Origin of the sequence: Bradyrhizobium sp. LTSP849 (genome assembly GCF_000938255.1) — a bacterium.
Lineage (GTDB): Bacteria > Pseudomonadota > Alphaproteobacteria > Rhizobiales > Xanthobacteraceae > Bradyrhizobium.
Genome location: NZ_JYMR01000056.1, coordinates 359,452 through 417,122, shown reverse-complemented (window position 1 = coordinate 417,122; position 57,671 = coordinate 359,452). Strand labels below are relative to the sequence as shown.

Sequence of the window (57,671 nt, the reverse complement as noted above, 5' to 3'; positions counted from 1 at the left end):
GCCGAGGCCGGCCGTCTGCAACTGCCGCTCGGCGCCGTCGCCGACAAGGCCGTCGTCCACGGCCATTGCCATCAAAAATCCTTCGGCGCCTTCAAGCCGGTCGAGCAGGTGCTGCGGCTCGTCCCCGGCCTTGAGGTCGAGACCATCGAGTCGAGCTGCTGCGGCATGGCCGGCGCCTTCGGCTATGGCACTGACACCTACGACGCATCGATCGAGATGGCCGAGCTGTCTCTCCTGCCCGCCGTGCGGCGCGCAGACCCAACGACGCTGATCGTTGCCGACGGCACCTCCTGCCGGCACCAGATCCACGACGGCGCGCAGCGCGAGGCGCTTCACGTTGCGCGCGTGCTGGCGATGAGCCTTGATCGCGCGAAAACTCAATCCACGACCTCACCCGTTGCAAAGGAGCCCAGCCATGGTTGAACTGACCCTCGACACCTCCCGCAAGATCCTCGACGCCGCTTTCGCAAAGGCCACCGAACTGAAGCTGAAGCCCCTCGTCGTCACCATCCTGGACGCGCGCGGCGTGCTCAAGCTCGCCGCCGCCCAGGACGGCACCAGCCTGATGCGAGCCGAGATCGCCCACGGCAAGGCCTATGGTGCGCTCGCCATGGGCATGGGCTCGCGCGCGCTGTACCAGCGCGCCCAGGAGCAGGCCTATTTCATCGACGCCGTGAACACGATCGCCAAGGGCGCCTTGGTGCCGGTCCCCGGCGGCGTGCTGATCATGGACGGCGCGACGTTGCTCGGCGCCGTCGGCGTGTCCGGCGACACCTCGGACAATGATGAAGCCTGCGCGGTCGCCGGCATCGAAGCCGCAGGAGTTAAGGCAAACGCGGGCTAACGTCCGTATGGGCGCTAGCACCCTCGCGACATCGAGCGGAGGCCATTTTCAATGTCTTTGCAGCTGCAGAGCTATCGCTCGGATCGCACAGAACGTGGTCTTGGGCGCCTCGTAGTTTGAAGATACGAAAGAGCCTTGATCCTGAGCCTCATTCGAGTGCTTCGCTTCGGCAGGCAAATGCATTCGTCTCAGGCGCAAGAATGGTTGTTTCCAGCCGAGAGCGCCTCGGGACACTTGGCGGAAACAAAGGAAGACCGAGATATCTTGTCGAAATGGGGCAATGACCTCCGTCAGACATTTCGGACTAGTGCCGCCGCTGCTGGCGTTTCCGAATTCGACGCCAAGCTCCTCATGAACCATTCAATCCCTGGTGTGAATGCAGGCTATGTCACTCGACACAAGTTGGTTGAAGACCACCTGCGCAGCCAGCAGCAAGCTATAAGTACGGTTGCGTTTTCCGGTCTCGGTAAGTCGCACGTAGGACAAGGGCCGTTGTCAGATTGGCTCGGTCACGCGGCAAGCCGACGAGTCGTCAGCCTTTTCCAATTGAAGCCAGCGCCCCTCAGCGAGGAGAACGAAAGAATTTGGCAAGCAGCCTGATCCAAGCTGCGATCTGATCGAGGCGCCCACTGCGTCCCGAACGCAGTGAACATCTTTTAAGTTATTGATTTTTCTTGCCGTAGCAACTGATCACGTCCCGTTTTGTTCACGGTCGTTTCACCCAATTCGTTGCGATTTCGTTGCGGCGGCACCGAGGACGAACGGCGCTCGGCGCGGTACTGAGATCTTGGACTGCGGCGGAGCAGCCGACGCCTGCGAGGGCAGTGTATTGGGCTGTGCGCCACTAGCGCTGATCTATCGGGGGTTCGAGTCCCCAGACCGCTACCGCCTTTCTCCATACGACACAAATCTGCGCTATTTCCTCCGATCTTCCGCCTAAACTGAGCGTCTGCCTAACATATTAGCGCGCGAACCCGGGCTGACATGTCAATCGGCGACGAAGGCAGAAATTGCCGTCTCCAGCGCCTCATGCGCCCGTTCGGCCTGTTTTTCGAACCCGTCCAGCAGTCTGGCATCGATGACGAGTTTACCCCGCGCCGTCTCGACTTCACGACTGATCGCTTCGGGAGCCGGCCCGCCCAGGAGTTTGCGGCGGCGGACGAATGCTGCCGGATCCATGGCATCGGAAAAGACGTCGGACGGAAGACCCGGCGCAGCGATGCCAAGTTCGGCGGCCGCCTCGTCCAGCGAGGCTGATGTCGCCTTGTCCGGCCGGATACCGGCGGCGATGTTGCGGCGCACGAACACGCTGACGATCTGGTGGGAATTGCGCCAGTCGATCCCCTGCTCGCGAATGAGTGCCGCGGCAAGATCGGTGACCTGGGCCCAGTTGGCGCCAGCGAGCTCACGCATACGTTCGACCTTGACCTTGAGGTCGCGCATCAGCGGCGACAACGTCTCCAGGCGGATTGCGCGCGGCCAGGGGGATTCCGGCGAGCAAGTAGCGCACCGATGCCCTTTCATCGCTGCTGGCTTATCAACATTTTGACCTAAGGTTTCAAAGAGCACTGGTCATGGCATAGAGTGGCAGCGGCGCCATCAGCTTGGCGGCTCGCGCTTTGATGTCGGCTTCGCGTTCGGCGACTTCCGGTGATCGGGTTGCATGCCTGGCGAGGAGGTCGGCGATCCATCCCGCCACCTCGCGTGCATCGTCGGCCTTGAGGCCTCGCGTCGTGCAGGCTGACAATCCGAAGCGAAGACCCGACGTCAGTGCGGGGTCGGTGTCGTCGAACGGGATCTCGCAGCGGTTGCAGGTGATACCGGCGCGATCGAGGCTCTCGACCATCGGCTGTCCGTGAAGCCCGAGTGGCTTCAGGTCGGCCACCACCAGTGGCGTGTCCGTGCCGGAGGTGAGCACCGGGATCCCCCGCGCCATCAGCTCCGCAGCAAAGGCGCGGGCGTTGGCGAGCACCGCGTGGCTATAGGCCGTGAATTCTGGCCGCAGGGCCTCGCCGAGACAAACCGCCTTTGCGGCGACTGCATGCAGCAACGGGCTGCCCTGCACGCCGGGCGACGTAGCTTTCTCGAGCCGCTCCGCGAGAGAGCCATCGTTGGTCAAGATCAGGCCGCCCCGCGCGCCACGCAACGACTTGTAGGTGGTCGTGGTAACGATGTCTGCAAAGGGAAAAGGATGGGGATGCGCGCCCGCAACGACGAGCCCGGCGAAATGCGCGATATCGACCAGCAGCCTTGCCCCCACGCCGTCCGCGATCGCACGCAGTGCCGCGAAGTCGATGGCGCGTGGATAGGCGGCACCTCCCGCGACGATGAGCTTCGGGCGGTGCATCTCGGCGAGCCTGCGAAGCTCGTCGTAGTCGATCAGGTTGCCGGCGCGCGCGACGCCGTAGAAGACGGGCCGCACCATGGACCCGCTGAGGTTGGATGCGCCGCCATGACTGAAATGACCACCGGCCTGGCCGGACATCGACAGCACCACGTCTTCCGAGGAAAGCAGTGCGCGGAGCACCGCAAGGTTGGCCTGGATGCCGGAGTGCGGCTGCACATTGGCGAAGCCGCAGCCGAAAGCGGCGCAGGCGCGCTCGATGGCGAGACGCTCCAGCGCGTCGGCGCATTCCGCGCCGGCATGGAACCGGCGGCCGGGATAGCCGACAACCGTCTTGTTCGTGAAGACCGAGCCCTGCGCGGCGAGGACCGCACGGCTGACGAAATTCTCCGAAGCCACCAGTTCGACTGCTTCGCGCTGGCGCTTCTGCTCCAGCGCGATCAGGCCGGCGACATCCGGGTCGACCTGTTCAGGGCCGGTCGTGAAATAGCCCGTGTGAAGCCACGCGACGCCGGCTTCGTCGGCAGTTTTCGCGGCAGCATCAGAGGGAGTGGAAGCAAAATCGACCATCACAACCTCACCACGGCCTTGTCGGCCTGCTCGCCGAAGGGCAGCGACGCCATTTCCGCGACTGTAACGGGCTTGATCGGCGTCCTGAGGCGGTAATAACCGATCTCGGCAGGCGAGATCCCGCGCGCAGCCGCGAACATCTCGGTCACGGTCAATCCGCACAGGCGGCCCTGACAGGGGCCCATGCCACAGCGCACGAAGAACTTGAGCTGGTTCGGCCCGAGCACGCCCTGCGCAATCAATGCTTCGATCCGATCGGCCGGGACCTCCTCGCAGCGGCACACGATGGTGTCGCCGGTCGGCACTCGAAACCGCGATAGCGGCTCGTAGAGCACATCGAGGAAGCGTCGCGCAGCGAGATCTCGCTCCAGCGCTGCGAGATCGCGCGCGGCCAACCGGTCTCGCTGCGGCCGGTTGATCCGCCCGAGGCGGTGAGCGGCGTCCCATGCCGCAAGGCGACCACGCAGGGCCGCCGCCTGAGCTCCCCCGATGCCCGCGCCGTCTCCTGCCACGGCGACATGATCGACGCAGGTCGCGCCCCAGCAATCGGCTTCGGGCTGGAAGGCGCGCTGCTCCTCGTTCCAGACAATCCTGCACCCCAGCGTATCGGGTAGATGCAGGCTCGGCACGACACCCTGATGCAGCAACAGGGTGTCTGCCTGGATCGTGGTCTCCCCGCCGGAGGTCCGGTATGCGACGGCCCGCAGCTGCTCCTCGCCCACGGCCCGCAGATGCGAGACACCGAAAATCACCTTCACCGAGCGGCGCACGCGCGCAAGCAGCGACAGCCCCTTCACGGCATAGGGCGAAGCGAGGAAGCGCGGCAGATGGCGCAGCGCGGCGAGCCAATTGCGCTTGGGCGTTGTGTCCAGGATGAGCGCGATCGTTCCTCCCGCTCCAAGGATCTGTGCCGCGAGCAGCCAGAGCAGCGGCCCCGTGCCCGCCAGCACGATCTTGCCGGAGGGCACGAGATCGGCCTGCTTCAGCAGGATTTGCGCTGCACCGGCAGTCATCACACCTGGCAGCGTCCAGCCTTCAATCGGAAAGGGGCGCTCCTGCCCACCCGTCGCCGCGAGGATGCGGCGCGCCGGCAGCAGGCGCGGCTGGCCGTCCAGGAGAAAGGCGATCTCTCCCGCGGGCGAGACGTCAAAGACCGTGCTGCCAGGGCAGTAGGTTGCGCCACTCGCCGCCAGTGCATCGACCAATTCGCGGCCTCGCTCGTAATCGGCACCGAGCACGGTGCGTGTGGCTGCGGCTGCTTCTGTGATACCGCGATAGATCTGACCGCCCGGCGCCGGCTGCTCGTCGAGCACGACCGTGGACAAGCCGAGGCTCGCCGCGGTCGCGGCCGCAGCCATGCCGGCCGGGCCGGCACCGATCACGGCGAAATCGCAGATCTCGGGCAGGTACGGCTCCGTCATCGCCCGATCTCCCGCCTGCCCTTCTGGGATTCGACGACCATGCCATCGCGCACGCGCGTCATGCAGCCCTGTCGGCTCCCGATGCCGTCGACAATGACGAGGCAGTCGAAGCAGACGCCCATCATGCAGTACGGACCGCGCGCCCGGGCGTCGACGACAGTGGTCCGGCATGTCGTAATTCCGGCCGCGAACATCGCGGCAGCAACCGAATCCGTTGCTTTGGCCGAGATCTCGCGCCCGTCGACCGTAATGGTCACGCCCTGCTCGGGGCGATTAGTGAACCGTCGAAACATCGAACCTCCCGGTGCCGAAGGCTGGCAGTTCCGCCTTCACGCGCGAGGACGCGATCAAGGGCGCCAGCGTCTGCGCATGGCGCGGCGCCAGGGTGACGCCGCTGTGGCAATTGGCGACGAAAGCGCCGGGATGCTCCCGCGACTCGTCGTAGATGGGGCAACCATCCTTCGTCATGACCCGCTGGGCGGCCCATGTCCGCACGATGTTGACCTTCGAGAGGCCGGGGAACATGCGCCTTGCGCGATCCGCCATCTTGGCGAGCACGTCGGTGCCGACCACAAGACTCGGATTCTCCTCTTCGATGGCATCGCCAAGCATCACCGAGCCTTCATCGGCCTGCCGCACCGTGATGGTCGGATAATGGAGGAAGGGCTTCATGCGCTCGGTCACAAGCACCTGCCCGCGCTGGGGTCTGACCTGGGCGTCGATGCCAACCATGGCACCCAGCCTGCGGCTGTCATTGCCGGCGGCGATCACCACCTTGCCCGCGGCCACCGAGCCGACAGCCGTCGAAGCGACGAAACCTCCTTCGCTGGCGGTGAGGCTCTCGACGCGATGGTCGCTCCGATAATGTCCGCCCAACCGCGCAAAGGCCGTGTGCAATCCCCAGAACAGGCGCATCGAATTGCACTGGCCATCGAGCGGGCAATAGCTGGCCCCGACAACTTCGGGGCCGATGTCCGGCAACATCTCCCGCACGGCGTTGTGACCCAGGATCTCGTAGGGCAGTGGCGACATGCCGGCCTGCACGTTGATGCGGGCGAGTTGCGAGGCACGTGCGTCGACCTCGGCCTCCGACAGGCAAAGATGAAAACCACCCGGCTGCGAGAAGGCAAGGTCGATGCCGGTCAGTGCGGCGATCTCGTTTCGGAAGTCCGGCCAGAGATCGGCGGCGCCACGGGACCAGTCCGAATACTCCGGCATGCCGAGGCCCTTGGTCTGCACCCAGATGAGCGAGAAATTCGCGACCGAGGCGCGCCTGGCGCGGTCGTCCTCATCCAGCAGTGCGACACGCTGGCCGGTCTTCGCCAGGCCATAGGCGATGGCGGTGCCGACGAGGCCACCACCGATCACTGCAATATCATAGTCGTGCGTCACGAAAACAGCTCCCGGCGCGCCCGCTCGGCACGATTCATAGCAATGAACGGCGCCGGCTCGTTCAAGAACCGGCGCCAAACGGTGTGCGATGCTAGCGTTCGATCTCGCGGACCCAGCGCTTGTTCCAGTCGTCGCGCTGGCGGTTGATCTCGACCCAGTCGATCGTCTTGAGCTGTGCGACCTGCTCGGGACCGTAAGGCATTCCTGCGCGGCTCTCTGGCGGCAGCTCGGCCTTCTTGTTTGCGGGCGCAAGACCAGACGTCTTCGACATGGCGACCTGCATGTCGGGCGAGAGCAGATGGGCAATGAACTGCTGCGCGAGCGGGCTCTCCTTCCCGCCGGCGACCGGGCAAATGCCGACACCGATGACGACGCCACCTTCCTTCGGGTAGACGAAGTCTGAGGCAAATCCGCTGTCCGCAAGAGCCTTGGCACGGCTCGATCCCCAGACCGCGAGCGCCGCCTGTCCGCTCTGCAACAACTCCGTCATCTTGCCGGGCGACGGCTCGTAGGCCAGCACGTTCGCGCCGATCTTGTCCTTGAAGGCGATAAAGCCCGGCTCGATGTTCTTCTCGCTGCCGCCATTCACTTTGGCGACCTGCACGAGCGAGATCACCCCGTATGTATTGTTCAGCGGCGGGATCACGATCTTGCCCTTGAACTTCGGATCGGCGAGGTCGTTCCAAGAGGTCGGCACCGGCCAGTTATTCTTGGCAAAGGTCTCCTTGCTGTAGACGAAGCCGGCGCCGAGCAGAGCGAAGGCCAGCGACTTGCCGTCTGGAAAGCGAGCGATGCCGTAGAGGTCGTCGACCACCGGGCCCACATCGAGCGGTCGGCAAAAGCCCAGCGCCACCGCTTGCGCCATCGGGCCGTCGTCGATGATGGCGACGTCGATCTGCTGGCTTCCTTTCTGCGCCTGGAGCTTGGCCAGCACGTCGGTGGAGTTGCCGGCGATGTATTCGAGCTTGACGTTGTGTTTGCTTGCGAAGGACGGAAAAACCTCGCTGCGGATCGCCTTCTCCATCGTCCCGCCGGAACCCGCGACATAAAGTGTCGCGTCCTGAGCCGATGCAGGAATGGCATGGGTAACGCACACGGCAATAGCCGCGAGAAGCAACCTTCTCAGCATGAATTTATCCCCACTTTGTTGAATTTTCGAATAATTTTTATGATGGTCGCAGCCAGCCCATAGCTGGTCAAATACAATTCAGGCTTTGGCCTAGAATCTAATGTTATGGGTCGTTGATGATCAATCAGAGGCAGATCGAGGCCTTCCGAGCTGTGATGGTCGCCGGCGGCATCACCACAGCGGCCGCCGCCATGCGGATATCGCAGCCAGCGGTCAGCCGGCTCATCCGGGACCTCGAAGCGCGCATCGGCCTGACGCTATTCGAACGACGCACCGGAGGACGTCTGCGTCCGACCGCCGAGGCGGCCGCCCTGTTTCTGGACGTCGAGCGCTATTTCGTCGGCCTCGAGCAGATTGATCAATCTGCGGCCGGCCTCAGACGTCACAGCCGCGGAAGCCTTCGGGTCGCTTCCCTTCCCGCGCTCTACGTGGGTTGGCTGCCGCGCTTCATTGGCCGCTTCCTGGCTCAGCGACCCGATCTGAATATCGAGCTGATCGGAAATTCGTCAGAAGCCATCATCGAATTGATATCAAGTGGCCGCTGCGACATCGGTTTCGTCGACTCTCCGTTCGACCATCCCCGCATACGTCGGGAGGAACTGGCTGGTGTTGCAGCGGTCGCCGCGATACCAGCATCACACATGTTGGCCGCAAAGCCGGTGCTGGTCCCCGCCGACTTCAGCTCCGAGCCGTTCATTTCAATCGCCCGAGCAACATTACTGCGGACGAGAATCGATTCCTTCTTTCTCTCCCAGGGAATCCGTCGCCAGCTCGGCCCGGAAACCCCCTCGTCGCTGATCGCCTGCTCGCTGGTCGCCGCCGGCGGTGGGCTCGCCATCGTCGACCCGTTCAGCGCAGAGGCAGCCGTCGAGCCAGACATCTGCTTCAAGCGGCTTGAGCCGCGCATCGAGGTACGCTTCAGCCTGGTCGTACCGCTGAACAAGCAACCACCTAGTCCAGCCCAGGACTTCGTCACCGGAATCCAGCAGGAATTCGCGAGGTTTCACGACTAGATGTCAATCGGCTCTGCGCGCGATTTCCGCGCGATGAAAGTGGATCATCAGATTGATCCGCTCTGTGCTGTTGCGCGGAAAAATAGCGGCGGGGTCGAACGATGCGCAATAACCGAGGCCCTCGAAGTCGAGTGTCCTGGGGAGGATGTCCCCAGCCGAGGTTAGTACGCGCATTTTCACAAACTCCCCGCGGGTTCTGCGCGGAACATCATTGCTGTCCAATAAAATAGATCGGGCTGGACCAGGCCTGGTGTCCGTCCGCAAAACTGGCGCAAATCCATAGAGGGTTGTCGCCGGGGACAAGATCGATGTCGCGCCTCAATTCGCTGGCCGTCACCGCATATTCGTCCGGCTGTCGCGAAATGCGAAGCTCGCGGGCGAGTTTTCCGAACTTGCGGATTGTCGGCGCGTGACCGACGTCCGCAAGACTGACTGCCAGCTCTCCCACCGCAGTTTCGATCTTGATCGCGGCATCGTCACCGCTCAGGACCAGGTCTATTCCGGCGTAATTGCCTGTCGTGATCGACGACCACGACAGTTCGGTCCTCGACACCTGCTTCAACGGGCGGTCCGGATTCAAGAAGTTGATCGGGTTCGCGCTGACGATTTCCGCGCCTTCAACCCTGAGCGTGCCGTCCCACACGGTTTGCCGTGCGCGTCCTCGGTATTCAGCCCCGCTCCACTCGATGCGATAACGGCGGCCCATCGGCAGTTTGCCATTGGGGCGGATCGTTTCCAGAATCTCTGAACCACGCCGCACTTCAATGCACAGGATGGCAGAATCCGCCACGATCGTCGCATGAAGCGCGACGCAGCGCGCCGAACACGAGACGATATCACCCATCATGACGACATCTGACGTGTGTGAGCGCGCGCCGGGCACGCGTGGATCGTCGGTCCACACCGTTCCGGAATCAGCTAGCTGAACATCCACCATCAGATGCACGCGCGATCCGGTCGTGGCGTAGTGGTGGCGTGACTGCAAGGCATCGAACAGGCAGTCGCGCGTCAGCTCTTTCATCCAGTAGCAGGTCAGGCCACCCAGTGCGCCGAACAGCGAAGCCCCCGGCGGCTCCGATCCCGGCCGCCCCTTGTGACCGTCGCTGTTGCCGACGATACCAACGCGATAGCCCTGCTGAAACGCGTCGGCCGCGAGCCATTCGAACGTTCCCCAGCTCGAATGTATTTCGACCGACCGCTCCAGGGCGTGGTCATGCGCGTAGGCGATATCAGCATATCGCCCGCCGCAGTGGGCCCAAACGACGGTTTGCGAAAAGTCGGGCCCGAGAGCGGAAAACAACGCGCGCGCATCCCAGCAATCCGTCTCGACGTCCGAACGATCCGCGACAAGCGCGTGCGACGAGCGCCGGATCGGCAGGCTCTCGTCCTTGTAGAAGACGTTGCGGTCGCCGCCCAGAGCCGTATTGCCCGACCATTCATAGCCCGGCAACGTGACGAACCGGCCGGGCGCGTTCCATTCGCGCATCAGGCTGTTAAGCTTGGACCAGAACCGCTGGGTGATCTGGAAGTCGTTACCCTGATGCCCAATCATATCGAGAAAGGCATAGTCTCGTCCGAACACAATATAATCCAGTGCCGAACCCGAGCCGATGGTCTCACCGCTTTGCGCGTGCAGATCGCCCCAATAGGGCCGTAGCGAAAGCTCGTCCTTTGCCACCAGCGTGTTCGAGCTGACGACCTTCTGTCCGCCGGCATCGAGGACATCAATGACGATCAGGCCCGGTGCATTGACTTTCAAGCCCTCAATCCGCAGCGCCTTGGCGCCCGGCTGGAAACGGACCTCATCAGGCAGCGCAGCGATGGGACCGTTGCCTTTCAGGCGGAACGGACCCGCGGGACAATCGGCGGTGGGATTGCCCCAAATATCATCGACGCGAACATTCAACGCAAAGACGTCACCCCGCGCCCGGGACGTCGGAATGACCGCGTGCCATTTATGGGCGGCTCCTGGCACGATCGGCAACAGGGGAACGCCGGGCACTTCAACGTAAGTGTAGGTAGCGATCGGATCGACGAGAACGCGGAAGCAGAATTCCGGGTCGACGAACGTTTGCATGCGCATTCCGGCGCCTCGTTCATCGGTGCCGAAGCTGACCGTAATCGTATCGCCTTCCCGCATATAGCCGGCGACCACCTTGATGTAGATCGTCCGGTCCCACGGACGAGTGTTTTGCTTCTGATCGAATCGAAAATCGAGAACGGCGCCGTTGGAGGCGACGACACCGACCCAATTTGCGGCCGTCGGGTCCGAAAACTGCGGCCGTCCCATGTCGGACGCGAAGCGATAGCAGATCTTCAATGAACCGGTATCGTCGATGCCATAGCGTCCCGCGGTGTAAGTCAGAGTGAAGCGTTGATAACTGCCCGCTACGAAGGGTCCACAGTTATCGATCCTGACCGTGCCGGCGTCCGATGCATCGACCGGCGCGACTTCGGGCATCCAGTTGGTGAACGACTGTTCTGAAGACATTGCGAGGACTTTCCAAATCAAGGGAGATTGGCGGATTGCCTACGAGAGCGTCGACGGCGAAGCCGCGGCTTCCGAAACAGGTCTCGTCAGACCATCGGGGACTGCGATGGCCTTGCGGCTCGCCACGTCGAAGAAGACGTGTGCTGTAGCCATCGTCGCAAACTCGCGCCCAGTGACAGCATCCAGAAGGTGATGTTCGATGTGGACGATCTTCCCGGAGTTGTGTGTAAGCGCGCTCCGGATCTGCAGCATCGTTCCGGGCAAAATGGCCGCATGACGCTCGATGGTCAGATGCAGCGTCGCGGAGCCGACGGTCAGCCGGCCGTCCTCCCACTGACGGCCTTTTTCGAGGCCGACATGGCTCCCCGCGTGATTGGCGAGCCGGACCAGGACTTCGCGGGTGACATCGCCCGCCTGGCAGTCGTCCTCAGAAACGATACAGCGTCCGCATTCGATGCCGTTGCCTCCATCTCCGGCCGACGGTCGCAACGGCGACTCTGCTTGACTGGCGGCGGCATCGATCGCCTGGACCAGCGCCTCCGGCCACGGATGGTGCGCACCACCGCTGTCAACGAGCGCGTATTCGCTGCACGCGGTCATGCAGGGGTCGCCAGAGATGCCGTTGATCAGCTCATGCTGCAGCCGCAATTGATGATTTCCGCCTATCGCGACCGGCACGCTGCGGCCGACGATCGGGCAGCCCGCGCGAAGCTCCTTTGCAAACGCGATATGCTCCCGTGCTGCGACCAAATGGAGTTGTCGCCCATGCAGCGCGCTGCTCGACAGGCCGAACTGCGCCAGAAGATAACGCTCGGCCATGCCGATCCGCCGCGCAAAATGCTGGATATTCATATGCAGCATCTGGTCGCACTCCCACGCATCGACGGCTCCGCGATATGTGATCCATCGTTCACGAACGTCCATGAGTGTTACTATCCAGACCGGGTCGCCTGCGAGGTTTCGCGTCAGACAGAGCGGACCATTCCCCATTTGCGAACGGTGTTCCGCTCCAGCAGGCGGAAAAAGACGCCTTCCATGAACAGACCGATTAGGACGATGACGAGGAGGCCGGCGAAGACGTCCGGAATCTTGAGATCGTTGCGTTTCTCGAAAATGAACCAGCCGACGCCGCCACCCGACGAGGACGCGCCGAACACCAGCTCCGCGGCGATCAGGGTTCGCCAGCCGAAGGCCCATGAAATCTTCAGGCCGGCGATGATGGACGGAAGCGCTGCCGGCATCAGCACGCGGATGACATATTGTAGCGGCGGTAGGCCGCAATTGCGACCAGCGAGACGGAGCGTTTCGCTGACCGCCTGGTAGCCAGCGTGTGTATTCAGCGCGAACGGCCACAGCACCGAATGCGCAAGCACGAACAGGACGCTGCCCGACCCCAGACCGAACCACAGGAGCGCGAGCGGCAGCAGCGCGATCGCGGGAAGCGGATTGAACATCGCGGTCAGCGTGGCGAGAAGATCGCTCCCCAGACGGGTCGTGATAGCCGCCGTCGTGATCACCACGCCGAGCCCGATGCCGAGCGCATAACCCGTCAGCAGTGTCTGCAGCGAATTCCACGTGCGCGCCGGCAGCACGCCGCTAAGCGTGGAGCGCCACAGCGCGACCAGCACGTCGGTCAGCTTCGGGAACACAAGGTTATTGTCGGCAAAGAGCGCGTAGGCCTGCCATACAGCCGCAAGCACGATCAGAATCATCGCGCGCCGGAAGCAATCGGAATCCAGCACCCTTTCCCAGATCGCCAGCGGCTTGACCACGAAGTCCTTGTTTGGCTTGGCGACGACATCGACGACAAAATCCTGCCGAATCGCATTTTCAAACGTGCTGCTCATGACGCCACGCCTATCTGAGGTTTTTCGGTGCCTTCCACCAGCATTGTCGTGATGCGCTGCTCCAAACCGAGCCGCTGGGTTGCGTCCCAATCGGACCGGCAGCTGAATTCGGCACGCACCTGGCCCGGATGCGGCGACAGAAGAAGGATGCGCGAGCCGATCCGGGTCGCCTCATCGATTCCATGCGTCACGAACAGCATCGTGAAGCGAAGATCGTCCCACAGCCGCAGCAACTCATCCTGCAGCCGCCGGCGCGTCAAAGCATCGAGCGCCGCGAAGGGTTCATCCATCAGAAGCACGTCCGGTTCCATCGCCATCGCGCGCGCAATGGCGGTGCGCTGCTTCATGCCGCCCGACAACATGTGAGGATAGGCGTCGGCGAAGCTGCTCAGGCCCACTTTCTCGAGTGCCTCCCGTGCCCGCTCCCGGCAATCACGCCTCGACCACGGCCGCACCGTCATTGGGAACATCACGTTCTCTATCACCGTACGCCAGGGGAACAGCTGATCGAACTCCTGGAACACCATCATGCGGTCGGGGCCGGGCTTGGTGATCGGCTTCCCTTGCAGGGTGATGCTGCCCTCCACCGGCCGGATGAACCCGCCAATCGCCTTCAGAAGCGAGGATTTTCCGCATCCTGAGGGGCCGAGCAGAATGAAGCGGTCACCATATTGAACGTTGAAGCTGACGCGCCAGGTCGCCGTGACGAGGCTAGTCCGCGAAGCGTATTGCAGCGTGACGTCCTTGACGTCGAGCAGGACGGAATTCTGCGTTGCGGCAAACTCTTGTTGAAACTGCATCTGGTTGTCGCGGACCAACATCAGTTGCCCCCAAGTGGATAGATGCCGGGGAAGAAATAATCCTTCCAGGACACTGGTTTGTTGTCGAGGAAACCTGTCCGCGCTAGAAATTCCGAGAATTTCTCCGTGTTCTGCGGCACCAGCGTGTAGACATTCTGGGGATCATTGACGATGGCGAGAAGGGATTCCCGCTCGCTCTCCTCGGTGTTCGTGACCTTGATGTAGTCGTCGACGACGCCAGGCCTGTCGTTCGCGATGCGTTTGACCGCATCGTCGAGCGCGAGAAGAAACGCCTTGTAGGCGACCGGCCGTTTCTCGACGAAGGAGGTCGCGGACCACACGGCGCTGAAGGTTGTGGGGCCTCCCAGCACATCGAACGAGGTGAGAACCTTCTGGATTCCCGGCCGCTTCATCACGGCTTCCTGGTAAGGTGAACTGCCGAAATAGGCTGCGATCGAACTGCGCGGCGACAGCAAGGCTGCCACGGCGTCCGAATGCTTCATGGACACCGTCTGCGCATCGAGCTTTTCGAACTGACCTTTACCGAACTGCTCTTCGGCTGCCATCTGCAGCACCACGGCCTGATATGAGACCTTGGGAACAGATAGCGCGATTTTATCGTCTGGCTTGAAATCCTTCAGGCTCTTGATGTCGGGGCGATTGGTGACGAGCAGCAACGACGACGAATTCAACGCGGCGATGCCGCGCACCTTGACGTTGCCGCGCGTGCGATCCCAGAGCTTCATCATCGGCGCCAGGCCGCCGGCCGCCAGATCGGCGGATCCCGTCAGGATGGCATCGTTCAACGCGCCACCATTTCCCAGATTCTGCCATTCCACCTTGAGATCGAGGCCGAGCTCCTTGGCACGCTTTTCCCAGAGATTTTCCGCCTGCATCACCGACAGCGGCAGATAGGAGATGCCGAACTGCAGCACGACCTTGGCCGTTTCGGCGCTGGCGCTTCCGCCGGTCGCGGCCAGGACGAGCGTGACCGCCGTCGCCGCACCGACGACAGAACGCAAGCTCCTGATCGCGCGCCCCAACACATCGCCGGGCATTCCTCCTGAGCGAACCATGCTGGCAGTCCTTCTTTTGGGTTTCGGTGGGGCGGGCGGTTATGCCGCTAGCGATTTGGCCGTTTCGAACGGAGCTTCCGTCAGCTCCATTTCGTATTCGACCGGCGGGACATAGATTTTCTGGAACGTGATCGGCTCGCGGCGGCGGCTCGTCGCGATCACCTGGAGCCGCAGGCAGAGCGAGTCTTTGGCGACTGCGAGCTGCCTGCAGATGGTCTTGCCGGGATTCAGGATCGTCGCAGTCTGGTGCACAGCCAAGGTCGGAACGTTAAATTCCTCGTTGAGCAATTGCTTGAGGTTGACGCTTTCGACATCAGAAATCGGCAGCGTCAGAATCCGGTCGAACCGAGTCGCAGAGAGAAACATTTCGCTCCAGCATGTGAAGCGATCGCCGACGTTGATAACGCGACTGATGCGGATATATCCGCGCTCGTCCTCACCCAGTGAGGCCGTCAGGATCGGCTCCGGCTTGACAAGCACGCGCTCCACGACCTTGGCATAGACCGGCAGCAGTCCGGCACCTGCCGTATCGCGAAAGCGATAGTGCCACAGCTCTCGCATGGCGTGCCGGTTGGCCTTCGCGAACGTTCCGCGGCCATGGTCGCGGACCAGCTCCCCGTCGTTCATCAGGAGATTGAGCGCCTTCTGCACCGTTCCGAGGCTGATCTTGAGTGCCGCGGAAAGCTCGCGCTCGCCGGGAAGCTTGGCGCCTTCCTTGATCTTACCCGATGCGATGAGGTTCGAGATCGCATCGCAGATTTGCGCGACCTTCGGCAGGCCGGTTCGCTGCGCCCTGTCGAAAGCTACGACGATATCGGGCAGGATCCCATCCGGCTGTTCGTTCGCTTTGCTCGGCGCCATCAGTTCGTTTCCTTTCCGCGCGACCAGACCGGATCCCGCCCCTCGGAAAACGCCTTCGGCCCTTCGATAAAATCGGGGCTCGCTCTCAGCCTCCGCAGGCTTTCGTAGTCTCCGTCCAAGGCGTCCTGCACATCCGGGGTGCGCTGGCTGCGCTCGACGATATCCAGGCAGGTGGCGATCGCTTGCGGTGATCCCCGCAGGACGCGCCCGGCCCACTTCTTCGCCGCATCCAGCGCGCCGTTCTCCGCCGAGATTTCATTGATGAGCCCGAGCGCGAGTGCTTCGGATGCCGTCAGCCACTTGCCCGCGAGCAGGATCGCCATGGCCGCTTTCGATCCGACCTGGCGCGGCAGCAGATGTATGCCGGCCAGAGGAACCAGACCTCGCCTCACCTCGGGCAGCGCGAAGCGCGCATGCGGCGCGGCCACGGCGAGATCGCAGGCCAGCACGATTTCGAAGCCGCCGCCGAGCGCGACGCCGTTCACCGCGGCAATCACCGGCTTCGTCCGATTGCTGCGCTTGGTCAGGCCGGCGAACCCGGTCGGGGGCCGCTCCATGGGACCACCCTCGGCTTGCATTTTTAGATCGTTGCCGGCGCTGAAGGAGGTCTCACCCGCGCCTGTAATGATCGCCACCAGCAAGGTCGGGTCCGCCTCGAATGCGTCGAAGATCCGCGACAGCTCGAAATGCGCCGCCGAGTGCAGCGCATTGGCGCGTTCCACGCGCGTGATGGTGACGATGAGGACCGGACCTTCGCGGGTCGTCGTGGCGCTCGCGGCGGTGATCGTCACAGCGAAGCCACCAGTCTCGACGACAGCAGCACCGCCTGCTGCTCGATCGTGGGGTTGGCCATAATCTCGCGCGTCGATACCGCGAGGTGATGGGCGGACTTGAGAATCTCCGCGCAGCGCTCTGCCCTGAGCGGGTCCGCGCCAAGCAGGAAGACGTTGTCGGTGACGCCGAAATCGCCTCGATCAATCACGCGATTCCAGACCTCGAGCAAGGTGGCTTCGACGGCGGATCGCGGCGCGACATTTTGCGGGCGGAAATGCTCCGCCAGACTGGCCGCCATCTCTCTGCGCAGAATCTTGCCTGTCTCGTTCTTCGGGATCGCCGTGATGACCAGCACGCGTGCTGGCACCTTGTAGGTGCTGAGCTGCCGGGCGATGTGAGCGCGGAGCTCGGCGTCGGTCGGCCGCGCATCGGCCCGCGCGACGACGGCGGCGACCAGTTCTTCGCCCAGCGTCGGATGCGGAATCGAGAAGGCGACAGCTTCGGCCACGCCGGGGTGCGACGTCAGCGCATTGTCGACTTCCGCGGGATAGATCGAGAGCCCGCCACGCTTGATTAGTTCCTTGGTGCGGCCGACGATGAAGAGATAGCCGTCCTCGTCCATGTAGCCGACATCACCCGTGCGCAGCCAGTCGTTGAAGAACGTGTTCGGCACCGGCGTATCGCTGACGCCGTAATGGGTGATGACGCTCGGGCCGCGCACCAGGATCTCGCCGTTCCCAAGGGCCGGCAGCGTGTCACCACTTTCGTCCCCGATCCGAATGTCCGCGCCGAAGGCGATTCCGACCGAGCCGAGCTTGCGGATGCCCGGCGGCAACGGATTGGAGCAGATCATCGAGGCCGTTTCCGTCAACCCATAGGTCTCGACCAGCGGGGCGTCGAACAATCGCTCCAGTTCGCCGATGGCGGATGCCGGCAGTGGCGCCGACGACGACCTGAAGAAACGCAAGCATCCGCGCGGCGGCGCTCGGCCAGTATTTTTGTAATGCTCCAGCGTCGCCAGGTGCATCGCCGGCGATGCGGTGAACCAGCTCGGCCGGCGCGACTGCAGGATCCGCTCAAACTCGACGGTCGAGAAATTGTCGGTGCAGATCACGCGCGACCCCGACAGAAGCGAAGATATGCTGGCGCTGATCAAGCCGTGGACGTGATGCAGCGGCATAGGATTGAGGCAGCTGTCCGCCTCATTCAGACTGAATGCGTCGCGGATCGCGCTGGCGGCGGAGAGGATATTCCTGTGCGTGAGCGCGACCAGTTTCGGCTTCGACGTCGTGCCGGAGGTCTGCATGATCAGCGCGACGTCGGGGACATCAGCGAGATCGGAGCTCAGGACCGGACGTGCCCGCAGCGACGCACCATCGACCTCGAGTCCGCGCGTCTGTGCCGCCAGATTGAGAGTGGGCAGGCCGCGCCCTTCGGCCACCTGCTGCGCCACGGAATTCGCGCCGACATCGACCAGCGCCGTGACATGCATCGATTCGATGGTGGCCTCGAGCTCGTCAGCCTTGAGCCGAGGATTGAGCGGGCAGCACATCGCCACCGAGGAGATCGCGAGAAATCCGATGACGCCAAGCGGGCCCCTCGGCGCCATGAAGGCGACCCGGTCCGCGGACGTCAGCCCAAGCTTCCGGAGCAAGACGATCAACTTGCCCACGGCCAGCAGGCTCTCCTGATATGAGACCATCGTTCCATCAGCGGCTTCGAACGCTATCAGACCGCTACCGAGCTTGTTGGCCGAGAAGATCGCGGACGCGATCGTTTCCGGGGTCGTTTGCGAGGCCAGACTTTCCATTGTTCGTCCTCAGCTTTGCGAGGATGCAGCGGCGTTGCTTGCGCCAAACAGCTGCCGGTGGGCCTGCTCGTCGAGCGGTGTTTCGATCGCGACGTCTTTCAGCAGATCCATGCCGCGTCCGACGGCGGGACGTTCGGAGACTCTGGCGAGCCAGCCCTTGACCGCGGGAAAATCATCCAGCGTCTGCCCCTGACGGCGATGCCGGCAGATCCAGGGAAACGTCGCCATGTCGGCGATGCCGTAGGCGCCACCAGCGATCCAGTCGCGCCCGGCAAGCCGCCGCTCCAGCACACCATAGAGACGCGTTGCCTCCGTAGTGTAGCGCTCGACCGCATAGGCGACGCTCTCCTTGGCATAGCGCCGGAAATGTGTGGCCTGCCCCAGCATCGGCCCGAGACTGCTGCACTGGAAGAACAGCCATTCCAGCGTCTCGGTGCGGCCGATGTGATCGTCGGGAAGAAATTTTCCGTATTTTTCGGCGAGATAGAGCAGAATTGCGCCGGTCTCGAAGACCGAAACCGGCATCCCTTCGCGCAGCACCTCATCGTCGGTGATGGCGGGAATCTTGTTGTTTGGGCTGATCGCGAGGAAATCCGGCGCGAACTGCGAGCCTCGCAGGATGTTGATCGGTGTGACGCCGTAGGGCGCGCCGATCTCCTCGAGCATGATCTGCACCTTCTGGCCATTTGGTGTCGGCCACGTGAAGAGCTGGATCATCCTGACGTCCCCGGAGCGCGGCATCATTGCCGGTGCCGAAAAACCTAGGATGAAACGGAGCAACTGCACAAGAGCTCTATAGCTCTTTTTGTGGGCGCCGTGGCTGCTTCTTTAGTCAGCCGCCACGGCGAGGCCCATGCGATGGGGGCGTGCCATTCGGAGATCCCTGCGTGTTCAACTCCAAATCCGCACATCGACAAATCTGCCGGCGCTGTTCACGACGCTCGGAGGGATCTGTAATTCGGTCAATCGCGCGTGGGATGCGCCGTCAGGCTGCGGAAGTCGCAACCTTCGTCTGCCAGAAGAATTTCACGATGGAAGAGACGCGCATAGCCTCGCGATGGAACAGAGGCCGCAAGCTTTGTAGTTTGCCGTCGCTGCGCCAGCTCTGCTTCATCCACCAACAGATCGATCCGACGGTCCGCCACTGAAATACGAATACGATCACCGGTCCTGACGAAGGCGAGAGGTCCTCCGGAGGCCGCATCCGGTGTCACATGCAGCACGATCGTGCCGTACGCTGTTCCCGACATGCGCGCGTCCGAAATGCGGACCATATCCTTGACGCCGGCGCGGGCCAGTTTCTGCGGGATCGGCAGGTAACCTGCCTCCGGCATCGCGGTGGGAGAGAGCGGCCCGGCATTCTGCAAGACGAGAAAGTCGTCGGGCTCCACATCGAGATCTGGATCGTCTATCCGCGCCGCGAGGTCCTCCAAAGAGGTAAACACGATGGCGCGAGCCTCCTTCTCGAACAGAGCCGGATCCGCCGCCGCCCGCTTTAAGATGGCTCCTCGTGGTGCCAACGAGCCGAACAGGGCCACAAGTCCGCCCACGGGTTGGAGCGGTGCGTCGAGGGCGCGGACGACGTTGCGGTCAACATATTGAGCTTCCGCCGCGAGGCGTTGCCCGAGCGTTTCACCTGTTACGGTCATGCAGTCGAGATGAAGAAGCGGCTTCAACTCGCGCAGCACTGCGCCGATTCCACCCGCCTCGTGGAGATCTTCCATGTAGAAGGGCCCGGTAGGCTTCAGATCCACCAACACAGGCGTCGTGTCGGACAACTCGTTCATCCGATCGAGCGAGACCTTGATTCCTGCGCGTCCAGCGATGGCGGTCAGGTGGATGATGGCATTGGTGGAACCACCAATGGCGAGCAGCACGCGTATTGCGTTCTCGATGGATTTCTCGGTAATGACGTCGCCAATGCGGATGCCGGCGCGTAGCAGGTTCATCGCCGCGGCGCCGGTTGCCTCGGCGGCGCGTAGGCGGTCGGCATGGACGGCCGGGATGGTAGCAGTCCCGGGCAGCATCATACCGAGTGCCTCCGAGAGCGACGCCATCGTGGAAGCCGTTCCCATCACCGCGCAAGTGCCGGCGGTCGCGACGAGTTGGCCCTCCACCTCGTCGATCCCAGCTTGATTTAATTCGCCCGCCCGGAATCGCCCCCAAAAGCGACGGCAATCCGTGCACGCGCCGAGGCGTTCGCCGCGCCAGCGGTTGGTGGATTGCGGGCCCGTGACCAACTGTATCGCCGGGAGGCCGGCCGACAATGCGCCCATGAGCTGAGCCGGTACGGTCTTGTCGCAGCCGCCGATGAGCACGACCACATCCATCGGCTGGCCGCGGACCATCTCCTCCGTGTCCATCGCCATAAGGTTTCGGAAGAACAGCGCGGTCGGGTTCAGATAGGGTTCACCGAGCGAGATCGTCGGAAACTCGAGCGGCAGCCCGCCGGCTGCCAGGACACCACGCTTCACCGCTTTTACGAGATCCGGCACGCTGCGGTGGCAGTTGTTGAACTCGCTGTAGGTGGACGCGATGCCCACCACCGGCTTGCGCAACATCGACGTCGAGTATCCCATCGAGCGGGCATTGGCGAGGCGCAGATACCGCGCGAAATCGCTGTCGCCATAATTTGTCAGGCCGCGTGAAAGACCCGGATGGCTATCTTCAGACATGTTCTCTCCTTGAACGAGGGTCAGGCACCCGCCGAACCGGCGAGCAGATTTAGTTCGGCCTGGGTGCTCAGGCCTTGATCGCCTGCTCGGAGGGTGCTGCCAGCGGCTCGCGCATGGTTAGGACGACAATGAACGTCAGCAGCGAGGTCGATGCCAGGAAGCGGAACACGGCATCCCAGCTCGCCCAGTCGAGAACGACCCCGACGACGAAGGGCGCGAACGCGCCGCCGAGTGACCCGCCCGTGTTGACGATTGCCGCCGCAAGGGGAGTCTTCTCCTGGGTGGTGAGCCCCATCGGGTAGACCAGGAACGTCGAGTAGCCGAGATTGAGCAGTATTCCGGTAGCCGTGAACAGCAGCGCCAACAGCCAGGGGTCGGCCGGCGAATAGATCAGCCCGTACATCGTGACGATGGTCGAGGCCGCCGTAAGCAGCATCATCGGCTTGCGGCGGCCACCAAGAAGCCGGTCCGAGATAACACCGCCGATCACGTTGCCCAGAACTGCGCCGATCCACGGCGTGGAAGCGACGAACCCCATCGCGAAGAGCGGATATTTCTTTACGTTCACCAGATAGGTCGGCACCCAGGTCATGATTGCGTAGGCGATCCCGACCATGAAGAAATAGCCAACCGCGCACGCCCATATGTCCCACGAGGTGAGTACGTCCCGTGTAGTCGATAGCGGCTCGCAGACGCGGGCGCGGATCAGCCGGTCGAGGCGAGGCATCGGTTTGGTACGGCCAGAAGCACTGGTTCCGACCGAACTTGCCAGCTGCTTCGATTCGATGTGGTCGATCTCCGCATCCGAGCAGAAACGGCTCGCACGTGGCGTATCGTTGACCAACACCAGCCACGCCACGGCAAGCAGGACACCCGGCGCCGCAAAGATGTAGAAAACCTCGCGCCACCCGAAATAATAGATGATCAAGGCGCAGATCGGCGGCACCAAGGCCGGAGCAGCCTTGATCGAGGCCATGAACACGCCCGTTGCCGTGCCCTTCTCCTGGGGTGGAAACCAGCGATTGATCACCGTCAGGATGCCGATGTTGATGGGACCTTCTGCGAAGCCCAGCGCCGTGCGGCCGACCTTCAGCTGGAACGCGCTGCCGGTGTAGCCGATGAACAGGGTCGCGACCGACGTCGCGAGCAACGAAAGGCTGAACATCCATCGCACGCCGTAGCGTTGATACAGCAAGCCGAAGGGCACTTGGATGATCGCGTATCCGAAGAAAAACAGGCTCGCGATCGCGCCGATATCGGTATTGGAAAGTTCGAAATCCTTTTTCATATACGGAATGACGACGCCGATATTGGCCCTGTCAGCGCCGGCTACGAGATAGATCAGGAAGCATAGAGTCAGAACAACCCAACGGAAGCCGCTCCTGGCGGGCCGAGGCATTGCGATATCGATTGGCGCTTCAACTGTTGCTTGTGAGCTCACGATGGTCGTCTCCTCCGGCGCGACGCACGCCGTCTTGACGCCGGCCACCTTCTCGCGACGTTCGCCGGCTGCTGTTCAGAACCTGTTGCGTCGTCAGGCCGGCGGCTTGCCGTAGCGGCCGTCGTAACGTCCTTCACGGATCATCTTGAGGACCTCGGTTTCGCGCGCCTCCTGCGCCCGAACCGCCTCGATCAGGGAGGGGGCGATAGACGGCGGGAACGTGACCACCCCATCCTCGTCACCAACCACCACGTCTCCCGGGTTGACCGTCCAGCCTCCGACGCAGACGGGTCCGTTGATGACGCCGGGCCCCACTTTGTATGGCCCGCGATGAGTCACCGCTCGGGCGTAGCAAGGAAAATCCGACGTCATGAACGCGACGGCATCCCGGATCGCCCCATCGATCACATATCCAGCTGCGCCCTTGCTCTCCGCGATCGCCTTCATGATGTCGCCGACGAGAGCACGGCTGACGTCGCCGCCGCCGTCAACAACAATGACGTCGCCGGGCCGCGCCTCGTTGAGAGCCTGGTGAATCGCAAGGTTGTCGCCGGCGCGCACTTGCACGGTCAGCGCGGTGCCGACGAGCTTCCCGGTCTGGTGAAAGGGCCGCAGGCCAACGATGCCCGGCATGCGATCGAGATTGTCGCTGATCGCGGGCGTTGCGAGCTTGCGGAACGCGGCAAGCACGGCCTCATCGACGGACGGAGCGAGCGCGTTGCGTTTGATGCTGGCCATCTACTCTCCTCCCATGTCCGTGGACGAGAGATCCTGCCAGGGCATCCCGGCACGCCTCCCGCCTCATTGGGTCTGCCAGCTCACCGGCGTCCGGGACGACTTGTCCGCAACCGCCAGAGCGACAGCAACTCTCACATTGACGTTAGCCGTCGAACCGGAAATGAAGAAAGCGACATTTTCGACTTGCCATTCATCGAAAAATCGACACAGTCCGGATCCAGGCGAACTCAGCCACAGGCTTTCGGCCCAACCCGGCGCACAGCAGAGGCCAAGCCATGACCCTCAAAGAGCTCGAGGCCTTCCATCTCGCCGCCACGCTCGGCAGTTTCGCGCTAGCCGCGCAACGAGCGCACGTCACTCAGTCGTCTCTGTCGAAGCGAATCGCAGAACTCGAGAGCTGGGCGGGAGCTGAACTCTTCGATCGCTCCGGACGAAAGGCTCAGCTTACCGAGGCCGGCCAGCGACTCCTGCCTGTTGCTTCACAGATGCTGGGCTTAAAGCAGAGCGTTCGCACGGTTCTGAAGACCTCGCCCGCGCTCACGGGGACCTGCCGGTTCGGCGTGAGCGAACTCGGCGCCCTCACATGGCTGCCGCGATTCGTGGCCCGCATGCACACGGATCACCCAAATCTGGTTTTGAAGCTCCATGTCGATTTGGGACGGCAACTCGAGCGCCAAGTCATGCGCGGTGAGCTCGACTGCGCAATTGTGCCCGGACCAGCGGAGAAGTCCAACATCGCCTCCCACACGATCGATCAGGTAAGCATCGCATGGATGGCGGCACCCGGGCGCATCCGGCCCGGAACCGTGATGAACGCCAAGGAGCTTTCACGCCACCCGGTCATCACGATGACCGAGGGCTCAGGTTTGACGCAAGCTTTCGACACCTGGGCGGCCGGACAGGGGCTGCACATGCAGCGTATCGTCGCCAGCAACAGTCTGATGGCGATCGTCGGTCTCACGATGGCCAATGTGGGCCTAAGCTTCCTCCCCCAAGCGTTCATGCGCCCTTGGGTCGACCGTGGCGAATTGGTTGAATTTCGCAGCAATCCGCCGCTTCCAGCGCTGCCATTCTGCTTCGTACACCGTGAAGACGACAGACGTGCCATGCTGATTAGTCTTCGGCAATGCGTTACCGAAGTAGCTCAATACGCAATGTCGGCCGTCTTCTCTCACGGATCATCTCGCGTGCACAAGGGAGAGAGCAGAGCGCGTTCACGGTCCAAGCCTGCACGCTGAAAGTCATATCTAGGCCGCTCGGACCTCCTTGAGGAAGCCGGAGATCTGGCCGGTCAACGTCTCGGCCTTGGCTGAGAGCGCGCCGACCGTGTCTTGCATGGTCCGGGCGGCAGCGCCCGACTGGCTCATCTCGTTACTGACATCGGCGATCTGCGATGTCACCAGACGGGTACCTTCGGCGGCTTGCTGGACGTTGCGCGCGATCTCGCTGGTTGCGGTACTCTGCTGACCGACCGCCGCGCGAACCTCACCGCTCAGCCGGTTGATGTCACCGATCGTCTCGACGATGCTTTTGACGCGACCGACGGCGATCGTGGTCTCGCTCTGAATCTTGCCGATCTGGCTGGCGATCTCCTCGGTCGCCCTGGCGGTCTCGCTGGCGAGCGCCTTGACTTCGGTGGCGACCACGGCGAAGCCCCTGCCGGCATCGCCGGCGCGCGCCGCCTCGATGGTAGCGTTGAGAGCGAGCAGGTTGGTCTGGCTGGCGATGTCTTGGATCAGCTTGACGACCTCGCCAATCTTTTCGGAGGCGGCGGCGAGGCTGCCGATTTCCTGCGAGGCTTGCGTCGCGATCGTCTCGGCCTTGCCGGCGATGGCGGCTGATTGTTCGACGCGGCGGCCGATCTCCTGGGTCGAGACGGACAGCTCCTCGGTGGCAGCCGCGACGGTCTGGACGTTGACGGAAGCCTCCTCGGCGGCGGCGGCGACGGCGACGGCGCGGTTCTCAACCGACTGGGCAATCTGCGCGGTGTTGTCGGCCTGCGTACTCATGCTGTGTGCCGCCGCCTGGACGTCCTCGATCAGCGCAGCCGTCGCCCGGTCGAAGCCGCCGGTTACGGTCTCGATATGCTCGGCACGCGCCTGCCTGGTCCGCTGCTGGGCGGCGCTCTCGCCGGCGAGTTCCCTCGCCTTGACGGCATTGAGGCGCAGCGTCTCGAGCGCCGCGGCCATCGCGCCGATCTCGTCGCCGCGGCCGCGCGCCGGAACCTCGACTGCGAGATCGTTGTCGGCGATGCGGGTGATCGCGCCAGTGAGCTCGATCAGTGGCGTCACAACGCGACGGGTGAAGACGATCACGACGCCGGCAAGCACGACGGCGACCAGGGCAAGCGCTCCCAGCGCGACCATCAGTTCGAACAGGGCGGCATCGCGCTGGCGGGCGATGAGTGTCTTGGCGGCCTCGAACGCGCCGTCGCGCACAAGCAGGATACTGTCGAGGCCCGGGCCATGCGCCCGGCGATAGTCGGCGATGCTATAGGGATATTTGCCGTCGCCTCGCCCCGCCGCCATGACCTTCTGATAGACTGCGGCGTTGTCGATGAAATATCTTGCCCTCACCGTCTCGGCCGCCCTGATCAGCGCCGACGGATTGTTCGCGCGCTGAATACCGGCGGTAATCGTCGCCCAGCTCTGGTCGATGTAGCCGGCGTTTTCGGCGATCTGCTCGATGGTCGCGGCCGCCATCGGCGCGCCTGAACTGATCGAGGCGAGATAAAGAGTACCACGGCGGCCGGCGCGGTCGCGCATGCTCCAACTGGTGCGCGCAACGCCGATATAGCCGGCGAGTGCGCCATCGGCCCGTGCGGCGGCGGCGTCGACGGTATCGACCATCGCATCGACTTGCGCGTACATCTTCTGGAATTCGTCGGCGAGGGAGGTCATGAAGGACGGGTCGCGTTCCTTCTTCGCCATTGCCAGCATAGGATCGATCGCGTCGCGGAGTCTCTTCATGTCGGCGGCGACGCCCGTCAGCTTGCCGCCCTGCGTGTCGGCACCGGCATAGCCCGCAATCTTGACGGTCTCGATGGCCGCGGCGATGGCAATGTCGGTCGCCGCGCGGATCTTACCGATTTGATCGCGCACCGCGACATCAGCCGGCGGATCGGCGGCAAGCGCCACCAGGTAGGCGCCGCGCTCGACGGTCATCTGCTCGGGAATCTTCATCAGGGAGGCCGCACTGGCGATCGCCTCTCCAGCGGCTGTCTGCGCCGTGTAGCTGCTCCAGTCCATGAAGACGAGCTTGCCGGCAACCACCAGGGCAATAGCCGCCGCAATCGACATGCAGCCGATGAAGAATGATCTAACGCGCATCTCGGGACTTTCAGATTACGCTTCGTGGCAGCGATATGCCGGCGCACAATCTGCATAAGTCGCACTTAAGAATTGCTTTCATTTGGCCAAGCGCGGCACGCCGGAGCCCGTGAATTTTTGGAAACTACAAATAGGCGTTTTTGGAATGAATGGGCGTTGGAAACTGGATAGTGACAAAGAGGCGGCAAAGCGAAATTGCGGATTTCACATGCCGATGAGCCTTGGCCAGAAGTGCAAATTGATTCGCATTCGGCATGCCCACACCCCGAGCGCAGACAGATTCGCGACGAGCATCTGATGTCGCGCCCGCTTCGCATCAAGCGCTCGGCCTGCGAACACGACGATTTCAATGCGGGAGCCGTGCTCCGATCTAACAGCGGAGCCGTGGCAGCACAAGCGACCACCGTTCCGCGGGATCGTCCATTACCCAATATCAGGAGGCGATCGCCAGATAGTCAGCGCGCACATGGTACACGCCAGACCTAGCGGCACTTGCCTTCTAAAGTTCGAGCGTAACGCTCACGCGTGCACGCGATACGCACAGCATGAGCCGATCCGGGTGTGGCGCCTTGATGTAGAGAGGCCGAGCGAAGGCGGGATCGCCTAGGAGGAGCTATCTGTTCGATCGGATGCACCATCCTTGGCGCCCACGTCCTGAGATAACTCCTGGGCCAGGCTTTGCCCCTTGGCCAGCCGGCGTCCGAGCGCCTCGACAAATCCCTCATAGCGCTCTCGGCCTTTGGCCTGGGCGGCCGGCTGGGCCGTATCCGGCAGCGGTGGCGTGACCGAGAGCCAGAAACGAACGAACAGCGCCAATGCTTCGTTCGAGATGGTGACGTGCCGTTCCAGTCGCTCGACTTGTCGCGTTAAACGATCGAGCCGGCGGCCAAGCGCTGCCTCCATCCGCTCAGAATTGTCTGGTGACAGATACGAAGAGAGCGCAGTTTCAACCACCAGTGCCTGCGGCACGCGCTTGCGATCGGCGTAGTCGGCGAGTTGACCGGCGAGATCGGGCGGGAGGCGAAAGGTGTGCTTGGTTCGCATCGCTGGCCTCAGAGCTCCATGCCATCGCCAGGATCCAGCGCTGCCTGTCGCGCGATCCCCCGGGCTTGTTGGCGCAGCGCGCGAGCGCGCTCCGCATCATCATCGGGCTCGTCTTCCCCGAAGACGAATTCCGGCGCCGGCTTCGCCTGCTCGGGAACGATCTCCTCGTGTTCGGGAAGTTCCGGCTCCCGGCGGATGCCACCGTTTGCGGGATCATTGATTTGCGTCTCGGTCGAGGACCTGACTTCGCGGTCTGCTCCGAAAGCGGGAACCGGCAATAGGCTCCAATCATCGACGGAGGGAGCACCGTCTCGCTCAATCGCAGCAGGGGGCGCCAGCACGCGCTCGGTCAACCGTGGGTCCTCAAAATAGCGCGCCTTCTTGGCGCGGATCGGGGGCACACCTGAGACCAAGACCAGCTCATCGTCGGGTGGGAGCTGCATTACCTCGCCGGGCGTCAGCAGCGGTCGCGCCGTCTCCTGTCGTGAGACCATCAAATGGCCGAGCCAAGGGCTGAGTCTGTGGCCGGCGTAGTTCTTCATCGCCCGCATCTCGGTTGCAGTTCCCAAGGCATCAGAGACGCGTTTCGCGGTCCGTTCGTCATTGGTCGCAAAGGACACACGCACGTGGCAATTGTCGAGAATGGCGTTGTTCGGTCCGTAGGCCTTTTCGATCTGGTTGAGCGACTGGGCGATCAGGAAGCTCTTGAGGCCATATCCGGCCATGAACGCCAGCGCTGACTCGAAGAAATCGAGCCGGCCGAGAGCCGGAAACTCGTCGAGCATCAGCAGCAACCGATGGCGGCGTCCCTTCGCGTGCAGATCTTCCGTCAGACGTCGACCGATCTGATTGAGGATCAGACGCACGAGTGGCTTAGTCCGGCTGATGTCGGATGGCGGCACGACCAGGTAGAGGGTCACAGGTCGATCGCCCTCGACCAGATCGCGAATGCGCCAGTCGCAGCGGCGGGTCACTTTCGCCACGACGGGGTCGCGATAGAGCCCGAGGAACGACATGGCGGTTGAAAGCACCCCGGATCGCTCATTCTCGCTCTTGTTGAGCAGTTCCCGTGCGGCGGAGGCGATAACCGGATGCGGTCCGGCTTCACCAAGATGCGCCGTCGTCATCATGGCCCGAAGTGTGGTCTCGATCGGCCGCTTCGGGTCGGAGAGAAAGCCGGCAACACCCGCCAGCGTCTTGTCCGGCTCGGCATAGAGGACGTGGAGAATGGCACCGACCAGCAACGCGTGGCTGGTTTTCTCCCAATGGTTCCGCCGTTCAAGCGACCCTTCCGGGTCCACCAGGACATCGGCGACGTTCTGGACGTCGCGCACCTCCCATTCGCCGCGTCGCACTTCCAGCAACGGATTGTACGCCGCCGACTTCGTGTTGGTCGGATCGAACAGCAGCACGCGACCGTGTCTGGCGCGGAAGCCCGATGTCAGAGTCCAATTCTCACCCTTGATGTCGTGCACGATGCAACTGCCCGGCCATGTCAGCAGGGTCGGCACCACCAAGCCGACGCCCTTGCCGGACCGGGTTGGCGCGAAGCACAGCACATGTTCCGGGCCATCGTGCTGCAGGTAGTTGTCCTCGAGTCGGCCAAGCACGGCGCCGTCTGGCGCCACGAGACCAGCGACACGGACCTCCGATGCCGTCGCCCAGCGGGCCGAGCCATACGTTGCGGCGATCTTCGCCTCGCGTGCCCGCCATACCGACATTCCAATGGCGGCTGCGATTGAGATGAAGCCACCGGACGCCGCGATGTAAGCTCCCTCGACGAAGACATGCGGCGCGTAAGCGTCGTAGGCGTACCACCACCAGAAGAAGGCCGGCGGGAGGTAGATCGGCACGCCCGGCACGAGTTCAAACCATGGCTGTCCGAGCTGTGGTTGGTAGCCAAGTTTCCACGCCACCCATTGCGTCGCCGCCCACATGGTGACGAGCACGATTGTGACGACTACGATGATCTGGCCCCAAAGGATCTTGGTCGCGGACATACCAGTGATCAAGAGATGGCACCCGGGATAGACAAGAGTGGAACCGCGTAAGGAGTGCGGAGCGCTGTGGTGGCGTACAATTCGGACGGTCGGCACATCAACTGCGGCCTACAATCCCAATCCGCGTTTACGCCCAAAACTCCAATCGACGCTTCCACCCGGCGCCGATACGCCGCTGACCTGCTGGCCAAGTCGCTGTTCCAAAGCGGGTCGCCATGGCACCAGCTGGAAACCGAGCCCATTATCGATCATCGCAAAGCGACCCGAACTCAGCGTGAGACGTTGACGGTAGACACCGGTGACATGTTCGCCCTCGATGGACGGACGGTGGGTAAGTCCAGTCTCGGCGGAAAGCTTTGTTGCGGCGGCGGTCAGATCCTGTTTCCGCAATGTGTCCAGTAGATCTCGGGCGAAGATGACCCGCTGTCCCTGTCGGCGAGTGAGCCCCTCGCCGGCCAGATGTTCGAGGCGACGATCCATCGCCTCCCGCACCTCTCCGCCAAATCCGCTTCCGCTCAGGGTCGTTTCCTTTGCGAGAAGCTGGCGATCGATCCACGTTGCACCGGGTGCTGTGACTTGCGCCTCAATCGTCAGATCGGATCGGGTCGCGAGCGAGGAGCGTTTGCGCCCCTGCCCGTCCTCGTAGGCGCGCATCTCGACCACCGCACCGGGTTTGGCGTCTCCGGTCACCTCAAGGTCGGAGAAAATGAGATGGTGTGTGCGTCCATCGACACCGTCAATAACCGCATAGGCGGTCCCTCTCTGTTCGTCATGAAGCCCCCGAGTTACGAGCCGACCCTGGACCGGGTAGGCGACCTGGTCACCGTGCAAGGCGAACCCTGTCAAGTCGGGCTCCCGTCCGGCACCTGTGATCGCGCGATGCATGGTTTTGATGATGTCCCCGCGGATCGAGAGATCTCGCAGCGTTCCCTCAATTCCAGGCTTCAACGTCCAGCATCCGGGAGCGACCTGCTCGGCCAGACCGAGTCGCTCGAGCTTGGCGGCTCGTCCTATCATTAACCTCCGAAGTTCGGGATCGCTGTCGCGGGCGCCTGGTCTGAGATCAGCCACACCGCCTCCATCATCCGCAGCGCCACGGAGCACCCTGTCGAGTCCGGTCCAGCGCTCGGCCTCGACTTCCTTTTCCAAGGCGGAGCGAATTTCCTGCTCGCTGCGCGGGCCAAGTTCCAGCGTGACGCGCTCTTCAGCACGGGCTCGGAACCCGCGGCTGATGTAGTCACGGCTGATGACCAGGTCTTTGCCATCATCGGCGCGGCCGCGCACGAGGACGTGCACGTGAGGACTATCGGTGTTCCAATGATCCACCGCGACCCAGTCCAGCCTTGTACCAAGGTCACGCTCGGCATCGGCCATCAATTCGCGGGTGAAGGTGCGGAGGTCCGCCATCTCGGTCGCGTCCTCGGGCGAAACTGTGAAACGGAAATGATGCCGATCATCCTCACACCGCTCCGCAAAGGCCTTCGTGTCGGCATCCTCCGTGGTCGCACCGAACATTCGCGCGTCGGCGCCATCGCGGGTGACGCTCTCACGTTTGAGATACGCGACGTGCTTCGAAAGAGGCGCCGAGCGAAATCGCTTGCCCTGATGGCGAACGATCCGAGCCATGACGACGACCCGCCGATCTGGTGAACGCGCGGCAAGTGAGAGCGCGGCACGCCGGCCCCGTCCAAACGTCGAACTACGCCTACTCCTGCTGCGCCCAAACTCCTTGCCCGCATGTCCGGCCTTCCTGGCGGCCCGCATGACCTGGCCGACGAAGCTTTTTGGTCGTTTGGCGCCCCGGTTTCCGTGCCGGATGCGACCGGGCCGAACATTGATCTCGTCGTCTCGTACCGTCACGGTCGTCGACATCCGTAAAACCATGACCGATGGCGCTCGATGAATTGAATTCGTTGAACTTTGCGAAATAGGCGCCGGCGGTTACCCCTGCCCCAATGCCCAAAACTCTCAATCCAACCAACCACATGCCCCAGACGAAGGTCGGGGCTTTTATCTTGCCATCCGTGGCTGGTATCTCCCCGCACCCACCGCATCCCATCAGAACACGCAATGACAAACGACCAATTGCGATGAAGCACGATCTGGATCATTGCGATCGGGCCTCGCTGGCATGATGCACAAACAAGTTGCCCGACTGCGGTACGAGAGCGGATAGATCGACAACAGGACGAACGTCTGACGGACGGTCTGGTCGCGCACCAGGCGATGGGCGATTGTCGGAGGAACTGCTCGCAGAACGCACAATGAATAGCGGTGAACGAGCCAATTTGAGTGAAGCGGCGACGGCAACAATCTTCTCGTTTACTTGTTTTCCCCCGATCAGTGGCGCGAGTATCGCAACGTAGTCCTTGGTCTCATCCGGCAACGATCGGCCGGTCGCCAGATGGTTCTCGTAGCGTGTCGGCCCGGAATTGTACGCCGCGAGGAAACCCGGCGCGCCAAATCGTTGGTAGAGTTCGCGGATGTATGCGGCGCCAGCCAGAATGTTGTCGTGTGGATCGTAGGGATCGGTGCCCAGATTATAGCGGATGCGCAACTCGGTCCATGTCGCCGGCATGATCTGAGTCAGTCCCATGGCGCCTTTTCGCGATCGCGCCCGCACTACGCCGGCGCTCTCGACGCGCATCACTGACCGTATCCAGTGCTCCGGCACGGCGAAGCGTTTGGACGCCTCGGTGATGAAGCCCGCAAAGGGATCGACAGGTGGACTGTTCGCACGATGCGTGCCAGACAGCGCTCGCTCTGCATGCGCTACAACGCTGAACAGCATTGGTGATACGAAAATCGCGACTGTGCACGCTATCGCCCCGAGAGATGGCAAGGCTGCCATCGTGCTCGCCGCCGTCAAGGGTGAAGCGCTATCGCGCCGGCCTGGCGGCCGCCCTTGACCGCCGCTACGCGCGATGGCCGTCACAGGCATGGTCGGGACGGAGGAATGGTGCTGCGTTCGATCGAACAGAGGAATGCGAGATTTTTCAGGGTGAACAATCACGATCACTCCTCCCTGGCCCACACAGGCAGTGCCTTGCCGATGACGGAAGAGTTCGGAACAAAGCCAAAGTAACGGCCGTCCAGTGAGTCGTCCGATTGCCAGTTCATGAGAAAGAGCTCGTCCGCTTCAACGACGTGACACCCCTGCCAGACAGGCAAGGGACGGCCGCGGCTATCACGTGAGAGCGCATTTCCCACGTCGATCCCGTCGACGGAGATCGTCAGCCCTTTCCTGCAGACCGTCTGTCCCGGAAGCGCTAGCACGCGTTTGAGCATGGGAACGCCGATCGGCAGATAGCCGTTCAGATCGAGAAAGGACGCAAGCGGCTCGGGTGGCCGGACAGCTACGAGTTCGGTAACGGTAAGCCTGCCGACGGGCTGCACCTTGTAGAGTCCGATTGGAATGCTCTTGGAAGCGTTCCAAATGTAGATTGGCGTAGCTTCTCCCATCGTCGACAGGACAAGAGCCACAGCTGCGAACGTCATCAGAATTGTCGCCGGCCGGCCTCTCATGGCGCGATTCTCCGCCGACGCAGCCATGCCTGATGGCGCCCGCGGGTGTACGGCCGCGGCGTCTCATTCACCGACAAGCGGTTGTGGACGTGATGCCAATAGTCGAATGCGACGTCGGCTGGATGGATGTCGAGCGCCTCCACTGCGTCAATCAATTGCAGCACACGCTCGACTTTCGGCCAGCCGGTTAGCCGTAACAAAATGTCACCACCGGGCGTGACCCAAGGTACCGTTGAATAGCGCTGTCCGGGCGTCGCGGCGCGCAGAATGTCGACACGCGACGTGACCGTATTGAAGTCGTTGGACGCCCATCGAACGAACGCAAAGACAGTGCCGGGCGCGAATGATAGGATACGCCGGCGGCGGTCGATGATCCGTTCCGCCACCGCACGGCCGAACCGAATCCGGTTCTCAATGCGCTTTTCGAGCCACAACAGCTCGACCGTCGTGAGATCAGTCACGTCGTCCTCCGGAGTTTGTAGAGGGAGATTCGAGAAAGCCAGACTCTGTGCCCGCTACGACCTCTTGTTGGCAGCAGCTTTGGCCACGCGATCGCCGGGCGGGTGTATGTGGCTTTTGCGGCCCGCGCGCTATCCACAGCCCACCCGTAGGCGCAATCCGTTAGAAGGAATCCGAAGGATTCCAGGTTAGGAAAGTTACGGAGCGGACAAGGTATTGAGCGCCAACGAGTTAGCTGCGATTCTGGTCCCCGATAGCACGAGGATCGGGTCCCCGATGGCACGACAGTCGCGGTCCCCGATAGCACGAGATGATTCACAGAGCGCCTCCTGACGGAGGAACGAGCCCGCGTTTGCGTAACCGCTCCGCTAAGGCATCGATCAGAACGGGCGCGAAGTTCAGTCGCTCTGCACCGCCTGGGTCATGCGTGATGACAAGCCGGTAGCCGGGCAATGTCTGGCGATGGACGATCTCGCGCAGGTCGTAGGCGAAATGCTTGAGCGGTGAGAGGCTGCCGGACTTGGCATGAAGATGCGCAAGGTCAAAACTCCAGCCGCCCTCTTGGCGACCGCCGTGCTTGCGCACCAGGCGATAGAGCCAGCGCTCCAATCCCCCCGTTAGGTCGAAGTAGGCGCGATCGATCGTCAGAATGAGCGCTTCGTTCAGTACGCCTGAATAGAACCAATCCGGAAGGATCAGTTCGAGTCCTCTGGCGTGGCCGTGCACATCGGCTGTCTCCTTCCATTCATTGATCCAGGAGAAACGATGCCGCCGGCGCTCCGTCGGCTGACGAATGGATGTCATCACGGTGGTTGATTGCAGCCGGTCGAGCGCAGCCTTGAGACGATCGTAATCGCGCACGCTGGTGCCCCGACCGACAAAGGTCAGGATTTCGTATGGCGTTGCCGCCATCAGACGGGACGTCTTTAAGCCGGCATCGCGGGCCTCCACGATTTGCGAGGCGGCCCAGATCAGAACGTCCGCGTCCCAGATTGTCGCCATGCCGTGTTCCGGCACGGCTTCAACGCGAATGGTGATGGTCCCGGCGCGGAAATCGATCGGTGTAACGCGCTTGGACTTCGCCAATGAAAAGAATGGATAGGCCATCAAATCCTGCGCGTCGCGCGGCGCCAGGTCGCCGGGCAATGCGCGAAACAAGTCGAGCTGGTCACGCTCTGATCGATGTCTTCGGGATGCTGACACATTGCACTCCGCTTGCGTCAGCGCCGCGACTTGCCGGCGTAAGGAATGGGCGCGGCCTGCCGTTTGGCCGGCAGCACCGTTCCGTTGCCGGGATCGGAGGTTGATGTCTTGGTCCCACGGTCGGCCCAGGCTTTGAGATCGTCGAGCGCGTAGACGACGCGACCGCCGATCTTTCGATAGGCGGGGCCGGTGCCGTAGGTCCGGTGCTTCTCCAGCGTCCGGCCCGAGAGACTGAGGAACCGAGCAGCTTCGGGCGTGCGCAGGTAACGCGGCGGCAAGCCGGCGTTCGGATCGGACATTGGAAAAGCTCCGTGATCGTCTGGAGCGCCGTCGCGGATGACGGCGCGTCGGCGGCTACGATCGCGGAGAAATGCCGCAAAGGGGGATGGCGAAGAACGGGGGATCGATTTTCGATACCCGGTCGACTTCTCTATTTCTTGCGGGATGGTGGTCGCAGCAACGCGCGATAGCCACCGCGCATCAAGGCAAAGCCGGTTTGAACGAGTCTGATCGTTCGGTCACGCAGGTCGTGGGTTTTCCAGGCGCGTTCGGGAAACTGTGTGGCACCAAACAGGACTTGCGCGATTTCGCGGTAAGTACCGCCATCCATCCGCGCATCGAGCGCGCGGAGCGCGAGCGCCAGGCGACGGCGGCGCTGCGCGGAAAATACATGCAACGGCGGTCCCGCTGGACGGTCGTTCAGGGCTCGCCAAAGCCGCCGTGCTGCGTGCGCACGAAATTCAAAGTCGCGATCGAGTGGAAGCTCAACCGCATAGGCTTCGGCGATGACCGGTGTTTCCCTGAGCCACACGCGGTGTTCGACGCCGCGCAGAAACAGCACGGCGTACCAGCCATCGGGCGCTTGCCGTAGCTCTCCAGCGGTCAACTCGCCCAGCTTGAGGCTGACCCGAGTGTCCGCGCTGAACGGCAGCGCCGGACGAACCGGGATCACCGTCGGCAAGACCTCCGGCGCCCAGAACACTATCTGTTCAGAGAAAGATTGGTCGGGGTTAGCTGCGAAAACACAGCCCCCATTTCTGACGGAAATCGGCGCTCACGGCGGCGGCCCGCGAAACTTCGTGGTGGTCCCGTTGATAGTTCGGATTGCGACGCAGACATTCCCAAGCCAATCCGGTCATCTCCGCATCTTGAGCGCGGTCGTAGCCGTTCGCCGACCTCCAATCAAATCCAGACATTCGCGTCCTCACTTTTTACTGCAAGAAATTGCAACGCGATATTTCTGATAAGCTATGGTTGTGGAAGCTCCCGATAATGCATCACGTGATGCAATCAGAAGGACCCCCGATACTGAAAGGAGCTTTTTTCAACGAGCCACAAGAATGGAGATGATCATTCTGAGTTGGACGCGCCCCCCCGTAGCAAATGTCGATATCCCTTCTCCGTCATCCATTTCGCGCGGGTCAGATGGCTATCGAACGCATTTCTTGCACGAGCGGGTTCAAGTTCCGGATCAATATGGAGAACAAGCCGCGCCACCTCGCGCCAATCCGCGCCCTCTGCGTCGGCATCAAGCAGCCGCAGATAGGTGATGATGTGCTCCTCGTCGTATGTCGTCAGGGCCGGATTTGTCGGAGCCACATCGGCAACGTCTGGATCAAGCGGTGGTTTTTGCATGATTCTCTATAGGCGCGAGCTATTCTAATTTCTTGAGACCGATTGCCAAATTTTAGCCCAAATCGACTACGTACTGCTAGCCGCCCGCACAGATACGTAATTCCGCAACCATGAGCGGGATGGCACGTCCGCGTATTATAACACGTAGCGCCAAAATACGCGATTGCCTCCTATCCTGCGAATGGATATTCGCAAGGCCTTTGGAGGAAACGCGCGTCGATTCCGGCTGGCCCTTGGCTTGAGCCAAGAGGCGGTTGCGGAACGCATGGGCGTCGACAGGGCCTTCATAAGCAGTATGGAGCGAGGGCTGCAAAACGCGACCCTGCTCACGATCTGGCAAACTGCCCAGGCCTTGGAGGTGCGGCCTGCAGATCTGCTCGAGGAGAAAGTGTCCAAGGTTCGGTCCTGATCTTCGCGAGCCGGGCCACAGGCCCGGCGAGCCGCGGACGCGGATACGCGTCCGCCGCCGATCCGGAAGCCGGATCGGCGGAAAATCGCAAAGCTACGATTTCGAAAGGAAGCAGCACAGCCGGACTTCCGGCTGTGCTGCTTCCGCCAGTCAGTTGGCCCGTTCTAACAATCGTTTCGCCCTACCCTCTAACTCAAGACGCGCGTCCTGATGCGACTTGCCGCGGGCAAGCGCGGTGATGCCCTGCACGAAGTCAAACACGCTTTCCGGCGGGCGACCTTCCTCGTGCAGCACTGTCTCGATGATTTTCACCGTCTCGGACTTGGAGAACCCGCGCTTGCGCAGGAAGCTATCGCGGTCATCGTCGCTGCGGGCAACGATCCGCTCACGCGCGGCCTTGATACCGGCGATGAACGGCGCGGGCGACGAATCGGCGAAGCGCGTCAGCGCCGGCGTCGCCTCGTGAGCAAAACGCTGCGCGGCGAATTTTGAATGCCGGATAGTGATTTCCTCGAAATTCTCGACGCCCCAAAGATTGCGGTTCATGCAGACGGCACGGAGATAAAACGAGGCAATGCCCAGCGTTTTCGATCCCACTTCGCTGTTCCAGCAATAGAACCCCCGAAAATACAAATCCGGCGATCCATCCGGCAACCGTCCCGCCTCGATGGGGTGCGTGTCATCCACCAAGAACAGGAACACGTCGCGGTCGCTGGCGTAAAGTGTCGTGGTGTCGTTGGTGATGTCCACGAATGGGTTGTGCGTCATCGTGTTCCAGTCGAGCACGCCCGGTACCTTCCACCTTGTGTCACCAGTGCCATTGCCCGCGATCTTCCTCACGGCCGCGACAAGTTCGTGATCCCAGATGCGGCCATAATCCGGCCCGGTCACGGCGCGAAGCTCCACGCGACCGTCATCGGCCTCCAGTGTTTTCACCAGTTCGGCGCGGTGTGACAGCAAACCGTGTTGCAGATTGATCCCGGCCAATGGCGCAGGAAGCTGCCGCATATAGGATGATGGCGCGCCGACAAGGGTGCACAATTGCCCAAAGCTCCAATGCGTCGGCGCGACGGGTTCATCACGTCCCGGTACGATCAAGGCCAGCCGCTCGGCGCTGTCTCGGCTTGCCTCTACCCTTACGGCACGGCTCTCCACGGTACGGGTCTGCGCGCGCTCAGCGCGGCGGCGCACCGCGTCGTAAAGATCGGTCAGGCTGAGATAGCGCCCGTCAGCGGGTCGGGAAAACCATTCCGACGACACGCGGCCAACACGTTCGCCGCGCGATACGTTCACGCGGAAACCGCCGGAAACAGGCTGCTCGTTCTGGGTCAGGGTTATCATCGTCATCGATCATTCTCCTTTGGGGCTGGTTAAAGCGCAGCGCTGCGCTGCAACCCTGCCCGTCGGCGAGACCGGGGTAGCAAGGGCAAGGGCGGCCGGAGCGGAGGGGGATCACCCGCCTGATAAGGGCGCGCTTGATAAGCGCGCGTCTGCATGCGCCCTGACGGCTTTGGTCGTCATGAAGATCCATGGCGCGGAAGACCGGGGACACCGCTCCGGCCGGCACGCGCAGCGTGCTTCACCCTTGCCGGCGCGAGGGCGGAGCCCTTAGCGATTCACTCCCAAAAATCAATGCTCTTCCTCCTTCCCTGCAAGGCGGCAGCAGAAACGCAAAAAGCCCCGCCTCCTGAGAGGCGGGGCGGATGATCCGGATGGGATCAGTCGCCGTTGCGGCGGGACCAGATGAGGGTGAAGCCCTCGTCGCCCTCGACTTTCACCAGCGAGGCGTAGATCGGCGCCGGGAAGCTCGGATCGTCGAGCTTGACCGAGAGGTATTCGCGTTCGGTCTCGCGGGCGGTCTTCTTCCAGGCGGCACCGAATTCGGTGGTACCGGCGAAGATGCGAAAGTCGGGCGCCTTGTCGTTGTCCTTCTCAGATGCGACGAACCTGGCCTTGATGTTCAGCGTCAGCGTCTTGATGAAGCCGATGTAGCCGTTGTCCGAAGCGGTGAAGGTGCCGATGGTAGCCATGGTAAGTCTCCGTTTGTTGCTCGGGCCGCGCCCATCGCAGCCTCGATGGCGATCCTTGGTCCGGGGAGCGATCGGCCCGCAGCCGTCAGGCCCGCAGCGCAGCGGAGGACGGCGTCAGCCTGCTTTTTTGTTTCCGCGAGGAATGCCGCCCCTTTGCGGCAGGGGAAAAAAGCAGGCGTAGCCGTTGCGGGAAGGCGATCGAGGCTCCTGCCGTCCCTCGGGCCTGATCAGCCCATTCGAGGTTGCGTTGGACACTGCCCGTGAACGAACTGACGGAGACAACCATGGCTACGGCATTCAAGTAGCACAAGGATGTGGCTTGATCGGTCGAACACATGCTGACATCGGCGCATCAACGGCGATAAAGACGCGCAAGAGGGAGCGATGAGCGACCAATTTCGCATTCTGTCGTGGCGCATCGGAGTGCCACTGGAAGGAACTGCCGCCGAAAGACCATCCGAACGAGGCAGTCATTCGTTGATCAAGGACCGGCCAAAGTCACATCGTCGTTGATGAGGCGAGCTAGACGACAATTCCATGTTAGCGGTTCGCTGCGATCGGCACAGATCGGAAGGTCCCGTATTCCGTCGTCCAGGTGTGGGCTTGCGTCTGTAAGTCTCTGCCTTTGCATCAATTGAATCGGCCGCGCGCCGAGGCGCGCGGCCGAAATTTTTGTTAGTTGGTCGGGGGCCTGACCAAGAACTCACTCGGCAACCTCCGAATAAGCATCACCACCTTGGGTGTCGATGCGCTCCTGCGGCTTTGCCGACCTCAGTAGGGAAGGCAGCCAGTTGCAGCCAGCAACTGTTCGGCCGCTTCCGCCATATCGACCTTCTTCATATCCGCCATTCGCTCGGCAGCCTCGCCGCTCACGGCTTCGCAGACTGCCTCCAGAATTTACGACTTGGTGACGCGACCAAAATAGCTGCGCACGGTTGGCCGCCAGTAGCCGGTCATGTCGAGGGAAACGGCTTCTGCCAGCCGGTCGCCTGTTGCCAAAGCGCGTGGTCTCCACTCCCACGGCAGCTTGACCGCGTTGACGGTCAGCGCGACACAATGGGCGAATAGGGCCATGCGACTGTCGTGATCAAGCTCAGTTACGAATGCCCATAGGGCCGTGACGTCGTGCGGTATCTGCATTGCCCAATTGCCCGGCTTGTGAGTTGGTCGATTGCCAACCCAAAAAACGGAGAGAGAACCAGCGTCGGCGCCTTGAGCCGTTCTGAACGAGCTCCCTGCCAATGGTTTTGGAAGGCTCTTGATTATTTTGATTATTGTACTATATCGATAACCTAAATAATCGGAATGAAGCCATGACCGCAGAAAAAGCTCTTGAGCGCTCGGGCGTTGGAACCGTTACCGGAACCCCCGACGAAGTCCGAAAAAAACTTGCCCACCTGCCGGTGGATCAAGTTGTTGCTTTGACACTGTTGCATGGCAACAAGGCGCATGCTCACGTGCTCTTAGATGCAGTTGTCGGCCTAGCCGCGCTGATCCCTGGCATCATTGAGCGTCGTCACGAGGCGAAGTACCAGTCGATCATCGAGGCCATAGTGCCCGACGTCCCCCTACCCCAGCACAAACTGATTGAGGCCCGGATGACGGCCGAAGCCCGCAAGGGCGTGTTGGAGACAGGAGAATGGATGACGGCAGCGGAGGTCGCGGAGATGGCTGGGTTTAGTGCGAGCAATCCCAGCGCTCAACCGAACAAATGGAAGAAGGATGGGCAGATCTTCGCCCTGCGTCATCACGGAGTAGACTATTTTCCGGGCTACGCATTCGGTCCATCGACGGATTATCGGCCGGCGAAGGATCTAGCACGAGTGCTAGAGGTCTTCCGCGGAAAGAAGGACGATTGGGGCCTCGCCTATTGGTTTGCGTCGGCCAACAGCTTCCTTGGTGGTAAGCGGCCGCAGGACTTGCTGATTAGCAAGCCTGATCGCGTCGTTGCAGCGGCCGAGGACGAGGTAGCCGGCGTGCTCCATGGCTGAGAAGAAGTCCGGGGCACGCCGCTCAACTGCCCGACCGAAGGCAGCCAAGCCATCGTCGGCCCCGCCTTCATCAGCCCCGCCGTCGGTCGTACCGACTTCGCCCAGCGATCTCGCCAATCTGGTGAACATGACGACCTGGCCGAAAGGCCAGGTCATTCATCGTATCCACCCGAACATCTATGGCAGCAGCCAGTTCAATCCAGGCCCACGTGGCAACGCCCGGTTCAGTCCGATCAAAGCTTCAGACGGCTCGAATATCCCTACCCTTTATGGCGGCACGACTTTCGATTGCGCCGCCATGGAGACCGTCTTTCATGATGTGCCGTTTGTCGCGGGTCTAAAAACGTTCGACAAGCAAAAGCTGGCTGGTCACGTCTATTCGCAGGTGACGCCGAAACGCGATCTCAAGCTCGTCGATCTCAGCGTGACCGCGCTCAGGAAGCTTGGAATTCAACGCGGTCAGTTGATCGATACTGAAAAGGATGAATATCCGAACACCCGAGTTTGGGCCGAAGCCATTCACACTGCTTGCCCACACGCCAAAGGACTTTGCTGGGTGTCGCGCCAGGACGACCGCACGTTGGCGATCGTGCTTTTCGGCGATCGCGTCGCTACAGCGAATCTCTCTGCCGGCGGTGCTCCGCAAGACCTCTTGTCGATCGATGTCGTGTACGCGAGCCTCGTCATTCTCGCAGACAGGATCGGCGTCAACCTTGTCGACGGCAAATAGCGGCGCAACCATTCCAGCCCCCAAGAGTAACCAACGTCACATTTCGATCTGCACAATCTGTGATATAACTAATTGGCGCACTCTTTGGGGGACGATTTGCAATGCCGTAGAATATTGTCATCTTCTTCAACGGCACTGGGCAGGCCGACGGCATCAACTTCGACGAAGCTCGAACCAATCTCTATGAAGATTGTACAATTATACGCAGACGCGTTCGGCCAAAGCGGAGAGTGACCGACGCTACATCAGACCAGATTCAGAACGCACGCCTTGCGAAGATATTTTCTATCAGTTCGACGTTTCGATCCGAGCGGCCCTCGATCTGGCACTAGCAAAGAAAGGCCCGCCTATGCGTCAAGGGAGACACCTCATGCAGCCGATACCGACCGCGACACGAATGGGCGGGATATATCGCGAGGGCAACAATCGGCCCAAAAATAGGCTGAGCCCCAACTTCGACAAATCAAAGAGCCAGCAAGGTGGTGGTCCCAGCTTAACATGATGTTCCACCGCGGATTTCGATCTATGGGTCCAAACGCAATGAAAGCGGGAGACAAAAATAATCTCCTATCAACTGCGCTTCGATGAGGGATTTGTGAGATCTCGCGTTGTTCGCGCGAGCACACTTTGGGCTAGAGTTGAGTAGGACGGCGCTCACGCGCCGTCCTTGCCAAATTTCCAAACCGGAATGCCGAGTTTCCTCGCCTTGTCGGCGAGGTTGTCTTGAATGCCGGTGCCCGGGAAGTGCATGACTCCGATTGGCATGACTGCCAGCATGGTATCGTTGCGCTTGAATGGTGCAGCCTTCGCATGCTTCGTCCAGTCCGGTTTGAAGGTGACCTGCAGTACCCTACGATTGCTGGCCCACTTTGCGGCGATCAATTCAGCCCCTTTCGGGGAGCCGCCGTGGAGCAGAACCATGTCGGGATGCTTTGCCCGAACCTTATCGAGCCGGTCCCAGACGAGCGAAACGTCGTTGAAGTCGAGCCCGCCGGTGAGCGCGATCTTCGGTCCGGCCGGCACCATCACCTCGGTTTCGGCCCGACGCTTGGCAGCGAGGAAATCGCGACTGTCGATCATCGCGGCGGTGAGCGTACCGCGGTTGATGACTGATCCAGAGCGCGGCCGCCACAGCGAACCAGTATGGACTTCGAAGCATTCAGCAGCCTGGTCGCGAAAGAGTTCCATGGCGTTGCGGCGCTCGACGAGCGTGACGCCCTCGGCGGTGAGCCGTTCTAGCTCGACGGATCGCACCTCCGAGCCGTCTTGCCAGCGCTGGCTCTTCTGCTGCGCCTGCTCATTTACGTCGAGCTCGCGTTCGATACGATCCACCGCACGGTGGAAGAGATTGACGGCCGACCAGAGCAAGTCGTCAAGATCTGGTTCGAGACGCGTGTCATCCAGTGTCGAGACTAGCGCATCGAAGATGTCGACGACAGCACCGGCGATCGCCTTGCCTTCTGGAAGCGGCCGTGGATCGGGTTCATCCTGCAATGGTCGATGGCCATAGAGCTGAAGCTCGTTGAGGACATGATCGGTCGGAGACGGAACGTGCGGCGGTTTGAAATCCGCGTCGTCGTGGTCGGTTATCATGGGTGAGGCCCTTTTGCTGGATCGGCCGCGCCCATCGCGGCCTTCGTGGCGATTACTTGACGGCAGGCGGAAAGGACCAGAACCCGAAGCGAAAGCGAAGGGCCGAAGCGACAGCGGAGGATGGCAGGGATGCGGCTATTTTGTTTCGCGATGCAAAGGCGCGAGGCGCGCCGGCGGAAAATAGCCGCAACCTCTGCCATTGCAGGGCCGCACCCGCCTGCCGTCCGATCGCCTTTTAGAAGGCCTGGGGCGCGCTCTGTCCGGCGGCCACGCCCCCCAACAACCGATCGCGACGGCCTCTAAGCGACCCACGTTCAACCGGTCTCGGCAGCCGTCAACGACATGAACCGCACGACGTCCTGCGGAGCGAGTTGTTCACGCAAGCTCCCTCGAAGCTTATCGATACCAAAGGTGAGCAGTTCTTCGTTGAAGTCCCCAAGTCGGGGCGATAGTGGTATCGCCTCGATACCGGTGTCTAAGGCGCGTTTGGTCAAGGCAGCTACCGCGAAGTCGCCAGCCGCATCACGATCTTGCGCGATATAGAGTCGGCGCAGCTGCAGCGGAAGCTGCAGAGCAGCTACATGGTTTGCGGACAGCGCGGCAACCATTGGCAGCGTGGGAGCTACGCAACGAAGCGACAGTATGGTCTCGATGCCCTCTCCAGCCACCAGCACGTCGTCGGCCGTCCCGAATCGAACCGCGTTACCGAGAAGGTAACCCATGGACCGTCGCGGTGTATCGATCGGCGCCTTACCTAGGCGCACAATGTCGAAGCCATCGGGGTCGAGCCAGGTGCGATGCGCGCCGGTGATCCGACCATCCAGACCTGTGACACATGCGATCAATGCCGGCCAGATCTCGGTGGGCGCACCCTCATCGGGTCGGTAGTAGCAGCGCGGGTGGAAGCGCAGTGCACCATCGTCGTGTGACGCAAAAATGCCCCGATTGCGCAAATAGACCTCCGCGAGAGTTCCTGCGACTGGCTGCGAGATGGCGAAGAGCCGCCGGGCCGCCTCGGCCGAACCGACTGGCGCTCTGCTGTGTGCGACGTTCGACGACGGCTCGGCATTGGAGCGAGGCAAACTGAGAAAGCGGCGGGCCTCATTCGCCACGTCGCGGAAGTCGAGGAGCCCACAGCATTCGCGAATGACGTCAAGCAAGTCACCATGCTCGCCCGTTGCAGCGTCAGTCCACTTCCCAGCCGGACCCCTGGGCGTGTCCTGCAATCGGACGAACATCGAACGTCCCGGTGTATTACTAGCATTGCCAACCAACCAATAGCGGCCTTGACGCCGACCGTTCGACAGATAGCGGCGGCACACCGCCTCGGCCTCGCGCGCGAGGCGGTGCGCCAGTTCGGAAGCGTCGCGTGTCATCGCGCAGCCTCACGCTGGCTGATATCTTCAACCGCATAGCGCTCCGGCGCCACTTTATTGAACGCAAGGTCGTGGGATGGGGGCAAAGTGATTTCTTGGACAGCTTCCTTCATTTCGATTCTCCACGCCGGGTGACCGAGAGCCTCTCTCTCGGCTTCCAACCCGTCGCGGACATCCGCCCACCCCTCTCACTCTTCCTCCGAGCAGCGAAGAGATACTTCAAGCCGCCTCGCACTCCGCACTCTCACCTGCCATGTCGGCAGCGAGACCTGACAGAAAGCCGACTATGTAATCCGCCGCTTTTCCGGCTCGGCTTGCCGCGTGGACAACCGTCCGATTGTCCTCACGCAGCACCTCAAGTCATGGCACACGGCAGGCCTCTACTTCGGCGATGATCTTGTCGGTGATTTCGTCGCGGAGGCTCGCCGGCCCTCGCCGGCGCGCCCAAGCGGATATATCTGGACATCACGTCCGTCCGCGACTGGCGCGGCGAGCCTTTCTCGCAGCTTCCAATTCGACAGCGAGAAACAGCTCGCTCCTCTCGCTCTGTTGCTCCGCGGCGGGTACGAGCCAAATCTGTTCGGGTCTTGATGGCAAGCTAGGAAAGCACTGTGCGCACACCACTAGCTGCAACGCAGCCACTATGCAGGCCGAGCAAGCGAAGGTGCGCGACGGCGGGGTAAAGGAGGCAGCCGCAGGAGCGTCAGCATAGCGCCGCCCTTGGCGGGACGCGGGACCGACTGCAGTCTTGAGACCGGTTAACAAGGCACCCGCAGGAGGGTTAGCATAGCGCCGGCGCGGAGCGCGACGGAACCCGGGACCGAGTGCCTCCGGCGAGAGACTCAGTTTGGTGCGCGAGGGATCGAAGCCGTCCGGCCGAGACGCAGCGCGGCTCGGTTCACGAGAGCCCGCTGCGGCAAATGCCGCACGCGCAAGGCAGATCAAACGCGCGTCTCAACGGCACCGATGATACCCCGATCGCACCCTTGCAAACGTCGAAGAACTCCAGTCGAGGCGCCACACGGTGTCCATCTACCCCTAAGGTACGTGCGATGCCTATCATTCCGATAAAGAGAAGACCGCTGCGGCCTTCAATGCAAGTTGAGCAACAGATTTGTCGGATTGAGCGCTGACAATCCATAAGAAGCAGCTGACTCTCAGTCAGTGGGCGAAGATCGGCGCTCGAGCGCCAACAGCTGATATTCGTCACATTGATTCACCACTGATAGATATGTCGGAACCGAAGCGCTTCGCCCTTTACCGATCAGTCCGCTGAGCATTTGGCCAATTGCGCTCCGATCGCGATATCGACCTTCGCATTTCGCTAAGCCTGTCGCTTATACTGGCGTTAAGCGCGCGGTGAGTTTGGTCCGGCAAGTGCGGCCGTTTTGGTAGCTCAGCTAGCGATCCGCAAGGCCACGCGTCCCAAGTGACAGTGCCCGCGGCGGCACAGGTACGGCTCAGCCGTTACTGGCACCTCAAGACGGACGGGACGCGTATCTGTCATCTGCGCGACCTTGCGCCTGAGATTGTTTTGTTGAACCCGTCAGTGCCGACTATGCACGCGAGCGACGGCAATTGCCCCTGTTAGGCTACATCGCCCGTCCTATTTGCACGCCACACCAGCCGATTCTTCCACGAATTCTTTGCTCCCCTTTTCTCCATGGCGCTGTCTTGCTTTCAATGTCGATGGGGTCGGTGACATGAAGGCTGGAAGCATTCGGGTAAGGGACGAGAGCTCCAGTGCAAACTGAACCAGATAGATCAGTCCCCTCTGAGCCTGGAGCCTCTCAAAAAGATCTCAGGCCTTGATGGCTTGGACTGTACATTTTGACCACTGACTAACGCTCATGGCACCTCGCCCTGCCCTTCCTGCCCGTTATCCACCTATCGGCACATGGCCTGCGCTCATGCGCGCCGACATGGCTGCTGCCTACCTCGATTGTCGCGATACAGGTGAACTGGCACGCGCCGTTGGTCGCGGCGAGGCACCACCACCCGTTGGCTATCGCGGAATTGGGCGTGCGCGACAGCCAATTTGGTCGAAGGCCGCTATCGATAACTTCGCGGCACCGGTGAGAACAATGGATCCAGATAGATCGGAAGATCTGATATCTCTCGTATGACGTTGCCCCAATCAAAACTTCCACGCTACTGCAGGCGAAAGCCATCAAAGAACGGTCGATGGGCATACTTCTTTGATCCGCCGAGTTGGGCCCGCAAGCAGGGCTGCCATGTCAAGGCTGAAGCGCTAGGGGAAGAGTACGCGGCCGCCGTCGAGCGAGCCGAGAATATCTTGTTACCCGCCTTCGATAGTTGGCGTTCGGGAGGTTTGACCGACATGGTTCCGCCTTCTCCTGTGCCCGGCACGTTCGACTGGCTGGCCAGTGTCTTCGAAACCCACCAAAAATGGAGCGAGATCGAGCGCAACACGCAGCGCTTATACAGGCAGGGCCTGGCACTCTTTGCCAACCAAATGCTGAAGGATGGTAGCCGCGTGGGCTCAAAGCAACTCTCTGATTTTACGAAAGGCTTCGTCGACGCAATCTACGCGAAACTGCTCGTCGTGGAACACAGGGACGCATGTGGGAATGTCATCAAGCGCGAGCGTCGTCGCTTTGCAAATGCGGCTATGGCCTCTTGCAGGCGCGCCTGGTTTGTTGGGCAGCGCGCCCAAGAAACAATAGTGCCGGCGATCAATCCATTTTCGCGGATGGGGCTCAAGACCCATGCGCCTGGCCAGCCTGCCCGGCAGACACCTACGGCGACTTGGGACGAACTCGTCGCGTTCAGAGCGGCAGCGAAGAAACTCGGGTATCGCTCGGTCGCAACTGCGGCGTTACTGACGTGGGAGTGGTTGCAACGCGAAGAGCATGTGTTCGGCGCCTTCGAAATCTCGCACTATCGGCCAACTGAGCGGCCAAACAGCGTAAGAATTGTGCATCCGAAGAATGGCGAGGAAGCTTGGTGGCCCCTATTCGACGAAATGGGCGAGCCTCTCTTCCCCGAATTGATGGCGGAGCTTGACGCCATCAAGGCAAAGACGGTTTGGGGATTGGTCTTTCGGCGCGACCATGAGCATCGTAGGTCACCTGCCCCGCTTCCATGGCCTACAGAGCGCAAAGATCTGCGATATCTTCGAAGTGTCGTAAAGAAGATCGTCGCAGCAGCTGGCCTACGCAGCGAACTCTCCTTTACCTCATTCCGCCACGGTGGTTTTACCGAAGGTGCGGACAGCGATCTCACGGATGCCGAATTGCGGGCCGCTGCCCGCCATCGATCGAGCCGCCAAATGCCTACCTATGCAAAGCGCACGCGTAAGCAGCTGATCGCAGGCTCCAAGAAGCGCCGTGAGGAGCGGGCAAAAGCAGCTCTTGCCGGTCTAGCCGCCACTCGCTCGTCGGAATGACGGCGCGGCCCGCGGCATAAGTCATTGATTTATTTGGTGGGGCGCTCCAAGCCTCGAACGGAGTACCTGCGCGGTAAGAGAGCTATTTCCCCGTCCAGGAGGGCTTGCGCTTCTCGCTGAATGCCTTCAGCCCTTCCTTGGCGTCCTCGGTCATCGCAAGCAGCGCGATCTGGCTTTCGGTGTATGCGATGCTCTCGTCGAACGACATCGACGCAATGGCGCGCATCGCATACTTGCCGCGCCGGATTGCGGTCGGCGATTTGTCGACGATGCGGCTGATCAGCCAATCGACCTTGGCGTCGAGCTCGGCGGTGGGCACGACGTAATTCAGAAGCCCCGCACCTTGCGCCGCCTTCGCATCGAACGGCTCGCCTGTGAGCGCCCATTCGTTGACGAGTCGCGGCGGCGCGATGGTCTGCAACAGACTCAGCACCTGCATCGGAAACACGCCGACCTTCACCTCCGGCAGACCGAAGATGACGTGATCTGCGGCAACCGCCATGTCGGTCATGCACAGCAGACCCATGCCGCCGGCCATGCAGACGCCGCCGACCCGCGCAATCGCCGGTTTCGTGGCGTTCTGTGACAAACGTAACAGATCGGCATAGTCGACATTTGGTTTGGAATGGTCCATCGCGAAAGCCGCGCCGGAATTCTGCAGATCGGCTCCGGCGCAGAACGCCTTGTCGCCCGCGCCGGTCAGCACGATGACGCGGACGTCCTTGTCGTCATGCGCCTCGCGATAGCCCTTTGTGATGCCGGCGATCACGTCGCCGTTCAGCGCGTTACGCTTCTCCGGCCGGTTGATGGTGATCCAGAACGTCTGCCCACGCTTCTCGGTGATGACGTTTGTGGTGTCGGTCATGGCACGCCCGCTTCCCTGCTTCGTTTGCAGCCATTTGCGGCAGGTCGGACGGCGGGCGCAAGGGCAAATTGTCTCGCTATGTCACCATAGCGTGTGGGCGCAACTTCGCGTCGCGATTGAATTATGGGTAACGGTCGCTATCCTGACGGAGATTTTTATTACCGATGAGCCATTTCATGCGCGCAGCCATCGCATTGTTGCTGGCAGGCTTGATCATCCTGAGCGGCGGCGTCGCAAGCCGCGCAGCTGATGCGGCGAAGATCGCGCTGGTGATCGGCAACGCAAAATATCCCGACAATGAATTCGTGCTCAACGACGCCGCCAGCGACGCGCAGGACGTCGCCAAGGAACTGACGCGCGACGGCTTCGTCGTCGACCAGCAGATCAACCTCGCTGGCGATGCCATGCGGCAAACGCTGGATCGGTTCTATGCCCGCATCGCGCCGGGCTCGGTAGCCCTGATGTTCTTCGACGGTTTTGGCATCCAGTCCAACCGTCAGACCTACCTCCTCCCGGTCGATGCGCAGATCTGGACCGAGCCGGACGTCTCGCGCGACGGCTTCAGTCTGGATGCCATTCTCGCTGAAATGAATACACGCGGCGCGGCGATCAAGATCGCGCTGATCGATGCCTCCCGCCGCAATCCGTTCGAGCGGCGCTTTCGCCGCTATTCGGCAGGCCTTGCGCCGACGATCACGCCGAGCAATTCGCTGGTGCTCTATTCCGCCGCGCTCGGCGCAGTGGTGGCGAGCGGCCAGACCGATCACAGCCTGTTCGTCACCGAGCTGTTGCGGGAGATGCGCGCGCCCAATGTGAGCGCGGAGCAGGCGCTGACCAACACCAAGAACGGCGTGATCGGCGCGACCAACCGCGAGCAGGTCCCCTGGCTGTCGTCGTCGTTGACGACGGAGTTCTCGTTCGCCGGCATTATGACCCGGCCGCCGGACAACAAGGCGGGCGATCAGACGTCGCCGAAATCCGGGACGCAGAAGCCGGTCTGCGAGGTGCCGCAGCCCGACGCCGCGCCAAGCGCGGACGATCTCGCCAGGGACCTCGTGATCGCCGATCTCACCCGCAAGCTCGCGGCCAACGCCGCAGACACCGTCTCGCGCTACAAGCGCGGCCAGGTCTACGCGATCAAGCGCGCCTATGCGCTGGCGATGCAGGATTTCGACGCGGTGATCCGGCTCGATCCGAAGGATGGAGAAGCGCTGAACAACCGCTGCTGGACGCGGGCCGCAACGGGCGATCTGCAAGGTGCGCTCGCCGACTGCAATCTAGCACTTCAGATCGATCCCGGATTGAGCGACGCGCTCGACAGCCGCGGACTTGTCAATCTCAAGCTCGGCCGGACCGCGGAGGCGATCAAGGACTACACCGATGCGATCCAGCGTAATCCGCGTTCGTCATCGTCGCTGTTCGGCCGCGGCGTCGCCACCCGCAAGAGCGGCGCCGACGGCACGACAGACATCGCGCTGGCGAAATCAATGGATCCGAACATCGCGAAGGAGTTCGCGGGCTACGGCGTCACAGAGTGCACACCTTAAGCCGCAGCGGCGGCTTTCCTGATCCAGACCTTGTTGTCGTGGAACGCGGCCCCGCCGATCGGCGCGACGGCTTCGCCTCCGGTCAGCATATTGATGCCGCGGCCACCGATATGATTCTTGTTCGGATGAACGGACTCCGCGATCAGCACCCCGCGCCGCACGCCCTCGAAGAATACCGCGATCAGCGTGGTCTCGCCGCGCGTATTGCCAAGCGTCACGGCGTCACCGTCGGCGATGTCGAGCGCAGCCGCGTCCATCGGATGAATCATCACACTCGCTTTGCCTTCGCGCGCTTGCGAGGACGGCGTCTCGTTGAACGAGGTATTGAGGAAGCTGCGCGAGGGGCTGGTGGCAAGCCGGAACGGATGGGCCTGGTCGGCGTGCTCGATCACGGCCCAATGGTCCGGCAGCGACGGCATCTTGTCGAACTCGCCCATCATCAAGCCGAACGGCGGATTCGCCCAATCGGCCTTGAAATGGAATTTCTTGTCGGCGTGGGCAAAGCCGTCGAGATAATGCGCCGTGCGAAAATCCGGTTGCAGGTCACGCCAAAGATCGGCCTCGAGGCCAGCGATGTCGCCGTGGCCGCTCAGCTTCAGCGTCGCGTCGACCAATTCGCGCGGCGTCATCTCGAAGCCCGGATGCTTGGCGCCAAGGCGCGGCGCCAGCGCCTGCAAGACCTGATGATTGGAGCGGCATTCACCGGGCGGGTCGATCAGCTTGGGGCCGACCGAGATGTGCTGGTGGCCGCCGCCGTAATAGAGATCGTCGTGCTCCATGAACATCGTCGCAGGCAGCACGATGTCGGCCATCTGCGCCGTCTCAGTCATGAACTGCTCGTGCACCGCCACGAACAGATCCTCGCGCGCAAAACCCTCGCGCACCAGCGCCTGCTCCGGCGCCACCGTCATCGGGTTGGTGTTCTGAATCAGCATCGCCTTGATCGGCCCCTTGCCGTGCAACGCTTCCGCATCGCCGGTGAGGATGCGACCGATCTGCGACTGGTCGAGCGCGCGGGTGGTCTTGTCGATCGCGTCGTGGCCTTCGATGATGGATTCGTTGAAGTGCCACAGCGCGTAATTGTTGAAGAAGGCGCCGCCACCTTCATACTGCCAGGCACCGGTCACGGCGGGAATGCACAGCGCCGCATGCATCTGCGTCGCACCGTTGCGGGAGCGGGTGAAGCCGTAGCCGAGGCGGAAGAAGGTCCGCTTGGTTTCACCGACGACCTTGGCAAAGGCCTCGATCTCGGACACCGGCACGCCACAGATCGCAGACGCCCATTCCGGCGTGCGCGTCTTCAGATGCGCCTCGAGCTCGGCCGGGCAGTCCGTGTATTTGTCCATATAGGCGCGGTCGGCATAGCCGTCGCGAAACAGCACATGCATGACGCCGCAGGCGAACGCGCCGTCAGTGCCGGGCCGCAGGAGAATCTTGATGTCAGCCTGCTTCATGGTCTCGTTGTCGTAGACGTCGACCGCCGCGATCTTGGCGCCGCGCTCCTTGCGGGCACGGGCGGCGTGCGTCATCACGTTGACTTGGGTGTTGACGGGGTTGGTGCCCCAGATCACGACCAGGTCGGAGAGCGCCATCTCGCGTGGATCGACGCCAGCGATCTTGCCGGTGCCGATGGCATAACCGACGCGCGCGATGTTGGCGCAGATCGTCGAATAGAAGCGCGAATATTTCTTCACATGCGTGAGACGGTTGAGGCCATCACGCATCACCAGCCCCATCGTGCCGGCGTAGTAATAGGGCCAGATCGATTCCGCGCCGAACTCACGCTCGGCCTGGTTGAAGCGATGCCCGATCTCGTCCAGCGCCTCGTCCCACGAGATGCGCGCGAACTGGCCGGAGCCCTTCGGCCCGGTGCGGCGCATCGGATACATCAGCCGCTCCGGGTGATGGATGCGCTCGGCATAACGGGCGACCTTGGCGCAGACCACGCCGGCCGTATAGGTCTGCTTTTTCGAACCTCGGACGCGGCTGATGCTGCGGCCTTCGAGCACCTCGATATCGAGGGCGCAGGCCGAGGGGCAATCATGCGGACAGGTGGAGTGGCGGATCTCGATCTTGGCGTGCTGGTTCATGGCCAAATTCGTAACACCAAAGTACCGGCCAGCCGAGCGCATTTATCCGGCAATACCCATGCGATTTGCTCAGGCCGCGCGCGCCGCCGGCTCCTGCCGCGGCCGCGAAAAGCCGCGCAACCGTACCGAAAGCGGCCCGATGTTCCCGCCCGGATCGACGATGTGAGGCGTCGACAGCCCGCGCGTCCTGCCGCTACAGTGCCGGCCAACAAGAACGACATCAGGGAGACCGCATCGTGGACACGATGAACATCCTCAGCGGAGGCGCGGCCCAAGGCCTCGTTCGCGGTCTCGCCGAGGCCTTTCGGGCCCAGACCGGGTTTGCGATCGATGGCGAGTTCAGCGCGGTCGGCGCAATGGCGGACAAGTTGCGCGCGGGGGCGCCGGCCGATCTCGTGATCCTGACGCAGGCGCTGGTCGCAAAGCTCGCCGAGGAGAAGCTCGTCATCCTCCCCTCGATCGCCGATGTCGGCCGGGTCGAAACCGCGCTGGCGGTTCGCAGTCGCGACCCGAGGGTGACGGTCAAAACCGAGGCCGATCTGCGCGAAGTGCTGCGAGCCGCAGATGCGATCTTCGTTCCCGACATCACGGCCTCGACGGCCGGCAGGCACGTTGCAAAAGTCCTGGATCAGCTCGGCATTGCCTATGAAGTGACTTCGCGTCTCAAGATCTTTCCGGACGGCGCGACCGCGATGCGGGATCTCGCGGCGTCTCCCGCGCAAAGGCCGATCGGGTGCACGCAAGCAACCGAGATCATCGCAACCGACGGCATCGCCCTGTCGGGATCGCTGCCGCCGGGATGCGAGCTCGTGACCATGTACACAACCGGCGTCACCATGCGGGCTGCACATCCGAAAGAGGCTGCCGCATTGGTCACATTGCTGGCCGGCGCGGATCAGAGGGAGCTACGCCGGCGCGTGGGCTTCGCCAGCTAGATGCGGCTGGCTCTACTTGTTCAACTGCGTGAGACCGGTCGGCGGACCATCGACGGCGGTCCAGCCACCGTCGACGAACAGCGTGCTTCCGCTGACATAGCTCGCGGCATCCGAGGCGAGATAGGCGACGGCGGTCGCGACCTCATCGGCGCTGCTCCAGCGGTTGAACACGGTGTGGCCGGCGTAGAGATTGTAGATGTCGGGGCGCTGCTTGAACGGACCGGTCAGCGCGGTCTCGGCGATGCTCGGCGCGATCGCGTTGACGCGAACGCCGGAGCGACCAACCTCGGAGGCAAAACCCTTTACCAAAAGGCCGATCGCGGCCTTGGTCGAGCCATACACGGCAAGGCCGGGTTCAATAGTGACGGCGCGCACCGAGGAGCAGGCAATGATGCTGCCAACCTTCTGCTCGATCATGATGCGGCCGAACGCCTGGAAGAACCACACGGTGCCCTTGACGTTGAGCGTGATGACGCGATCGAGATCCTCATCGGTGTAATCCAGGATGGTCTTGCGGATGTTGAGCCCGGGCGTTGTCACGGCGATGTCGAGCCGCGAAAATTTCTGCATCACGATTTTCGCCAGCGCATTGACGTCGGCGGCACTCGCGGCGTCGCACGCAGCGGCTTCGGCCCAGCCCCCCTTCTCGCGAATGCCGGCAGCGGTCGCCTCGGCCGCGTCGAGCGCACGATCGGCGCAGACCACGCGAGCACCGAGCCCGGCCAGCGCCTCCGCCGACGATTTGCCGATACCCGATGCGGCACCGAGCACGACCGCAGTCTTGCCGGTGAGATCGAAGAGCTTGCGATAGTCGGTCACGGACGCGTCCTCCTTATGTTGCAGCGCACAGTAGCCTACTTGCTCAGTTGACTTTTGCTGCAGATTGCCTCGTATACTAATATATCAATTTCAACCATAACCATAACCATAACCATAAGCATGCCCGCGCGCACAACGAGGAAAGCCCAGGCCGCGCCCACGCCGGCCGCCATCAGCCCACGCCGCGGCAAGCCACCGCAGCGGGCGACGGCGTCGTCGCGCATCTATACCGAGCTGCGCGGCGAGCTGGTGTCGATGCGGCGCCGGCCAGGCGACGTCATCTCGGAGGCCGACATCGCCCTCACCTACGGCGTCAGCCGCACGCCGGTGCGCGAGGCGATCCTCAAGCTCTCCGACGAGGGGCTGCTGGACGTATTCCCGCAATCCGGCATCTTCGTCTCCCGCATCCCGCTCGCCGCGCTGCCCGAAGCCATCATCATCCGCAAGGCGCTAGAGGAGACCACCGCGCGGCTCGCGGCCGAACGCGCGACCACAAGCCAGATCCTGCAATTGCGGTCGATCGTGGAGCGTCAGCGCGAGGCCGATGAGGCCGGCGACCGTGTTGCGTTTCACCAGGCTGACGAGCTGTTTCACGCCACCGTCGCCGATGTCGCCAGGCATCCTGGAATCTGGACGCTCATCCAGCATGTGAAGGTACATGTCGACCGCTATCGCCAGCTGACCCTGCCGGTGGCCGGGCGCATGACGCAGGTGATCGCCGAGCACGAGCCGATCCTCGCGGCGATCGAGGCGCACGATCCACAACGAGCTGGGATTGCGATGGAGCGGCACCTCGACCGGCTACTCCGCGACATCTCGGAGACCCAACACACCAATCCGGAGTTTTTCGCCAACACGGAATGACCGGACCACGGTCATCAACGACACACACCAAACAAGAACTGAGGGAGGACTACAATGAGACGCCGTGATTTCATCAAATTGAGCGCCGGATTTGGAGCTGCCACGCTGGCTCCGATTTCGTCCGGCCGTGCCCAAACCAAGGCCGTGTTCAAAGCCGCCGACGTGCAGCCGGTCGGCTATCCGACGGTCGCTGCCGTCGAGAGCATGGGCAAAAAGCTGGCCGACGCAACGCAAGGCCGCCTCTCGATCCAGACCTATCCCTCCGCGCAGCTTGGCGCCGAGAAGGAGACGATCGAGCAGACCCAGATCGGCGCGATCCAGATGCTGCGCGTCAGTGCCGGCGCGGTCGGCCCGATCGTCGACGACATCAACGTCGTCAACATGCCGTTCCTGTTCAAGAACGTGGCGCAATCCTGGAAGATGATGGACGGCGACATCGGCCAGGAGCTGCTCGACAAGATCACCGCGAGCCCGAACGCGAATCTGGTCGGACTGTGCTGGATGGATTCAGGCGCGCGCAGCTTCTACAACACCAAGCATCCGATCAAGTCGATCGCCGACGTCAAGGGCCTGAAGCTTCGCGTCATCGGCAACCCGATCTTCATCGACATGGTCAATTCGCTCGGCGGCAACGGCATCGCCATGGGCTATGATCAGGTGTTTTCTTCGCTTCAGACCGGCGTGATCGACGGCGCGGAGAACAACCCGCCGAGCTACGTGTTCAGCAACCACTACACTGCGGCGAAATACTACTCGCTGACCGAGCACCTGATCATTCCTGAAATCCTCTGCTTCTCCAAGCGGTCCTGGACGGCGCTGTCCGCCGACGACCAGGCGCTGGTCAAGAAGTTCGCACGCGAAGCCCAGCTCGAGGAGCGTGAGCTCTGGAAGAAGTACGAAACGACCGCGATGGAGAAGGCCAAGGCCGCCGGCTGCGAGATCGTGGAGATCGCCGACAAGAAGCCATTCCAGGATGCGGTCAAGCCGGTCTGGGACAAGTACGGCCCGAAGTACCAGGCCATGATCCAGCGTATCCAGGCGCTCTGAGTCTTCTCAAACAAAAGCCAAAGCGCGACGATCATTCATCGCGCTTTGGCCTCGACAATTTGAACCAGTGACAGAGCAGGAAACGCGGATGGCCGCATTGTTTCGCCGAGCGATGGACTTTCTCTATCTGTTATGCGTGATCGTCGGCTGCACCGCGCTGGTCGCGATCTCCGCGGTGATCCCGTGGGCGGTGTTCACGCGCTATGTGCTCAACAGTGCGGCCTCCTGGCCGGAGCCGATGGCGGTACTGCTGACGATCGTGCTGACCTTCATCGGTGCCGCCGCCGGCTACCGGCTCAACCTGCACATGAACGTCGCCTATTTCGCCAAAAAGCTTCCCCTGCCCCTGCAACGGGCGCTCGACATCTTCGTTCAGTTGCTCATGGCGATGATCGCGTTGTTCATGGTCATCTGGGGCGAGAGCCTGGTCGAGATCACTTGGCACAACAGCATCGCCGACTTCCCATCGCTGTCGGTCGGCGTCACCTATTTGCCGATTCCGATCGGCGGCGTCTGTCTGCTCCTGTTCGTGATCGAGCGGATCTTCCTCGGCGCGCCGCCCGACCCAATCGGCAAGCATTCCGAGCCTGCGGCCTTCGAGTGAGCCAGGAGCTATCATAATGGACATCTTTATCCTGCTCGGCACGATGATCGTCTGCTTCCTGATCGGCATGCCGATCGCCTATTCGCTGGCGATGGCGGCGATCGCGGGCGCACTGTCGGTCGGCATTCCCCTCGAAGCGCTGATGCTGAAGATCTCGGACGGCGTCAGCAAGGTTGCGATGCTGACGATCCCGTTCTTCGTGCTCGCTGGCGCCATCATGGCGGAAGGCGGCATGGCGCGGCGCCTCGTCGCCTTCGCCGACGTGCTGGTCGGCTTGACCCGGCTGCGCGGCGGTCTCTCCATCGTCAACGTGCTGGCGACGACGTTCCTCAGCGGCATCTCCGGTTCTGCGGTCGCCGACACCTCAGCGATCGGCTCGGTGATGATCCCGCAGATGGAGAAGAACGGCTATCCGCGCGTGTTCGCGACCAACCTCACAATCTCGTCCTCGGTGCAGGCGCTCTTGGTACCGCCGAGCCACAACGCGGTGCTGTATTCGCTCGCGACCGGCGGCACCATCTCGATCAGCGCGCTGTTCATGGCGGGCGTCTTTCCGGGCCTGCTGCTCGGCTTCTCGCTGATCGTACTGTGTGTCGCGATCGCCTATCGCGAAGGTCACCCGCAGGGGCGCACTGTTCCGGCCAAGGACGCGATCAAGATCACGATCGACGCGGCCTGGGGCCTGATCACGCTCGTCATCATCCTCGGCGGCATTTTGGGCGGCATCTTCACCGCGATCGAAGCCGGCGCTGTCGCCTGCATCTGGGCATTCTTCGTCACCATGTTCGTCTACCGCGATTACAAATGGCGCGACCTGCCAGTGCTGCTGCACCGGACCTTGCGCACCGTCGCGATGGTGATGACGCTGATCGCCTGCGCGTCCGCTGTCGGCTACATCATGGCGCTGACCCAGATGCCGGCAAAGATGACGGCGTTCTTCC

Annotated in this window: 51 protein-coding genes and 2 pseudogenes (2 of these 53 only partly in view); 15 read left to right on the top strand and 38 right to left on the bottom strand. The window is 62.1% G+C overall.

Annotated elements, in window-relative coordinates:
* The 3 genes from UB31_RS39140 to UB31_RS39130 form a co-directional block, all read left to right on the top strand.
* Positions 1-423, top strand: the end of a protein-coding gene (locus UB31_RS39140; RefSeq protein ID WP_045001381.1) for an FAD-binding and (Fe-S)-binding domain-containing protein. The gene continues 2,556 nt to the left of window position 1, outside the view; 423 of the gene's 2,979 nt are visible here — the last part of the coding sequence; its start codon lies off the left edge, out of view; the stop codon is at positions 421-423.
* Entirely contained in the window at positions 416-844 is a 429-nt protein-coding gene (locus UB31_RS39135) for a GlcG/HbpS family heme-binding protein (protein WP_045001380.1), read from the top strand. The genes UB31_RS39140 and UB31_RS39135 overlap by 8 nt, the downstream gene beginning before the upstream one ends.
* 135 nt (positions 845-979) lie before the next feature.
* Entirely contained in the window at positions 980-1,444 is a 465-nt protein-coding gene (locus UB31_RS39130) for a site-specific integrase (protein ID WP_502691325.1), read from the top strand.
* Between the two features lie 387 nt (positions 1,445-1,831).
* On the opposite strand, the pseudogene UB31_RS39125 reads toward UB31_RS39130, so the two are convergent.
* The 6 genes and pseudogenes from UB31_RS39125 to UB31_RS39100 form a co-directional block, all read right to left on the bottom strand.
* Positions 1,832-2,314 (bottom strand): annotated as a pseudogene (locus UB31_RS39125) (argininosuccinate lyase); the annotation flags it as partial.
* A gap of 88 nt (positions 2,315-2,402) precedes the next feature.
* The gene (gene glyA / locus UB31_RS39120; RefSeq protein WP_045001378.1) at positions 2,403-3,758 is read right to left on the bottom strand and encodes a serine hydroxymethyltransferase; all 1,356 of its coding nucleotides are present in this window, start codon (positions 3,756-3,758) and stop codon (positions 2,403-2,405) included.
* On the bottom strand, positions 3,758-5,179 hold the full coding sequence (locus UB31_RS39115; protein WP_045014623.1) for an FAD/NAD(P)-dependent oxidoreductase: 1,422 nt from the start codon (positions 5,177-5,179) through the stop codon (positions 3,758-3,760). Before UB31_RS39115 ends, glyA begins: the two co-directional genes overlap by 1 nt.
* Positions 5,176-5,472, bottom strand: a complete 297-nt coding sequence (locus tag UB31_RS42390) for a (2Fe-2S)-binding protein (protein WP_045001376.1) — start codon at positions 5,470-5,472, stop codon at positions 5,176-5,178. Before UB31_RS42390 ends, UB31_RS39115 begins: the two co-directional genes overlap by 4 nt.
* Positions 5,453-6,571 (bottom strand): NAD(P)/FAD-dependent oxidoreductase, encoded by a 1,119-nt coding sequence (locus tag UB31_RS39105; protein ID WP_045001375.1) that lies wholly within the window; start codon positions 6,569-6,571, stop codon positions 5,453-5,455. The genes UB31_RS42390 and UB31_RS39105 overlap by 20 nt, the downstream gene beginning before the upstream one ends.
* Positions 6,572-6,662: 91 nt before the next feature.
* Positions 6,663-7,700 (bottom strand): ABC transporter substrate-binding protein, encoded by a 1,038-nt coding sequence (locus UB31_RS39100; protein WP_045001374.1) that lies wholly within the window; start codon positions 7,698-7,700, stop codon positions 6,663-6,665.
* A gap of 116 nt (positions 7,701-7,816) precedes the next feature.
* On the opposite strand from UB31_RS39100, the gene UB31_RS39095 reads away from it, so the two are divergent.
* Positions 7,817-8,713, top strand: a complete 897-nt coding sequence (locus tag UB31_RS39095; RefSeq protein WP_045001372.1) for a LysR substrate-binding domain-containing protein — start codon at positions 7,817-7,819, stop codon at positions 8,711-8,713.
* A 208-nt stretch (positions 8,714-8,921) separates the two neighbouring features.
* Here UB31_RS39095 and UB31_RS39090 read toward each other — a convergent pair whose 3' ends face one another.
* The 12 genes from UB31_RS39090 to UB31_RS39035 form a co-directional block, all read right to left on the bottom strand.
* On the bottom strand, positions 8,922-11,204 hold the full coding sequence (locus UB31_RS39090) for a DUF3604 domain-containing protein (protein WP_050044952.1): 2,283 nt from the start codon (positions 11,202-11,204) through the stop codon (positions 8,922-8,924).
* Between the two features lie 39 nt (positions 11,205-11,243).
* Positions 11,244-12,128 carry an acyl-CoA thioesterase gene (locus UB31_RS39085; protein WP_045014622.1) on the bottom strand — a complete coding sequence of 295 codons (885 nt, stop codon included), beginning with the start codon at positions 12,126-12,128 and terminating at the stop codon, positions 11,244-11,246.
* Positions 12,129-12,169: 41 nt separating this feature from the next.
* Complete coding sequence (locus UB31_RS39080; protein ID WP_082078812.1) at positions 12,170-13,051, bottom strand: ABC transporter permease; 882 nt, start codon at positions 13,049-13,051, stop codon at positions 12,170-12,172.
* On the bottom strand, positions 13,048-13,872 hold the full coding sequence (locus UB31_RS39075; RefSeq protein ID WP_082078810.1) for an ABC transporter ATP-binding protein: 825 nt from the start codon (positions 13,870-13,872) through the stop codon (positions 13,048-13,050). The genes UB31_RS39080 and UB31_RS39075 overlap by 4 nt, the downstream gene beginning before the upstream one ends.
* On the bottom strand, positions 13,872-14,927 hold the full coding sequence (locus tag UB31_RS39070) for an ABC transporter substrate-binding protein (RefSeq protein WP_082078807.1): 1,056 nt from the start codon (positions 14,925-14,927) through the stop codon (positions 13,872-13,874). Before UB31_RS39070 ends, UB31_RS39075 begins: the two co-directional genes overlap by 1 nt.
* A gap of 39 nt (positions 14,928-14,966) precedes the next feature.
* A complete protein-coding gene (locus UB31_RS39065) occupies positions 14,967-15,788 on the bottom strand; it encodes a GntR family transcriptional regulator (protein WP_045014620.1) in 822 nt (273 codons plus the stop codon).
* Positions 15,788-16,573, bottom strand: a complete 786-nt coding sequence (locus UB31_RS39060) for an enoyl-CoA hydratase-related protein (RefSeq protein WP_045014757.1) — start codon at positions 16,571-16,573, stop codon at positions 15,788-15,790. The genes UB31_RS39065 and UB31_RS39060 overlap by 1 nt, the downstream gene beginning before the upstream one ends.
* Before the next feature lie 2 nt (positions 16,574-16,575).
* On the bottom strand, positions 16,576-18,372 hold the full coding sequence (locus UB31_RS39055; RefSeq protein WP_050044951.1) for a non-ribosomal peptide synthetase: 1,797 nt from the start codon (positions 18,370-18,372) through the stop codon (positions 16,576-16,578).
* 9 nt (positions 18,373-18,381) lie between these two features.
* A complete protein-coding gene (locus tag UB31_RS39050; RefSeq protein WP_045014619.1) occupies positions 18,382-19,089 on the bottom strand; it encodes a glutathione S-transferase family protein in 708 nt (235 codons plus the stop codon).
* A gap of 245 nt (positions 19,090-19,334) precedes the next feature.
* Entirely contained in the window at positions 19,335-21,047 is a 1,713-nt protein-coding gene (locus UB31_RS39045; RefSeq protein ID WP_045014618.1) for a dihydroxy-acid dehydratase, read from the bottom strand.
* Positions 21,048-21,114: 67 nt separating this feature from the next.
* Positions 21,115-22,446 carry an MFS transporter gene (locus tag UB31_RS39040; RefSeq protein ID WP_045014755.1) on the bottom strand — a complete coding sequence of 444 codons (1,332 nt, stop codon included), beginning with the start codon at positions 22,444-22,446 and terminating at the stop codon, positions 21,115-21,117.
* A gap of 135 nt (positions 22,447-22,581) precedes the next feature.
* Complete coding sequence (locus tag UB31_RS39035) at positions 22,582-23,226, bottom strand: RraA family protein (RefSeq protein WP_045014617.1); 645 nt, start codon at positions 23,224-23,226, stop codon at positions 22,582-22,584.
* Between the two features lie 275 nt (positions 23,227-23,501).
* On the opposite strand from UB31_RS39035, the gene UB31_RS39030 reads away from it, so the two are divergent.
* The gene (locus UB31_RS39030) at positions 23,502-24,464 is read left to right on the top strand and encodes a LysR family transcriptional regulator (protein WP_050044950.1); all 963 of its coding nucleotides are present in this window, start codon (positions 23,502-23,504) and stop codon (positions 24,462-24,464) included.
* A gap of 9 nt (positions 24,465-24,473) precedes the next feature.
* Here the strand turns inward: UB31_RS39030 and UB31_RS39025 are convergent, their stop codons facing one another.
* The 12 genes from UB31_RS39025 to UB31_RS41065 form a co-directional block, all read right to left on the bottom strand.
* Entirely contained in the window at positions 24,474-26,555 is a 2,082-nt protein-coding gene (locus UB31_RS39025; RefSeq protein ID WP_082078805.1) for a methyl-accepting chemotaxis protein, read from the bottom strand.
* Between the two features lie 603 nt (positions 26,556-27,158).
* On the bottom strand, positions 27,159-27,599 hold the full coding sequence (locus UB31_RS39020; RefSeq protein WP_045014615.1) for a CopG family transcriptional regulator: 441 nt from the start codon (positions 27,597-27,599) through the stop codon (positions 27,159-27,161).
* Between the two features lie 8 nt (positions 27,600-27,607).
* On the bottom strand, positions 27,608-29,599 hold the full coding sequence (locus UB31_RS39015; RefSeq protein ID WP_045014614.1) for a conjugal transfer protein TraG: 1,992 nt from the start codon (positions 29,597-29,599) through the stop codon (positions 27,608-27,610).
* 108 nt (positions 29,600-29,707) lie between these two features.
* Positions 29,708-31,471: a relaxase/mobilization nuclease domain-containing protein gene (locus UB31_RS39010; protein ID WP_045014753.1), complete on the bottom strand. Its 1,764-nt coding sequence runs from the start codon at positions 31,469-31,471 to the stop codon at positions 29,708-29,710.
* A gap of 235 nt (positions 31,472-31,706) precedes the next feature.
* Positions 31,707-32,390 (bottom strand): lytic transglycosylase domain-containing protein, encoded by a 684-nt coding sequence (locus UB31_RS39005; protein ID WP_245306143.1) that lies wholly within the window; start codon positions 32,388-32,390, stop codon positions 31,707-31,709.
* Positions 32,391-32,614: 224 nt separating this feature from the next.
* Positions 32,615-33,124, bottom strand: coding sequence for a S26 family signal peptidase (locus UB31_RS39000; RefSeq protein WP_045014613.1), 510 nt, complete (start codon positions 33,122-33,124; stop codon positions 32,615-32,617).
* Positions 33,121-33,585, bottom strand: coding sequence for a DUF2840 domain-containing protein (locus tag UB31_RS38995; RefSeq protein WP_045014612.1), 465 nt, complete (start codon positions 33,583-33,585; stop codon positions 33,121-33,123). Before UB31_RS38995 ends, UB31_RS39000 begins: the two co-directional genes overlap by 4 nt.
* Positions 33,586-33,898: 313 nt before the next feature.
* Positions 33,899-34,786, bottom strand: a complete 888-nt coding sequence (locus UB31_RS38990; RefSeq protein ID WP_045014611.1) for a replication initiator protein A — start codon at positions 34,784-34,786, stop codon at positions 33,899-33,901.
* A gap of 17 nt (positions 34,787-34,803) precedes the next feature.
* Positions 34,804-35,085 (bottom strand): helix-turn-helix transcriptional regulator, encoded by a 282-nt coding sequence (locus UB31_RS38985; protein WP_045014610.1) that lies wholly within the window; start codon positions 35,083-35,085, stop codon positions 34,804-34,806.
* Positions 35,086-35,216: 131 nt separating this feature from the next.
* Positions 35,217-35,738, bottom strand: coding sequence for a DUF2285 domain-containing protein (locus UB31_RS38980; protein ID WP_502691328.1), 522 nt, complete (start codon positions 35,736-35,738; stop codon positions 35,217-35,219).
* Between the two features lie 58 nt (positions 35,739-35,796).
* Entirely contained in the window at positions 35,797-35,925 is a 129-nt protein-coding gene (locus UB31_RS42755; RefSeq protein ID WP_245306155.1) for a transcriptional regulator domain-containing protein, read from the bottom strand.
* Between the two features lie 211 nt (positions 35,926-36,136).
* Positions 36,137-36,421, bottom strand: coding sequence for a DNA -binding domain-containing protein (locus UB31_RS41065; RefSeq protein ID WP_082078798.1), 285 nt, complete (start codon positions 36,419-36,421; stop codon positions 36,137-36,139).
* 181 nt (positions 36,422-36,602) lie between these two features.
* Here UB31_RS41065 and UB31_RS38970 point away from each other — a divergent pair, with 181 nt between their 5' ends.
* Positions 36,603-36,830 (top strand): helix-turn-helix domain-containing protein, encoded by a 228-nt coding sequence (locus UB31_RS38970; protein WP_045014607.1) that lies wholly within the window; start codon positions 36,603-36,605, stop codon positions 36,828-36,830.
* Positions 36,831-36,980: 150 nt separating this feature from the next.
* Here UB31_RS38970 and UB31_RS38965 read toward each other — a convergent pair whose 3' ends face one another.
* From UB31_RS38965 to UB31_RS41060, 3 genes and pseudogenes are all read right to left on the bottom strand, one after another.
* A complete protein-coding gene (locus UB31_RS38965) occupies positions 36,981-38,171 on the bottom strand; it encodes a DUF932 domain-containing protein (RefSeq protein ID WP_197090922.1) in 1,191 nt (396 codons plus the stop codon).
* Between the two features lie 377 nt (positions 38,172-38,548).
* Positions 38,549-38,860, bottom strand: a complete 312-nt coding sequence (locus tag UB31_RS38960; RefSeq protein ID WP_045001361.1) for a DUF736 domain-containing protein — start codon at positions 38,858-38,860, stop codon at positions 38,549-38,551.
* Between the two features lie 777 nt (positions 38,861-39,637).
* Positions 39,638-40,006 (bottom strand): annotated as a pseudogene (locus tag UB31_RS41060) (chromosome partitioning protein ParB); the annotation flags it as partial.
* A 167-nt stretch (positions 40,007-40,173) separates the two neighbouring features.
* Between UB31_RS41060 and UB31_RS38950 the strand changes: the two are divergent.
* A complete protein-coding gene (locus UB31_RS38950) occupies positions 40,174-40,851 on the top strand; it encodes a hypothetical protein (protein ID WP_045014604.1) in 678 nt (225 codons plus the stop codon).
* Positions 40,844-41,581: an RES family NAD+ phosphorylase gene (locus tag UB31_RS38945; RefSeq protein ID WP_045014603.1), complete on the top strand. Its 738-nt coding sequence runs from the start codon at positions 40,844-40,846 to the stop codon at positions 41,579-41,581. The genes UB31_RS38950 and UB31_RS38945 overlap by 8 nt, the downstream gene beginning before the upstream one ends.
* 654 nt (positions 41,582-42,235) lie before the next feature.
* Here UB31_RS38945 and UB31_RS38940 read toward each other — a convergent pair.
* Both UB31_RS38940 and UB31_RS38935 read right to left on the bottom strand, forming a co-directional pair.
* Positions 42,236-43,171, bottom strand: a complete 936-nt coding sequence (locus UB31_RS38940) for a DUF2493 domain-containing protein (protein WP_045001546.1) — start codon at positions 43,169-43,171, stop codon at positions 42,236-42,238.
* A 317-nt stretch (positions 43,172-43,488) separates the two neighbouring features.
* A complete protein-coding gene (locus UB31_RS38935; protein ID WP_045014602.1) occupies positions 43,489-44,550 on the bottom strand; it encodes a DUF7146 domain-containing protein in 1,062 nt (353 codons plus the stop codon).
* Positions 44,551-46,672: 2,122 nt separating this feature from the next.
* On the opposite strand from UB31_RS38935, the gene UB31_RS38930 reads away from it, so the two are divergent.
* Entirely contained in the window at positions 46,673-47,959 is a 1,287-nt protein-coding gene (locus tag UB31_RS38930) for a site-specific integrase (protein WP_156175754.1), read from the top strand.
* Positions 47,960-48,041: 82 nt separating this feature from the next.
* On the opposite strand, the gene UB31_RS38925 is transcribed toward UB31_RS38930, so the two are convergent.
* Positions 48,042-48,824: an enoyl-CoA hydratase/isomerase family protein gene (locus tag UB31_RS38925; protein ID WP_045014601.1), complete on the bottom strand. Its 783-nt coding sequence runs from the start codon at positions 48,822-48,824 to the stop codon at positions 48,042-48,044.
* Positions 48,825-49,000: 176 nt separating this feature from the next.
* On the opposite strand from UB31_RS38925, the gene UB31_RS38920 reads away from it, so the two are divergent.
* The gene (locus UB31_RS38920; protein ID WP_045014750.1) at positions 49,001-50,371 is read left to right on the top strand and encodes a caspase family protein; all 1,371 of its coding nucleotides are present in this window, start codon (positions 49,001-49,003) and stop codon (positions 50,369-50,371) included.
* Here UB31_RS38920 and UB31_RS38915 read toward each other — a convergent pair.
* Positions 50,368-52,461, bottom strand: coding sequence for a molybdopterin-dependent oxidoreductase (locus UB31_RS38915; protein WP_045014600.1), 2,094 nt, complete (start codon positions 52,459-52,461; stop codon positions 50,368-50,370). The genes UB31_RS38920 and UB31_RS38915 overlap by 4 nt on opposite strands.
* A 236-nt stretch (positions 52,462-52,697) precedes the next feature.
* Between UB31_RS38915 and UB31_RS38910 the strand changes: the two genes are divergently transcribed.
* Positions 52,698-53,396, top strand: a complete 699-nt coding sequence (locus UB31_RS38910; protein ID WP_045014599.1) for a molybdate ABC transporter substrate-binding protein — start codon at positions 52,698-52,700, stop codon at positions 53,394-53,396.
* 12 nt (positions 53,397-53,408) lie between these two features.
* On the opposite strand, the gene UB31_RS38905 is transcribed toward UB31_RS38910, so the two are convergent.
* Positions 53,409-54,215: an SDR family NAD(P)-dependent oxidoreductase gene (locus UB31_RS38905; RefSeq protein WP_045001351.1), complete on the bottom strand. Its 807-nt coding sequence runs from the start codon at positions 54,213-54,215 to the stop codon at positions 53,409-53,411.
* Between the two features lie 120 nt (positions 54,216-54,335).
* Between UB31_RS38905 and UB31_RS38900 the strand changes: the two genes are divergently transcribed.
* The 4 genes from UB31_RS38900 to UB31_RS38885 form a co-directional block, all read left to right on the top strand.
* Complete coding sequence (locus UB31_RS38900; protein WP_045014598.1) at positions 54,336-55,079, top strand: GntR family transcriptional regulator; 744 nt, start codon at positions 54,336-54,338, stop codon at positions 55,077-55,079.
* A 54-nt stretch (positions 55,080-55,133) separates the two neighbouring features.
* Positions 55,134-56,126, top strand: coding sequence for a TRAP transporter substrate-binding protein (locus tag UB31_RS38895; protein WP_045001349.1), 993 nt, complete (start codon positions 55,134-55,136; stop codon positions 56,124-56,126).
* Between the two features lie 88 nt (positions 56,127-56,214).
* A complete protein-coding gene (locus tag UB31_RS38890) occupies positions 56,215-56,730 on the top strand; it encodes a TRAP transporter small permease (protein WP_045014597.1) in 516 nt (171 codons plus the stop codon).
* Between the two features lie 16 nt (positions 56,731-56,746).
* Positions 56,747-57,671: the 5' portion of a TRAP transporter large permease gene (locus tag UB31_RS38885; RefSeq protein WP_045001347.1), read on the top strand. The gene runs 365 nt beyond the window's last position; only the first 925 of its 1,290 coding nucleotides appear in the window; the start codon lies at positions 56,747-56,749; the stop codon falls past the right edge of the window.

Bases quoted from the DNA above. Each gene is read 5' to 3' on its own strand.
- UB31_RS39055 (WP_050044951.1), bottom strand. From the start codon at position 18,372: ATGGAAAGTCTGGCCTCGCAAACGACCCCGGAAACGATCGCGTCCGCG.
- UB31_RS39115 (WP_045014623.1), bottom strand. From the start codon at position 5,179: ATGACGGAGCCGTACCTGCCCGAGATCTGCGATTTCGCCGTGATCGGT.
- UB31_RS39015 (WP_045014614.1), bottom strand. From the start codon at position 29,599: ATGTCCGCGACCAAGATCCTTTGGGGCCAGATCATCGTAGTCGTCACA.
- UB31_RS39090 (WP_050044952.1), bottom strand. From the start codon at position 11,204: ATGTCTTCAGAACAGTCGTTCACCAACTGGATGCCCGAAGTCGCGCCG.
- UB31_RS39100 (WP_045001374.1), bottom strand. From the start codon at position 7,700: ATGCTGAGAAGGTTGCTTCTCGCGGCTATTGCCGTGTGCGTTACCCAT.
- UB31_RS39080 (WP_082078812.1), bottom strand. From the start codon at position 13,051: ATGAGCAGCACGTTTGAAAATGCGATTCGGCAGGATTTTGTCGTCGAT.
- UB31_RS38945 (WP_045014603.1), top strand. From the start codon at position 40,844: ATGGCTGAGAAGAAGTCCGGGGCACGCCGCTCAACTGCCCGACCGAAG.
- glyA (WP_045001378.1), bottom strand. From the start codon at position 3,758: ATGGTCGATTTTGCTTCCACTCCCTCTGATGCTGCCGCGAAAACTGCC.
- UB31_RS38960 (WP_045001361.1), bottom strand. From the start codon at position 38,860: ATGGCTACCATCGGCACCTTCACCGCTTCGGACAACGGCTACATCGGC.
- UB31_RS38890 (WP_045014597.1), top strand. From the start codon at position 56,215: ATGGCCGCATTGTTTCGCCGAGCGATGGACTTTCTCTATCTGTTATGC.
- UB31_RS39095 (WP_045001372.1), top strand. From the start codon at position 7,817: ATGATCAATCAGAGGCAGATCGAGGCCTTCCGAGCTGTGATGGTCGCC.
- UB31_RS39030 (WP_050044950.1), top strand. From the start codon at position 23,502: ATGACCCTCAAAGAGCTCGAGGCCTTCCATCTCGCCGCCACGCTCGGC.
- UB31_RS38965 (WP_197090922.1), bottom strand. From the start codon at position 38,171: ATGATAACCCTGACCCAGAACGAGCAGCCTGTTTCCGGCGGTTTCCGC.
- UB31_RS39135 (WP_045001380.1), top strand. From the start codon at position 416: ATGGTTGAACTGACCCTCGACACCTCCCGCAAGATCCTCGACGCCGCT.
- UB31_RS39005 (WP_245306143.1), bottom strand. From the start codon at position 32,390: ATGCTGTTCAGCGTTGTAGCGCATGCAGAGCGAGCGCTGTCTGGCACG.
- UB31_RS39000 (WP_045014613.1), bottom strand. From the start codon at position 33,124: ATGAGAGGCCGGCCGGCGACAATTCTGATGACGTTCGCAGCTGTGGCT.
- UB31_RS39010 (WP_045014753.1), bottom strand. From the start codon at position 31,471: ATGTCGACGACCGTGACGGTACGAGACGACGAGATCAATGTTCGGCCC.
- UB31_RS38930 (WP_156175754.1), top strand. From the start codon at position 46,673: ATGACGTTGCCCCAATCAAAACTTCCACGCTACTGCAGGCGAAAGCCA.
- UB31_RS39070 (WP_082078807.1), bottom strand. From the start codon at position 14,927: ATGGTTCGCTCAGGAGGAATGCCCGGCGATGTGTTGGGGCGCGCGATC.
- UB31_RS38920 (WP_045014750.1), top strand. From the start codon at position 49,001: ATGCGCGCAGCCATCGCATTGTTGCTGGCAGGCTTGATCATCCTGAGC.
- UB31_RS38925 (WP_045014601.1), bottom strand. From the start codon at position 48,824: ATGACCGACACCACAAACGTCATCACCGAGAAGCGTGGGCAGACGTTC.
- UB31_RS39020 (WP_045014615.1), bottom strand. From the start codon at position 27,599: ATGCGAACCAAGCACACCTTTCGCCTCCCGCCCGATCTCGCCGGTCAA.
- UB31_RS38935 (WP_045014602.1), bottom strand. From the start codon at position 44,550: ATGACACGCGACGCTTCCGAACTGGCGCACCGCCTCGCGCGCGAGGCC.
- UB31_RS39035 (WP_045014617.1), bottom strand. From the start codon at position 23,226: ATGGCCAGCATCAAACGCAACGCGCTCGCTCCGTCCGTCGATGAGGCC.
- UB31_RS39040 (WP_045014755.1), bottom strand. From the start codon at position 22,446: ATGCCTCGGCCCGCCAGGAGCGGCTTCCGTTGGGTTGTTCTGACTCTA.
- UB31_RS39045 (WP_045014618.1), bottom strand. From the start codon at position 21,047: ATGTCTGAAGATAGCCATCCGGGTCTTTCACGCGGCCTGACAAATTAT.
- UB31_RS39025 (WP_082078805.1), bottom strand. From the start codon at position 26,555: ATGCGCGTTAGATCATTCTTCATCGGCTGCATGTCGATTGCGGCGGCT.
- UB31_RS38950 (WP_045014604.1), top strand. From the start codon at position 40,174: ATGACCGCAGAAAAAGCTCTTGAGCGCTCGGGCGTTGGAACCGTTACC.
- UB31_RS38900 (WP_045014598.1), top strand. From the start codon at position 54,336: ATGCCCGCGCGCACAACGAGGAAAGCCCAGGCCGCGCCCACGCCGGCC.
- UB31_RS38970 (WP_045014607.1), top strand. From the start codon at position 36,603: ATGGATATTCGCAAGGCCTTTGGAGGAAACGCGCGTCGATTCCGGCTG.
- UB31_RS38895 (WP_045001349.1), top strand. From the start codon at position 55,134: ATGAGACGCCGTGATTTCATCAAATTGAGCGCCGGATTTGGAGCTGCC.
- UB31_RS38915 (WP_045014600.1), bottom strand. From the start codon at position 52,461: ATGAACCAGCACGCCAAGATCGAGATCCGCCACTCCACCTGTCCGCAT.
- UB31_RS42755 (WP_245306155.1), bottom strand. From the start codon at position 35,925: ATGACCGGATTGGCTTGGGAATGTCTGCGTCGCAATCCGAACTATCAA.
- UB31_RS38985 (WP_045014610.1), bottom strand. From the start codon at position 35,085: ATGTCCGATCCGAACGCCGGCTTGCCGCCGCGTTACCTGCGCACGCCC.
- UB31_RS42390 (WP_045001376.1), bottom strand. From the start codon at position 5,472: ATGTTTCGACGGTTCACTAATCGCCCCGAGCAGGGCGTGACCATTACG.
- UB31_RS39075 (WP_082078810.1), bottom strand. From the start codon at position 13,872: ATGTTGGTCCGCGACAACCAGATGCAGTTTCAACAAGAGTTTGCCGCA.
- UB31_RS39085 (WP_045014622.1), bottom strand. From the start codon at position 12,128: ATGGACGTTCGTGAACGATGGATCACATATCGCGGAGCCGTCGATGCG.
- UB31_RS41065 (WP_082078798.1), bottom strand. From the start codon at position 36,421: ATGCAAAAACCACCGCTTGATCCAGACGTTGCCGATGTGGCTCCGACA.
- UB31_RS39050 (WP_045014619.1), bottom strand. From the start codon at position 19,089: ATGATCCAGCTCTTCACGTGGCCGACACCAAATGGCCAGAAGGTGCAG.
- UB31_RS39065 (WP_045014620.1), bottom strand. From the start codon at position 15,788: ATGGCGCCGAGCAAAGCGAACGAACAGCCGGATGGGATCCTGCCCGAT.